Annotated in this window: 50 protein-coding genes and 2 pseudogenes (1 of these 52 only partly in view); 24 read left to right on the plus strand and 28 right to left on the minus strand. The window is 69.5% G+C overall.

Translation table 11 applies throughout. The annotated features are described in order from the left end of the window. Positions 1-327: 327 nt before the first annotated feature. Complete coding sequence (locus tag ACFV2J_RS15975; protein WP_385097840.1) at positions 328-1026, minus strand: TetR/AcrR family transcriptional regulator; 699 nt, start codon at positions 1024-1026, stop codon at positions 328-330. Between the two features lie 102 nt (positions 1027-1128). Here ACFV2J_RS15975 and ACFV2J_RS15980 point away from each other — a divergent pair, with 102 nt between their 5' ends. Further along, positions 1129-1686: a hypothetical protein gene (locus ACFV2J_RS15980; protein ID WP_385439170.1), complete on the plus strand. Its 558-nt coding sequence runs from the start codon at positions 1129-1131 to the stop codon at positions 1684-1686. 136 nt (positions 1687-1822) lie between these two features. Continuing rightward, positions 1823-2038: pseudogene (locus ACFV2J_RS15985) on the plus strand (amidohydrolase); the annotation flags it as partial. 206 nt (positions 2039-2244) lie between these two features. Here ACFV2J_RS15985 and ACFV2J_RS15990 read toward each other — a convergent pair. The 4 genes from ACFV2J_RS15990 to ACFV2J_RS16005 form a co-directional block, all read right to left on the minus strand. Next, on the minus strand, positions 2245-3843 hold the full coding sequence (locus tag ACFV2J_RS15990; RefSeq protein ID WP_385439173.1) for a succinic semialdehyde dehydrogenase: 1599 nt from the start codon (positions 3841-3843) through the stop codon (positions 2245-2247). A gap of 14 nt (positions 3844-3857) precedes the next feature. Further along, the gene (locus tag ACFV2J_RS15995; protein WP_385082399.1) at positions 3858-4781 is read right to left on the minus strand and encodes an acetoacetate decarboxylase family protein; all 924 of its coding nucleotides are present in this window, start codon (positions 4779-4781) and stop codon (positions 3858-3860) included. A gap of 170 nt (positions 4782-4951) precedes the next feature. After that, entirely contained in the window at positions 4952-5923 is a 972-nt protein-coding gene (locus tag ACFV2J_RS16000; protein WP_385082400.1) for an alpha/beta hydrolase, read from the minus strand. A 373-nt stretch (positions 5924-6296) separates the two neighbouring features. Beyond that, on the minus strand, positions 6297-7547 hold the full coding sequence (locus ACFV2J_RS16005; RefSeq protein ID WP_385082401.1) for an NADH:flavin oxidoreductase/NADH oxidase family protein: 1251 nt from the start codon (positions 7545-7547) through the stop codon (positions 6297-6299). A gap of 95 nt (positions 7548-7642) precedes the next feature. Here ACFV2J_RS16005 and ACFV2J_RS16010 point away from each other — a divergent pair, with 95 nt between their 5' ends. Continuing rightward, positions 7643-8254 carry a TetR/AcrR family transcriptional regulator gene (locus tag ACFV2J_RS16010; RefSeq protein ID WP_385082403.1) on the plus strand — a complete coding sequence of 204 codons (612 nt, stop codon included), beginning with the start codon at positions 7643-7645 and terminating at the stop codon, positions 8252-8254. 203 nt (positions 8255-8457) lie between these two features. Here ACFV2J_RS16010 and ACFV2J_RS16015 read toward each other — a convergent pair whose 3' ends face one another. Then, positions 8458-9126: a peptidase E gene (locus tag ACFV2J_RS16015; RefSeq protein WP_385082405.1), complete on the minus strand. Its 669-nt coding sequence runs from the start codon at positions 9124-9126 to the stop codon at positions 8458-8460. A 153-nt stretch (positions 9127-9279) separates the two neighbouring features. Between ACFV2J_RS16015 and ACFV2J_RS16020 the strand changes: the two genes are divergently transcribed. Further along, complete coding sequence (locus ACFV2J_RS16020) at positions 9280-9666, plus strand: CPCC family cysteine-rich protein (RefSeq protein ID WP_385082447.1); 387 nt, start codon at positions 9280-9282, stop codon at positions 9664-9666. Positions 9667-10246: 580 nt separating this feature from the next. Then, positions 10247-10723 carry a hypothetical protein gene (locus ACFV2J_RS16025; RefSeq protein ID WP_385082406.1) on the plus strand — a complete coding sequence of 159 codons (477 nt, stop codon included), beginning with the start codon at positions 10247-10249 and terminating at the stop codon, positions 10721-10723. 215 nt (positions 10724-10938) lie between these two features. On the opposite strand, the gene ACFV2J_RS16030 is transcribed toward ACFV2J_RS16025, so the two are convergent. Then, positions 10939-12708 (minus strand): ThuA domain-containing protein, encoded by a 1770-nt coding sequence (locus ACFV2J_RS16030; protein ID WP_385439178.1) that lies wholly within the window; start codon positions 12706-12708, stop codon positions 10939-10941. A 17-nt stretch (positions 12709-12725) separates the two neighbouring features. Further along, positions 12726-15575: a PQQ-dependent sugar dehydrogenase gene (locus ACFV2J_RS16035; RefSeq protein WP_385082408.1), complete on the minus strand. Its 2850-nt coding sequence runs from the start codon at positions 15573-15575 to the stop codon at positions 12726-12728. Positions 15576-16015: 440 nt separating this feature from the next. On the opposite strand from ACFV2J_RS16035, the gene ACFV2J_RS16040 reads away from it, so the two are divergent. Beyond that, positions 16016-16501, plus strand: coding sequence for a hypothetical protein (locus ACFV2J_RS16040; protein WP_385082409.1), 486 nt, complete (start codon positions 16016-16018; stop codon positions 16499-16501). A 289-nt stretch (positions 16502-16790) separates the two neighbouring features. On the opposite strand, the gene ACFV2J_RS16045 is transcribed toward ACFV2J_RS16040, so the two are convergent. From ACFV2J_RS16045 to ACFV2J_RS16060, 4 genes are all read right to left on the minus strand, one after another. Next, positions 16791-17642, minus strand: a complete 852-nt coding sequence (locus tag ACFV2J_RS16045; protein WP_385082411.1) for a class I SAM-dependent methyltransferase — start codon at positions 17640-17642, stop codon at positions 16791-16793. A gap of 107 nt (positions 17643-17749) precedes the next feature. After that, the gene (locus tag ACFV2J_RS16050) at positions 17750-18172 is read right to left on the minus strand and encodes a hypothetical protein (protein WP_385082413.1); all 423 of its coding nucleotides are present in this window, start codon (positions 18170-18172) and stop codon (positions 17750-17752) included. 268 nt (positions 18173-18440) lie between these two features. After that, positions 18441-19388 carry a radical SAM protein gene (locus ACFV2J_RS16055; RefSeq protein ID WP_385082414.1) on the minus strand — a complete coding sequence of 316 codons (948 nt, stop codon included), beginning with the start codon at positions 19386-19388 and terminating at the stop codon, positions 18441-18443. After that, positions 19385-19651 (minus strand): hypothetical protein, encoded by a 267-nt coding sequence (locus tag ACFV2J_RS16060; RefSeq protein ID WP_385082415.1) that lies wholly within the window; start codon positions 19649-19651, stop codon positions 19385-19387. Before ACFV2J_RS16060 ends, ACFV2J_RS16055 begins: the two co-directional genes overlap by 4 nt. A 266-nt stretch (positions 19652-19917) precedes the next feature. Between ACFV2J_RS16060 and ACFV2J_RS16065 the strand changes: the two genes are divergently transcribed. Beyond that, positions 19918-20199 (plus strand): hypothetical protein, encoded by a 282-nt coding sequence (locus ACFV2J_RS16065; RefSeq protein ID WP_385082416.1) that lies wholly within the window; start codon positions 19918-19920, stop codon positions 20197-20199. Between the two features lie 67 nt (positions 20200-20266). Then, positions 20267-21274, plus strand: a complete 1008-nt coding sequence (locus tag ACFV2J_RS16070) for a hypothetical protein (protein WP_385082417.1) — start codon at positions 20267-20269, stop codon at positions 21272-21274. 120 nt (positions 21275-21394) lie between these two features. Here ACFV2J_RS16070 and ACFV2J_RS16075 read toward each other — a convergent pair whose 3' ends face one another. Beyond that, positions 21395-22855: a benzaldehyde dehydrogenase gene (locus ACFV2J_RS16075; protein WP_385082419.1), complete on the minus strand. Its 1461-nt coding sequence runs from the start codon at positions 22853-22855 to the stop codon at positions 21395-21397. A 463-nt stretch (positions 22856-23318) separates the two neighbouring features. Here ACFV2J_RS16075 and ACFV2J_RS16080 point away from each other — a divergent pair. From ACFV2J_RS16080 to ACFV2J_RS16095, 4 genes and pseudogenes are all read left to right on the plus strand, one after another. Beyond that, positions 23319-23498 (plus strand): annotated as a pseudogene (locus tag ACFV2J_RS16080) (helix-turn-helix domain-containing protein); the annotation flags it as partial. A 102-nt stretch (positions 23499-23600) separates the two neighbouring features. Continuing rightward, positions 23601-23975, plus strand: a complete 375-nt coding sequence (locus ACFV2J_RS16085; protein ID WP_385082452.1) for a hypothetical protein — start codon at positions 23601-23603, stop codon at positions 23973-23975. Positions 23976-24437: 462 nt separating this feature from the next. Then, positions 24438-26027: a GMC family oxidoreductase gene (locus ACFV2J_RS16090; protein ID WP_385439186.1), complete on the plus strand. Its 1590-nt coding sequence runs from the start codon at positions 24438-24440 to the stop codon at positions 26025-26027. A gap of 438 nt (positions 26028-26465) precedes the next feature. Continuing rightward, positions 26466-27119, plus strand: a complete 654-nt coding sequence (locus tag ACFV2J_RS16095) for a class I SAM-dependent methyltransferase (protein WP_385082423.1) — start codon at positions 26466-26468, stop codon at positions 27117-27119. A 104-nt stretch (positions 27120-27223) separates the two neighbouring features. Here the strand turns inward: ACFV2J_RS16095 and ACFV2J_RS16100 are convergent, their stop codons facing one another. After that, positions 27224-28057: an alpha/beta fold hydrolase gene (locus ACFV2J_RS16100; protein ID WP_385082424.1), complete on the minus strand. Its 834-nt coding sequence runs from the start codon at positions 28055-28057 to the stop codon at positions 27224-27226. Positions 28058-28172: 115 nt separating this feature from the next. Further along, entirely contained in the window at positions 28173-28871 is a 699-nt protein-coding gene (locus tag ACFV2J_RS16105) for an alpha/beta hydrolase (protein WP_385082426.1), read from the minus strand. A gap of 263 nt (positions 28872-29134) precedes the next feature. Between ACFV2J_RS16105 and ACFV2J_RS16110 the strand changes: the two genes are divergently transcribed. The 4 genes from ACFV2J_RS16110 to ACFV2J_RS16125 all read left to right on the plus strand — a co-directional run bounded on the left by ACFV2J_RS16110 (position 29135) and on the right by ACFV2J_RS16125 (position 33718). After that, positions 29135-30082 carry a helix-turn-helix domain-containing protein gene (locus ACFV2J_RS16110; RefSeq protein WP_385082427.1) on the plus strand — a complete coding sequence of 316 codons (948 nt, stop codon included), beginning with the start codon at positions 29135-29137 and terminating at the stop codon, positions 30080-30082. A 146-nt stretch (positions 30083-30228) separates the two neighbouring features. Continuing rightward, the gene (locus ACFV2J_RS16115; protein ID WP_385082449.1) at positions 30229-32415 is read left to right on the plus strand and encodes a helix-turn-helix domain-containing protein; all 2187 of its coding nucleotides are present in this window, start codon (positions 30229-30231) and stop codon (positions 32413-32415) included. Positions 32416-32651: 236 nt separating this feature from the next. Next, positions 32652-33095, plus strand: coding sequence for a hypothetical protein (locus ACFV2J_RS16120; protein ID WP_385082429.1), 444 nt, complete (start codon positions 32652-32654; stop codon positions 33093-33095). A 134-nt stretch (positions 33096-33229) separates the two neighbouring features. Further along, the gene (locus tag ACFV2J_RS16125; RefSeq protein WP_385082431.1) at positions 33230-33718 is read left to right on the plus strand and encodes a GNAT family N-acetyltransferase; all 489 of its coding nucleotides are present in this window, start codon (positions 33230-33232) and stop codon (positions 33716-33718) included. A 133-nt stretch (positions 33719-33851) separates the two neighbouring features. Here the strand turns inward: ACFV2J_RS16125 and ACFV2J_RS16130 are convergent, their stop codons facing one another. From ACFV2J_RS16130 to ACFV2J_RS16145, 4 genes are all read right to left on the minus strand, one after another. Further along, positions 33852-35258: an amidase gene (locus tag ACFV2J_RS16130; RefSeq protein ID WP_385082433.1), complete on the minus strand. Its 1407-nt coding sequence runs from the start codon at positions 35256-35258 to the stop codon at positions 33852-33854. Positions 35259-35739: 481 nt separating this feature from the next. Then, a complete protein-coding gene (locus tag ACFV2J_RS16135; RefSeq protein WP_385082434.1) occupies positions 35740-36726 on the minus strand; it encodes an MBL fold metallo-hydrolase in 987 nt (328 codons plus the stop codon). Further along, complete coding sequence (locus tag ACFV2J_RS16140; protein WP_385082450.1) at positions 36723-37100, minus strand: PaaI family thioesterase; 378 nt, start codon at positions 37098-37100, stop codon at positions 36723-36725. The genes ACFV2J_RS16135 and ACFV2J_RS16140 overlap by 4 nt, the downstream gene beginning before the upstream one ends. Positions 37101-37223: 123 nt before the next feature. Further along, the gene (locus ACFV2J_RS16145) at positions 37224-37841 is read right to left on the minus strand and encodes a LysE family translocator (protein WP_385082436.1); all 618 of its coding nucleotides are present in this window, start codon (positions 37839-37841) and stop codon (positions 37224-37226) included. A 111-nt stretch (positions 37842-37952) separates the two neighbouring features. On the opposite strand from ACFV2J_RS16145, the gene ACFV2J_RS16150 reads away from it, so the two are divergent. Then, positions 37953-38405, plus strand: coding sequence for an Lrp/AsnC family transcriptional regulator (locus tag ACFV2J_RS16150; protein WP_385082437.1), 453 nt, complete (start codon positions 37953-37955; stop codon positions 38403-38405). A gap of 321 nt (positions 38406-38726) precedes the next feature. Here the strand turns inward: ACFV2J_RS16150 and ACFV2J_RS16155 are convergent, their stop codons facing one another. Next, the gene (locus ACFV2J_RS16155) at positions 38727-39212 is read right to left on the minus strand and encodes a MarR family winged helix-turn-helix transcriptional regulator (RefSeq protein WP_385082439.1); all 486 of its coding nucleotides are present in this window, start codon (positions 39210-39212) and stop codon (positions 38727-38729) included. Positions 39213-39326: 114 nt separating this feature from the next. Here ACFV2J_RS16155 and ACFV2J_RS16160 point away from each other — a divergent pair, with 114 nt between their 5' ends. Then, positions 39327-40160: an alpha/beta fold hydrolase gene (locus ACFV2J_RS16160; protein ID WP_385082441.1), complete on the plus strand. Its 834-nt coding sequence runs from the start codon at positions 39327-39329 to the stop codon at positions 40158-40160. A gap of 214 nt (positions 40161-40374) precedes the next feature. Here the strand turns inward: ACFV2J_RS16160 and ACFV2J_RS16165 are convergent, their stop codons facing one another. Further along, the gene (locus tag ACFV2J_RS16165; protein WP_385082442.1) at positions 40375-41004 is read right to left on the minus strand and encodes a DUF3887 domain-containing protein; all 630 of its coding nucleotides are present in this window, start codon (positions 41002-41004) and stop codon (positions 40375-40377) included. 546 nt (positions 41005-41550) lie between these two features. On the opposite strand from ACFV2J_RS16165, the gene ACFV2J_RS16170 reads away from it, so the two are divergent. Next, positions 41551-42069: a hypothetical protein gene (locus ACFV2J_RS16170; RefSeq protein WP_385082444.1), complete on the plus strand. Its 519-nt coding sequence runs from the start codon at positions 41551-41553 to the stop codon at positions 42067-42069. A gap of 151 nt (positions 42070-42220) precedes the next feature. Here the strand turns inward: ACFV2J_RS16170 and ACFV2J_RS16175 are convergent, their stop codons facing one another. Next, positions 42221-42850 carry a TetR/AcrR family transcriptional regulator gene (locus tag ACFV2J_RS16175; RefSeq protein ID WP_385082445.1) on the minus strand — a complete coding sequence of 210 codons (630 nt, stop codon included), beginning with the start codon at positions 42848-42850 and terminating at the stop codon, positions 42221-42223. Between the two features lie 110 nt (positions 42851-42960). Between ACFV2J_RS16175 and ACFV2J_RS16180 the strand changes: the two genes are divergently transcribed. Next, positions 42961-45198, plus strand: a complete 2238-nt coding sequence (locus ACFV2J_RS16180; RefSeq protein ID WP_385439199.1) for an MMPL family transporter — start codon at positions 42961-42963, stop codon at positions 45196-45198. A gap of 241 nt (positions 45199-45439) precedes the next feature. On the opposite strand, the gene ACFV2J_RS16185 is transcribed toward ACFV2J_RS16180, so the two are convergent. Then, positions 45440-46342, minus strand: a complete 903-nt coding sequence (locus ACFV2J_RS16185; RefSeq protein WP_385083851.1) for a helix-turn-helix transcriptional regulator — start codon at positions 46340-46342, stop codon at positions 45440-45442. Between the two features lie 135 nt (positions 46343-46477). On the opposite strand from ACFV2J_RS16185, the gene ACFV2J_RS16190 reads away from it, so the two are divergent. Further along, on the plus strand, positions 46478-47404 hold the full coding sequence (locus ACFV2J_RS16190; protein WP_385083850.1) for an oxidoreductase: 927 nt from the start codon (positions 46478-46480) through the stop codon (positions 47402-47404). 150 nt (positions 47405-47554) lie between these two features. Continuing rightward, entirely contained in the window at positions 47555-47980 is a 426-nt protein-coding gene (locus ACFV2J_RS16195; RefSeq protein ID WP_385083849.1) for a DUF6193 family natural product biosynthesis protein, read from the plus strand. A gap of 149 nt (positions 47981-48129) precedes the next feature. On the opposite strand, the gene ACFV2J_RS16200 is transcribed toward ACFV2J_RS16195, so the two are convergent. After that, a complete protein-coding gene (locus ACFV2J_RS16200; protein WP_385083848.1) occupies positions 48130-49305 on the minus strand; it encodes a DUF6183 family protein in 1176 nt (391 codons plus the stop codon). Positions 49306-49577: 272 nt separating this feature from the next. Here ACFV2J_RS16200 and ACFV2J_RS16205 point away from each other — a divergent pair, with 272 nt between their 5' ends. Continuing rightward, positions 49578-50396, plus strand: a complete 819-nt coding sequence (locus ACFV2J_RS16205; RefSeq protein WP_385083847.1) for an SAM-dependent methyltransferase — start codon at positions 49578-49580, stop codon at positions 50394-50396. 234 nt (positions 50397-50630) lie between these two features. Here the strand turns inward: ACFV2J_RS16205 and ACFV2J_RS16210 are convergent, their stop codons facing one another. The 3 genes from ACFV2J_RS16210 to ACFV2J_RS16220 all read right to left on the minus strand — a co-directional run bounded on the left by ACFV2J_RS16210 (position 50631) and on the right by ACFV2J_RS16220 (position 53482). After that, complete coding sequence (locus tag ACFV2J_RS16210; RefSeq protein WP_385083846.1) at positions 50631-51590, minus strand: DUF1152 domain-containing protein; 960 nt, start codon at positions 51588-51590, stop codon at positions 50631-50633. 334 nt (positions 51591-51924) lie between these two features. Continuing rightward, positions 51925-52518, minus strand: coding sequence for a hypothetical protein (locus ACFV2J_RS16215; protein WP_385083845.1), 594 nt, complete (start codon positions 52516-52518; stop codon positions 51925-51927). Between the two features lie 172 nt (positions 52519-52690). Further along, positions 52691-53482 (minus strand): MBL fold metallo-hydrolase, encoded by a 792-nt coding sequence (locus ACFV2J_RS16220; protein WP_385083844.1) that lies wholly within the window; start codon positions 53480-53482, stop codon positions 52691-52693. A gap of 86 nt (positions 53483-53568) precedes the next feature. Between ACFV2J_RS16220 and ACFV2J_RS16225 the strand changes: the two genes are divergently transcribed. Then, complete coding sequence (locus ACFV2J_RS16225; protein WP_385083843.1) at positions 53569-54162, plus strand: CGNR zinc finger domain-containing protein; 594 nt, start codon at positions 53569-53571, stop codon at positions 54160-54162. Positions 54163-54591: 429 nt separating this feature from the next. Here the strand turns inward: ACFV2J_RS16225 and ACFV2J_RS16230 are convergent, their stop codons facing one another. Then, positions 54592-56726: the 3' portion of a discoidin domain-containing protein gene (locus ACFV2J_RS16230; protein ID WP_385083841.1), read on the minus strand. The gene runs 280 nt beyond the window's last position; the window shows 2135 of its 2415 coding nt (coding positions 281-2415); the start codon falls outside the window, past its right edge; the stop codon is at positions 54592-54594.

Consider the following 56726-nt stretch of genomic DNA (forward strand, 5'->3'; position numbering starts at 1 on the left):
GTCGCCGGGGCCGTTGGGGGGCCCCGCGGGTGATTGGCGGGGGGCCCCCGAATCGCTACGCCGGGGCCGGCCCACAACTCGGGAAACCGACTCACTGGCTCGGGCGTGGACGACGCGACCTTCCACAGCCGCTTTCCCATCCATGGTGGCCGCACTGGCCGTGCTGGCCGTGCTGGCCGTGCTGGCCGTGCTGGCCGTGCTGGCCGTGCTGGCCGTGCTGGCCGTGCTGGCCGAGGGTGTCTCGCCGCTCGACACCGCGTGTCACCCGCTCAGGCGCCGAGGGAGCCCGCTCCGCGCTCAATGCGGCCGGTCGCGCCCCCTCCGCGGTCACGGGCTGGGCGGCGAGCACTCGATGTCGGCGACCGTCGTGGCCGCCGAGGGCGTCCGGCCTGGTGTGGAGGCGGTGCGCTCGTCGAGCCCACGGGCGGCGTGGATCCGCAGCAGTCCTTCGATGCCGCGCAGCAGGGTCTCGCCGGCCGGGACCGGATCGCCGAGGTAGCCGGCGCTCATCGCGCCGTCGCGGAGCATGACGAAGTGCCGCCCGGCATGATCGGCCTGCTCGGTCGCGATGTCGGCGAACAATTCGGTGACCGTCCGCAGGAACCACTCGCGGTGTTGCACGACGGCACGGTGGACCGGGTGGTCGGGATCGGGGAATTCCGCTGCCGCGTTGAGGAAGGCGCATCCGCGGTAGCCGGGCGAGCGGATCTGCTCGACCAGGGACGCGCCGATGCCCCGCAGGATGCCGTCGGCCGGCACGTCCGCGGCCATCAGGGAGCCGATCTGGGTGCGAACCGCCTGGTCGACGCTTCCGATGTAGGCGACGGCAAGGTCTTCTTTGCTGGGGAAGTGACGGTAGAAAGTGGCGTTGGTGATCTTCGACTCGGCGACCAGGCGGTCGACGCCCACCGTGTGGATCCCCTCCGCGTAGAAGAGCTGCCCGGCGGTCCTCAGAAGCCGCTCCCGGGCCTCGGAGACTCTCCTGCCGGTGCCTGTGCCGGCTTCCGTCCGTGTCATACCCCCCATGGTAGCGGGTAGAACGCTCTCTCTTGTTTTCAGGAAACGGATGTGTCAGGCTCCAAACAAGAGAGATCGTTCTCTCTGTCTCACTCTCACTTGGAGAACCCCATGGCATCCGCCGCCACCGCCGAGCACGTCGACGCCACGCCCGCCCTGCGTCGGCTGTACGTCACTCGCTTCTTCTTCGCCGCCGCGTGGGCGGCGCTCCTGCTGGTGTCCGGCTCCGAACTCACCACCGGGGCCAAGGTGTTGCTGTTTCTCTATCCCGCCTTCGACGTGGTCGCGGCTGTCGTCGACCTCAGGTCGGCGGGCGCTGCCGGACCGGTCAAGGGCCTGTACGCCAACATGGCCATCAGCGCGGTCGCCGCCGTCGGCGTCGCGGTCGCCAGCACCTCGGGCGTCGCCGACGTGCTGCGCGTCTGGGGCGTGTGGGCCGTCGTCTCCGGCCTGGTCCAGCTCCTCGTAGGCATCGCGCGACGGCCGATGGGCGGCCAGTGGGCCATGATCGTCAGCGGTGGCATCTCGGTGCTGGCCGGCGCCTCCTTCATCCGAGGCGCCTCACAGGACGACCCCTCACTGACCACGCTCGCCGGCTACGCCACACTCGGAGGGATCTTCTTCCTCGTCTCGGCGTTCCGCCTGCCGCGTTCGCCTCGCAGGGGCTGACCGGTGGCGACCGGGGATCCCGGCAGCCGGACGTGACGCGCGGGTCGGGACGTGTCCCAAAGGGTCGGTGCTACGGCCACGGTGATGGCGTACCACCGGCCACACCGCGCACCCGGCGTGGTGGGCCGGCACCGCGAATGGCGATGGTGCCGACGCCATGACCGAGGACGGTCTCACGGCACAGGCGCCCCGACCCGACGTGATACTCGCCCAGCGCGTCCTGCCCCGTCCCGCCGGCTACATAGGCACCCGGTCCGGGCCGCCCCTGTCGGCCGCGGACAGTCTGCATGTCACCGTCCACGCCCGCAGGGATCGGGCTCTCCAGCCGCCGCACTCGGGCCGTCGAGTCGTGTGCCCAGGGCGGCCGGACCGCGGTCGTGGACTTCGCGGAGTCGGCGATGAGCGGTCGAGAAGATGGTGAACCACACCGAGGTGACCGTTCCGGTCGGCGTTCCGGTCGGCGTCGTGGGGTCAGGATCTCCTGCCCCCACGGCCGCGGGCCCCTGGGAAGGCGCGCGCGCCGCGTTCCGCGGACTGAGCGCTTGCCCGTCCGGCACGTCAGCGCACACCGGCCGCCTTCATCACCTTCAACGCGCTGGTCAGTAGGGCCGCCCAGGTCTCGGGCGAGACGCGGGCGGGCGGGGTGAAGCCCTGAACGCGCTGGTGGGCGACGGTCTGCGGCTCGGTGTACTTGAGGATCCCGTCGGCGCCGTGGCGGCGGCCGAGTCCGGAGTCGCCCATGCCTCCCATGGGCGCGTCGATGCTTCCCCACGCGGCGGCGAACGCCTCGTTGACGTTGACGGTGCCGGCGTGGACACGGGCGGCAACGGCCCGGCCGCGGGCGCCGTTGCCGGTCCAGACGCTGGCGTTGAGGCCGTACGGCGTGGCGTTGGCCCGCGCGACCGCTTCGTCGACGGTGCGGAAGGGGTAGACCGAGACGACGGGACCGAAGGTTTCGTGGTCGTGGAGCGTCATGTCGGGTGTGACGTCGGTGAGGATGGTCGGCTCGTAGAAGAGTGGGCCCAGATCCGGCCGTGCTCGGCCGCCGGTCACGACGGTCGCGCCCTTGGCGACGGCGTCGTCGACGTGCGCGGTGACGGTCTCCAACTGGGAGGGGTTGGTGAGGCTGCCGACGTCGACGCTGTAGTCGTAGGCGGCGCCGATCTTGAGCTGCTTCGTGCGGGCGGTGAACGCGGCGACGAACTGGTCGCGGATGGACTCGGCGACGTAGAGACGCTCGATGGAGACACACAGTTGTCCGGCCGAGGGAAAGCACGCGGCGACGGCGCCGTCGGCGGCTTTGCCGATGTCCGCGTCGTCGAGGACGATCATGGCGTTCTTGCCGCCGAGTTCCAGGGACGCGCCGATGAGGCGCTGTCCGGCGTCCCGGGCGATCCGGCGTCCGCTGGCGGTGGAGCCGGTGAACATCATGTAGTCGGCGTTGTCCATCAAGGCGTCGCCGAGGGAACTGCCCCGGCCCACCACCATCTGCCACACACCGGCCGGCAGACCGGCCTCGTGCATCAGGTCGAGCGCCCACAGCGCGGTGAGAGCGGTCTGGGTGTCGGGCTTCTGCACGACGGCGTTGCCCGCCAGGAGCGCGGGGACGGCGTCGCCTGCGGCCATGCTGAGCGGGTAGTTCCACGGCGAGATCACCGTGACGACACCCTTGGGATGACGGAGTTCGGTGGTGTGGGTCAGCACCGGGATCGCGCCACGGCGTCGCCTGGGCTCCAGGTACCTGTCGGCATTGCGCGCGTAGTAGCGGGAGGTGATCGCGATGTCGGTCACCTCGAGGAACGCGTCGCGACGCGTCTTGCCGCTTTCGGCCTGCATCAGGTCCAGTGCCTCGTCCTGGCGGGCGAGCACAAGGTCGTGGAACCGGAGCAGGATCTTCTTGCGCTGACGCAACGGGAGGGCGGCCCAGAGTTTCTGGGCGATCCGGGCGCGCGCGAAGGCATCCTCGACGTCGCCGGGTGACGAGACCGGCAGGTCGGCCAGCGGCAGGCCCGTATAGGGGGCGGTGGTCGTGGTCCGGGCGGCGTCGGGGGCGGCGGCGACGCGCTGTGCGAGGTGCTCGATGCGGGCCGGCGAAAGCGACGGAGGCAGGCCGGCGCCACGGGAGTTCGTGGGGCGGATCGCGTGTTCGGTGACCATGACAGGCTCCCCTGCTACTTGTTCCGGCTCGGGACGGAGGTGGGTACCGGCATGTGCAGCGCGAGCTGGCCCTGTGTCATGACGTCGAGCTGAAGGGTTCGTATCGGCCTGAGCGAGCGCAGGTCGTCCGCCATGCGGCCCTCGCCGACCTGGAGCTGGATGCCGCGTGGCAGACGCGTCGTACCGGCCGACAGCACGTTGGTCTGGCTCAGCGTCGAGTGCCACGCGCTGCCGATGGAGGTGTAGGAGGTGAGCGAACCGACGCGCTCGCCGCTTCGGTACGCCGTCTGCTCGGGCGTGGCCGCCTGGAGGGACAGGTCGGTCCCGCCTGCGTCGTTGGCGACCCGCGCCTCGGTCCGCTGGGGGTCGATGTCGACGTCGAGGGCGGTGACCCACTTGGGGAAGCCGTAGCCGTCGTGGCCGCGCACCTGGGCGATCTCCGTGCTCACCGGGAGGGACAGCACGTAGGAGTCGAGGTGCTCGTTCTTCAGGCCAGCGACGAGGTCGAAGAGGCCGAGCCTGCCGTGCCGGGCGGGCTTGACGGCGATGCCGACGGCGGCCTCGGTGTAGAAGTCGATGTCGCACACGTCGTAGCGGAAGAACATCACCGACACGAGACCGACGCCCGGGGCGATCTCCAGCGGCGCCAGTTCCTCGGGCAGGCGCGAACGGATGGCGCGGGAGGGGGCGAGCATGGTGAGCCGCGCGGTCGATACGGCGTAGTAGAAGTTCGGCGTGAGGGTGCTGCCGATCGGTGAATCGACCTTGGCCTTGGGGAGCCGGCGGAAGAAGTCCACACCGCTGACGCGGGGGTCCCGGGCGACTTCGTCCAGGTCGGTGTCCATCCGGTACCGGTCGTACAGGCCGCCCTTGGGGACGGTGACCGTGCGGCCGCCCAGGTCCACCTTGACCGTGTCCTTCTGCGTGGGTGTTGGCATGACGTGCTTCCTCACCTCGATGTTTACGGTGCACACATGACCCTAACGCTCGATGTATGCACCGTCAACACTGCCTTCGGACGCCTCGTGTGACGTGTGCCGCGCACACCACGAAGGTCCGGGCCCGCAAGCGCAACGGCGCCTTGGGGCCCGGACCTTGGGTGGCTGAGTCAGTCGTGCAGCGCCGTCCTGAGCGCGTCGACGGCAAGCTTGCGGGCGACGTTCGCGGCGCGGGTGTCGCGCAGGCTGTCCAGGAGCAGGAAGTCGTGGACCATGCCGGCCACCCGGACCGAGGTGACGTCCACGCCGGCCTCACGCAGTTTGTTCGCGTACTGCTCGCCCTCGTCGCGCAGCACGTCGGCCTCGTCGGTGATGACCAGCGTCGTGGGCAGCCCCCGCAGCTGCTCCAGGGAGGCCCGCAGCGGGGAGGCGTACACCTCCGTGCGCTGCGCGTCGTCGCTGGTGTAGGCGTCCCAGAACCACTTCATTCCGTCGCGGGTCAGGTAGTAGCCCTCGGCGAACTGCAGATAGGACGGGGTGTCGAAGTCGGCGTTGGCCACCGGGTAGAGCAGCACCTGTGCCTTGAGGTCGATACCGTCGCGCTCCTTGTTCATCAGCGCGAACACCGCTGCCATGCAGCCGCCGACCGACTCGCCGGCGACCGCGATCCGCGAGGTGTCCAGGCCGTGCTCGGCGCCGTGCTCCAGGACCCATCGGCCCACGGCGTAGTTCTGCTCGACCTGGGTCGGGTACTTGGCTTCCGGCGCCCGGTCGTAGACGGGGAACACTCCCGCGGCGCCCGCGCCGACGGCGAGTTCACGGAAGAGGCGGTCGTGCGTCTTGTCGTCACCGAAGACCCAGCCGGCGCCGTGGATGTAGAACACCACCGGCAGCGGTCCGCTCACGCCCTTGGGCCGGATGACGCGCGTGCGTACGGTGCCCCACTGCCCGGCGTCGACGTCGACCCATTCCTCGTCGACGTCCGGTCGGGGCACGCTCGCATCGCTCTGCAGACCGAGAAGGATGTCCCGGCCTTTCTCCGCTGGCGCCTCGTAGATGCGCGGGTGCGGGTCGGTGGCCTCGGCGAGCTCCTTCGCGGCGGGCTCGAGGTAGGGGGTGATCGGCGGCGGAAGCTCGGTCATGTTCGCTCCAAGTCACGAGCACACGAAAGGTGCTCTGATCAGCGCCTTGTCCGGCCGCGGTCTCCTGGCGCGCCTCGGCGCGGGCCTGAACGTCTCCCTTCATCGTTCGCGCGCGGATCATGGGCCGCAACTCAGTGACGGGGCAGCCGCGGACCCTTCCACAGGCCTGTGCCGTGACAGGGCGGGCGACGGTCCCGGGTTCCCCGGTCCGCGGATCACACTGCCGCCGCTGCGTTCACGTCGGTGACGAACCGGCGCGGGTGCCCCGGCCGTCATCGGCCCGCCGCGGGGCGCGCGGGCGGCGGACCGGGGGGCTGTGGCGCGGGCGGGAACCGAGGCTCTCCACTCCTCCGGCCCGCTTCTCGTGGGTGCCCTACGGCGCTGGCGTGGAGCGCGGCCCGGTCAGCCACAGTCGGTAGCGGCGCAGGGCGCGTCGCTGCCTGCGCCGCTCCGCGAGCAGTGCCAGGGCCGGGTGGGTGTTGGGGGTGGGCCTGCTGCCGCGGGCGATCCGGCGCATCTGGTGGCGGACCTGGGCCATGCTCGCGGCGGAGGCGAGGGCCTTATCCGACCACGTCACCGGCCGCAGCTGCCGGTCGGCTTCCCGGCCGCGGCGCCAGCGGTCGGGCAGGTCGGGGGTGACGGCGAGCGCGGTTCCCATCCCGACGATCGCCACACCACCGGTGAGTACCTCCTCGGCCGTCTCCCGGCGGGTGATACCGCCGGTGAGCATCAGAGGCAGCGGGCTGGTGCGCACGAGATCCTTGGCGAGGTCCAGGAAGTAGGCCTCGCGGGCCTGCGTGCGGGAGTCGGCGGCACGGCCGGACATCGCCGGGCTCTCGTAGCTGCCGCCGGACAGTTCGACCAGGTCGACGCCGAGCGGTTCGAGCATGCCGATCACCTGGCGTGCGTCGTCGGCGTCGAATCCGCCGCGCTGGAAGTCCGCCGAGTTCAGCTTGACCGCGACCGCGAAGGAGGGCGAGACGGCGCCCCGCACCGCTCGGACGACGTCCAGAAGCATCCGCGCCCGGTTCTCCAGCGATCCGCCCCACCGGTCGGTGCGCTTGTTGACCAGGGGAGACAGGAACTGCGACAGCAGGTATCCGTGTGCGGCATGGATCTCCACGCCGTCGAAGCCCGCCTTCTCGGCCCGGTGTGCGGTGAGCGCGTAACGGGTCACGGTGGCCTCGATCTGCTCCGCGGTCATCGCGGTGGGCCGGCCGAAGCGGCTGCTGTGCTTGCCCAGGTCGACGCCCACGTCGGAGGGCCCCCACACGACACCCGGCATGTCGGACCCGATCTGGCGGCCCGGATGGTTGATCTGCATCCAGATCGACCCGCCACCGCTCCTGCCGGCCTCGGCCCACTCGCTGAACGGCTCCAGCGGCGCGGCCTCATCGAGCACGACGCCCGCGGGACCGGTCAACGCCTCGGCGTGGACCATGACGTTTCCGGTGATCAGCAGGCCCGCTCCCCCGGCGGCCCAGCGCCGGTACAAGGTCAGCAGCTCCTCGTCGGGAAGCTGGCCGTCACCGGCCATGTTCTCCTCCATCGCCGCCTTCGCGATCCGGTTGCGCAGGACCTGCCCCGAACGCAGGGGCAGCGGCGTGAACAGCTCGCTGGACATCCGAGTTACCTTCTTCCCTCTCCATCACATACGATGTGTGCACCGTTCACATTAGGGGAGAATGTAAGCGGCGTAAACATGAGGGAGTGTGAGCTGTGCCGCAAGCGACTGCGTACCACCACGGAGATCTGCGGGCCGCCTGCCTGCGCGCCGCGCGGGAACTGCTGGAAGAGGACGGCAGCGCCGGCCTGTCACTGAGGGCGGTGGCCCGCCGGGCCGGCGTATCCGCGACAGCCCCCTACCGCCACTTCGCCGACCGCGACGCCCTGGTCTCCGCGGTCGCCGCCGAGGGGTACCGCGAACTCGCCACGGACCTGGCCGCGGCTCATCCCCGCCCCTCGACGCCCGACGACCTGGCCGCCGTCGCCGTCGCCTACGTACGCTTCGCGCTCGACCATCCCGCCCTGTTCCGGGCGATGTTCGCCGAGCCCTGCGACCCGACCAGCGAGGAACGCGTCGCCGCGACCGCGGTCATCTCGGAGTACGTCCAGGGCATCGTCCACTCCGCGTTCCCGAACTCGGAGGCGGGCGCCCTGTCGACCGCGGTGTGGGCCCTCGTCCACGGCCTGGCCTTCCTGCACCTTGACGGCAAGCTCGACGCCTCCACCCCCCAGGTCGTCGCCGATCAGGTCCGCGCCACCGTGCATGCGCTCGTCACCGCCGGCTCCGCGACGGGCGCGGCCTTCGCGGAGCCTCAGCAGCCGTAGGGCGCGGCGGACTTCACCGTGCACCGTGCGCGCGGACGACGGGGCATCCGACCCGACACATGCCTCGGCCTGCCGAACGACGCGACGTCAGCCCGTACTACGCCGCGCAAGCCACCTGACGCAGGCGCTCACCCCCGCACCTCCTCACCGGCGCGCCCCGGTTGCCGTACCGCCCCGTCCGGGGCTCCCCGTCACGCGTCGAGTCACGGATGGAACCGCCACCGGCCTTCAGAAATGACATCCACCTTGCCGTCCCTGACGCGAACGGCCGTCTCGTCGTCGATGAAGTAGATCGGGAAGTCCGCCCGCGCGGCGATGCGGTCAGCCCAGGCGTCGTCCCGCTCGGGGAAATCCGGCGAGTACAGGTGGGGCTTGAGGTACCAGTCGAAGAGGCCGAACGGCGGCTCCACGGTCGTCGCGCCGAGCACGTGGAGGTCCGGGGTGTCCCCGATGACGTCGGCGGAGTGTCCGGTGAGCTGACGGCTGAAGATCATTGACCCGGCGCTCAGCCCCACATAGACCCGGTTCTCCAGCGCCTCCAGGAAGCCGTCGGCCAGGCCGTTGCCGGTGATGCTGCGCGCGAGGTGGTAGTGGTTGCCGCCCCCGACATAGATGACGTCGGCGTGCAGCAGCCGGTCGAGCACCAGCTGCCGGGGCAGGCCGTTCAGCTCCAGGATGTCGAACTCCCGCCAGCCGAGGCCGTGCAGCCGGTTCATGTCCGCGACGACCCACCCGTGGTCACCGGGCTCGGCAACGGATGCCGTGGGCACGTACACGACGTTCGCCGAACCGAACGGCTTTCCCAGCATGTCCCGCAGCGCATCCCGCAGCGTCTCGTTGCGCAGGCCACTCGCCGTCAACAGAAAGTTCATCGGACGAGCCAAGCACGGCGGACGGGCGCACGCAACAGACCCAGGGTCCACCCACACCGTCATGGCCTGGCCGCATGAGGAGCCGGCGCTGAACTCCACCAGAGGCGGGGATTCCGCAGTCGCCGTCGCAGGAAATGTGACACTCAAGGTGTGATGACACCCCGAGAGTTGCGCGAGGCGTGCCCGGCGGGCCAGGGTCCGTACGCCTGCCCCTGCTGCAAACTCCCGACCCTGGAAAGCCGCGTCGAGTGGGAGATCTGCCACGAATGCGGCTGGGAAGACGACGGCCAGGACGACTTGAACGCCGCCGAAGTATGGGGCGGTCCCAACGGATCGGAAAGCCTCACCGACGCACGCCTCCGCTACGCGCAGTATGTCGAGACCGCCAGAGAAACAGACGCGAGATCGATGGCAAACGGCGGTCAAGGCCGCTGGCTCGAAGCCTGCCTCAGCTACCGCCGTTCTCGAGGCCTGCCAGACCGCTTCGCCGCCTCGCCCAACCCCGTGGCTTGGCCGAACACCACCGAGCAGACCGACTGATCAACCAGCGTTCATCTCGCGCGCTGACATGGCCTCGACTTGGCCGCGGTCTCGGCGCAGGCCGATCCAGACCTGTTCTGGTCAGCCGCATGACCATGGGTGGAGTTCGTCGCGAGTGAACCCGGCATCCCCGGTGCCCAGGGGAACGCCGCGTCCGGGCCACAACCGGCCCAAGTCCGCGCGGGTCAGAAAGGCGACGGTGGAGCGACCTCGGCGAATCTCCGCTCCAGCGGGCGCCCTTAGGGACATCGAAAGCTCGTCGGCGAGTAACAACGCGTCTCGCAACGGCGCCTCGTGGCCGAGGCAGATCAAGGCGTCCTGTTGGTTCAACGTCCGCACCTGGTAGGCGTCTTCTTGCCGGCGCGACTCATCGAGCAGGGACGGTTCGGACGCTGCTGCATCCACCACCTGTCAGTCGGCGTCGGCGAGCAGCTCTACGATGACCGGTGGCGGGAGTGCTGGACGGCCCGCGGCCACGGGCCTCGCCCGTTTGTCCGCGCGGCGGACGAGCGGCGCCCGGTACCCTGCGCGACTTCAACACCCCTGCTGCACAACACACACCTGTGAAGGAGAAGCCGGCATGCGTCTGGGCATAACGGGCCACCGAGGCCTGCCCCCGGAGGTCGAAGGCCAGGTCCGCGCCGATCTCACCAAGATCGTCGCCGCCTACGACGCCGGGGACCTGGTGGCCATCAGCTGCATCTCCGACGGACCCGACGCCTGGTTCGCGCAGGCCGTCCTCGATCACGGCGGCCGCTTGCAGGCCGTCATCCCAGCGGCCGAGTACCGCCAGAGCCTCCCCGACTGGCACTACCCGGTGTACGACGAACTGGTGGCACGGGCCGAGGACGTCCATCACACCGGCATGCGGGAGTCGACATCGCAGGCCCACCAGGCCGGCAGCGAGATCGTGGTGGGCCTCGCCGATCAGCTGATCGCTGTCTGGGACGGGCAACCGGCCCGCGGTTACGGCGGCACTGCCGACGTCGTCGCGTACGCGCACAGTGTCGGCCTTCCCATACGCGTCATCTGGCCCGAAGGTTCCACGCGGGACTGACTCGACGAAGTTGCCCGGGCAGATACCGCTCACCTGCCGGGCAACCGGACCCCTCGCTCTGTCGCCGCGCACACATCGTGGGGTCTGAACGAGGGATCACCGTGCATGAGGCCCGCCGGCGCCGGTGGCCGGCGTTGGAAATCAGCCCGGACTGCGGGGCCAACGCCCCCGGCTCGCGGGGACCCCCTCGGAGGGAGCCCCCGCTCGGCCTCACATCACGGCAGGGTCCATCTCTGGTTGGCGTTGCCATGGCAGGTCCACAGGTGGACCGCCGTGCCGTCGTTCCAGGTACCGCCGGACGCGTCGAGGCACTTGCCCGACTGCGGATTGCGGACCGTGCCGTCGGACTGGGCCGCCCAGATCTGCGCACCCGAACCGTTGCACGTCCACAACTGGATCTTCGTCCCGTCCGCGGCGGCACCACCGGAGACGTCGAGACACTTGCCCAACGCCCGCAGCGCACCGTCGCCGGAAACCGTCCACTTCTGCGCGGCGGATCCGTTGCACGTCCAGATCTGCACCTTGGTGCCATCGGCGGTCTGGGCGTTGTCGACGTCCAGGCACTTGCCGTTCACACCCTTCACCTCACCCGAGCGGGTCCCCGGATCCTGCCCGGCACCCCGCTTGACTCGGATGTTGCGGAACGAGACGTCGTCCCCGTCCCCGTGGTTCTGGAGCCCGATGTATCCCTGCCGAAGGCTCCGTACGGGATCGGTGTTGGTGAAGTCGTTGATCTTCCGTCCGTTGAGGAAGATCTCCAACCGCTCCCCGGTGACCCGGAGTTCGTACGTGTTCCACTCACCCGGTGGGTTCAGCGCGGCATCGCGCGCGGCCAGGTCGGCGGACTGGAATCCGTACACGGCGCCCGTGGTGCGGTCGGCGGCGTCGGTGGAGTCGATCTGGATCTCGTAGCCGTTGTTCACCGCCGACCACGGGTCGTCGGAGGACGGGAAGCCGATGAAGACACCGGAGTTGTCGTCCCCGGCCATCCTCCAGTCGAGCTTGAGGGAGTAATCGCCGGTGAATTCAGTGGCGTTGTACCAGAACAGCCCCATCCCGCCCACCGAGCTGAGCGTGCCGTCGGCGAGGCTGAACTGCCCCGGACCGGCCTGCTTCCAGCCGTTGGTGGACGAGCCGTCGAACAGCGGCGTGTAACCGGTCTCCGGGCGGCAGTCCGCGTCGGTCATCCCGGCCGCCCAGCGGATACCGCCGAGGAGGTGCCGCCGGAAGGCGGGATCGGTGTACGACTCGTCGGTGTGCCCGAGCCCGGTGTAGAAGGCCCGGCCGCCCTGGTAGTCCTTGCACCAGGCGATCGGGTGGTCGCCGGACATGTTGCCGCCCGAGTAACTGGACTCGTCGAGCGAGGCGAGGACGTGGGCGGTGGTGCGCGGGTTGGTGCGGTAGTTGTACCACTCGTCCGTGCGCTGCCAGGAGGAACCGAGGTGCGCGGTGGCGTCGTGCGCCCGGTCCTCCACCTTGACGGTCGCGGACTGGATGGCGGGGTGCGAGTGGAACAGCGCTCCGGCCAGACCCGCGTAGAAGGGCCAGTCGTACTCGGTGTCGGCTGCGGCGTGGATGCCGACGTATCCGCCGCCGCCCTTGACGTACTGCTCGAAGGCCGTCTGCTGGGCGGCGTTCAGCACATCGCCCGTCGTCGACAGGAAGACGACGCTCTTGTACTGGGCGAGGTTGCCCGTCGTGAAGGCCTGCGCGTCCTCGGTCGCGTCCAGGGTGAAGTTGTTCGCGGTGCCCAGGGCGCGCAGGGCGGCGATGCCGTCGTCGATCGAGTCGTGTCGGAACCCCGCCGTCTTGGAGAAGACGAGAATCCTGTACGCCGGGTCGGCCGCCGCGAGTGGTCGTGCTTCAGCGGTCAGGGAACTGGTGGTTGACTGGCTCACCGCGCCGGGCAGCGCCGTGGCCTGCGATGACAGGCACAGCGTGGCGCCGACGAACAGGCCGAGGGCCGCCTTCAGGTAAGTACGCATGGTCGGTCTCCTCCCTCCTACGGCAGGGTCCATTTCTGGTTGGCGTTGGCATGGCAGGTCCACAGGTGGACCGCCGTGCCGTCGTTCCAAGTACCGCCGGACGCGTCGAGGCACTTGCCCGACTGCGGATTGCGGACCGTGCCGTCGGACTGGGCCGCCCAGATCTGCGCACCCGAACCGTTGCACGTCCACAACTGGATCTTCGTCCCGTCCGCGGCGGCACCACCGGAGACGTCGAGACACTTGCCCAACGCCCGCAGCGCACCGTCGCCGGAAACCGTCCACTTCTGCGCGGCGGATCCGTTGCACGTCCAGATCTGCACCTTGGTGCCATCGGCGGTCTGGGCGTTGTCGACGTCCAGGCACTTGCCGTTCACACCCTTCACCTCACCCGAGCGGGCGCCGCCGCCCGAGGTGGTGAAGGAGAACTCGTCCAGGTCGAAGAGCGCGCCGCTGCCGCCCTTGAAGACGAGGTACAGGGAAGTGGAGCCGGTGGGCTGGTTGCTCAGGCCGGCCGTCACGTCCTGGAAGGTCTCCCACCCGCCGGTCACCGGCACGGTCGCCGTGCCGAGCAGGGTGCCGGTCGTGGAACCGGTGCGGACCTCGATGGTGCCGCCCGCGCCCGCGGAGGAGACCCGGGCGGTGAACCGTGTCGCGTTGCCGAGGGCGTACGGCTGGAACGAGATCCAGTCGCCGTTCTCGATGTTTCCGACGGTCTTCCCGCCGTGTGCGGGACCGTGTGAGATGACGTCGACGCCCGCGGAGGCGCCGTAGTGCTCGCCCTGCCGGTGGCTGGGCTGAAGGACGTGCTGGTCGTGCGAGGTCAGCGCGGGCTGGCCGCCGGCACCCTTGTCGGTGTACTCGGCGTCGAGCACGCCGAAGATGTTGGCGTTGGGGTCGTGCTCGCCGTCCGCCAGGGTCTGCAGTGTGCCGCTGCATCCGGTGGTCGAGGTCTGCGGGTGGCCGTGGCTGTCGTGTCCGACGATGAAGGTGACCTTCACCTTGGTGCAGTCGACGGTGCCGTCCTCGGGGTCGGTCACCGTCACCTTGAACGGGATGGCCGCGCCGAAGTCGTAGATGCCTCCGTCCAGGGGCAGGTCCAGTTTCACCGTGGGCGCGGTGTTCCCCACCGTGATCTGCACGGAGGCCGTGGCGGACTTGCCAGTGGTGTCCGTGACCTTCAGCGTGGCCGTGTACTGGCCGTTGGTCGTGTAGGTGTGGGAGGGGTTGGCGGCGGTGGAGGTGGCTCCGTCGCCGAAGTTCCAGGCATAGCCGAGGGCGTCACCGTCCGGGTCGGTGCTGCCGCCCGAGGAGAACGCGACGGCCAGGGGCGTCTTGCCCGAGGTGACGTCGGCCTTCGCCCGCGCGGTCGGGGCGAGCCCGTCGGTGACGTGCTCGATGCGGTACAGGGCGGAGTTCTCGTCGCCGTCGAAGTAGCCGGTGCCGTAGTCGAGGACGTACAGGGCGCCGTCGGGGCCGAAGGCCATGTCCATCACCTGGGTGCCGGTCCAGGGGAAGGGGTTGATGGACTGGACGGCGCCGTCGGTGCCGGCCTCGATGCGCTTGATCCAGCGACGGCCGAACTCCCCGGCGAAGAAGTCCCCGTCGAACTCCTGCGGGAACTTCACCTCGGAGGTGGAGGCGGCGTCGTACCGGTAGACCGGGCCGCCCATCGGGGACTCCGAGCCGTTGCCGAACTCCGGGACGGACGCGCCGTCGTAGGGGATCCAGGCGGGCTGGACGGGAGGCAGGTCGGTCAGGCCGGTGTTGCGCGGCGAATTGTTCGTGGGCGCCGCGCAGTTGAAGGCGGATCCGGACGCACCGGTGGCGAAGTTGTAGTCGATGTAGGCGTCGTTGTCACCGGTGCAGTACGGCCAGCCGAAGTTGCCGGCCTTGGTGATCCGGTTGAACTCCACCTGGCCGCCGGGTCCGCGCGTGGGGCTGGCGGTGCCGGCATCCGGGCCGTAGTCGCCGAGGTAGACGGTGCCTGTGGGCCTGTCGACGCTCATGCGGAAGGGATTGCGGAAGCCCATCGCGTAGATCTCGGGACGGGTCTTCGCGGTACCGGGTGCGAAGAGGTTGCCGCTCGGGATCGCGTACGATCCGTCGGCGTTCACCTTGATCCGCAGCACCTTGCCCCGCAGGTCGTTGGTGTTGCCCGCCGAACGCTGGGCGTCGAAGGCGGGGTTGCGGGTGGCGCGCTCGTCGATCGGGGTGTAGCTGTCCGAGGCGAACGGGTTGGTGTCGTCGCCCGTGGACAGGTAGAGGTTCCCGGCCGCGTCGAAGTCGATGTCACCCCCCACATGGCAGCAGATGCCGCGGGAGGCCGGCACGTCGAGGATCTTCTTCTCGCCTGCGAGGTCCAGGGTGCCGTCGGTCCTCAGGACGAACCGCGACAGCCGGTTGACCCCGTCGAAGGGGGCGAAGTCGGCGGCTGTGCCGTCCGCGGGAGCGTCACCGGCCGGGGTACTGAGTTTGGGCGCGTAGTACAGGTAGATGAACCGGTTTGACGCGAAGCCGGGGTCCACGGCGACGCCCTGTAGACCTTCCTCGTCATGGCTGTAGACATCCAGCTTGCCCGCGACGGAGGTGGTCCCCGCGGCGTTCGTCAGCCGGACTGTGCCGTCGCGGGCGGTGTGCACGACCGAGCGGTCCGGCAGCACCGCGAGGGTCATCGGCTCACCCGTCTCGGCGACGCCCTTCGCCAGCGTGACCTGCTGGTACTCGACGGCGGCCGCCTTCGGACGGCCGGCCGGATCCGCCTGCTGTGCGGCGGCCGGGGCGATCGGCAGCAGACAGCCGACGGCACAGGCCACGGCGGTCAGCAGGTAACGGACGCGTCTGTGTCTGAGCGGTTTTTTGCGCACAGAGGTCTCCCAAGGTGGGGTGGGATGACGACAGCCCTCGCTGGACTGCCAAGCGGTGCACAGGCGCGCGCCGTCGCGCCGTCCATACCGGCCACAGCAGCACTATGACCGGTTCATTTCAAAGAAGTTACCGAGCTTTGTAAATCTCCGTAACCCACTGAGCACAACTTCCCAAGACTTTTTCCCCACCGAAGACAAAGTCGGGTTCCTGCTGAGGCGGGAGGCCTCAGCCTCTCCGGGCACCGGCTCGGCCGGGGCGGATTCGCCCGTAGGTGAGGGTGTCGTACCCGTACGGGGCCACCTGGTCCCATTCGGTTCACGCGGGCGCGGAGTTCGGGAACAGCGTCTTGGCCGAGCGCGAGGAGACCGCCTGCCTGGCACCGGCGTGAGCTGACGCGCGATCCGATGGCGCGGCGGGCCGTTCTGGCAGCATGACGGCCATGAGACGCGTCGTGATCCTCGGCCGTGGGGGCGCAGGGAAGTCAACCCTCGCGGTCGCGCTGGGCACCGCAACCGGGCTACCCGTCATCGAACTCGACAAGCACTTCTGGGGACCGGACCTGGAGGTGACTCCCCCTGACCGGTGGGTCGCCGTCCAAGAGGAACTCGCCCGCACCAACCAGTGGATCATGGACGGCGATCTCGGCCCCTACGACGTCCTCGACGTCCGCCTCCGCAGAGCCGACACCGTTCTCCTGCTCGACTACTCCTTCCCCCGCTGCGCCTGGCAGGCACTGCGCCGCTCGCGGGAACGGAGCGACTTCTGGCTCTGGGTGTGGTCATGGCGCCGCCGGAACCGACCGCTCCTCCTCAAGGCGATCACCACTCACGCCCCAGATGCGCACCTGCACGTGCTCCGGAACCCGCGCGCAACGGCGCGCTTCGTCACACGGATTCGGGCTGCCCACAACGGTGGACAACCGTGATCGTTGCTCCGTCGTCGTCGCCGAGTCCCTCCTGCCGCGCACGGTTCCCGGCTCGACCGCATTGACCTCGGCGGGGCGTCCCGGAGCCCGGCCGGCATCCGTCCGAGCATCCGCGTCGCGAAGCAGCCGCCCGTCGCGCAGAGCATCTCGTTCGTTCCGCCGGACGGGAGGCTCGCCTTCGCCGGCCGCCCTCGGCGCCTGGTGGCCCGCGACACCGGTTCCTACGAGGCACGGCAGCGACCGGCCGAGAGCCCCGGGAAATCGATCGTCCAGGGAGCCGGGAGGTGCTCTACCGGCGGACCGCCGAGATCAGTCCGCCGGGCCGCTCCTCCTGCTGCGGCGGGGTGTTGATCGGACGACCGTAGGCGGCGGCGCGCTCGCGCAGGGTGTGGCTGTCGGCCTCCCAGCCGTGCCCGGCCAGCCAGCCCACCGGGTCGTCGGGCATCTCCGAGACCCACATGGACGCCGCCGATCCCGGCTCGGCGTCGGCGCCAAACCGCTCGATCACGCCGCGCGATCCCAACGTCAGCCCCATCCGACTGCCTGCCGCCGACTGCGCGCTGATCCGGGCCAGCAGCAACTCCACGGCGTCCTCGGGCAGATAGATCAGCAGTCCTTCGGCGATCCACACGGTCGGCAGCGCCGGGTCGTGCCCCGCGGCGGCCAGCGCGCCTGGCCAGTCCTCACGCAGGTCCACCGCGACGGTGATCCGCTCGCAGCGTGCGACGGCACGCTCCTGGCGCAGGACCGAAGCCTTGAAGTCCAGTGGCGCGGCGGTGTCGACCTCGAACAGCCGGGTGCCCTCGGGCCAGTCCATCCGGAAGGCCCGGCTGTCCATCCCGGCGCCGAGCAGCACGACCTGCCGGACCCCGGACGCGGAGGCGTGCTGCAACAGGTCGTCGAGGAACTTCGTCCTGATGACGATGGAGAACACCACGCCCAGCCGACGGCGTCGCGTGGCCTCGTCACCGGGCAGCGGCGGCGAGGAGGGCCACAGGCCGCCGGCGGTGGCGAAGGCCTGCGCCAGGGGGTCGCGGAACAGCGCGTTCTCCCGCTCGCTCTCCAGCGCCCGAACCCTGGCCACCCCCACGGCCGTGGCCCACACTCCCGACGGCTGCACCCGCTCCTGCTCATCAGTCACCACGCCAGCCTAGATGGTCGTTTCCAGGGGGTCTGATGAGGGGAGCCAGGTGCGTGCGCGGCCGGCAGCCCCGCACGCGGAAGGCGAGCACCCCCACCCACGCCTGGTCAGGCGGAGGCGAAGGCCTCCTCGGGAACATCGTCGAGTACGAATCCGTTGTCGAGCCGGACGCGGACCGTGACGCGGAGCATCCGTCGCTGGTAGGCGACCCATTGCTCCTCCAAGGCCCCCACCTGCTCCCCCAGTTGCTTTCTGCTCGCCGACGGCATCTGGTGGCCGTAGTCGTCGAGGAGCGACTTGAGGCGCAAGTACTCACGGACCTCGTGGCTCTGCTGCCGGTGGTGCTCGTCCACACGCTCGACGGTGCCGGCGGTTCCCGCCGCCAGGGACAGAGAAGCGGCGAAGGCACCCGTCTCCTCCGGGGGCTCCTCGGCCGGGGTCACCGACCCGGCCAACCGGAGATCCGTCGCCAGCCGCACCCGTTGGCCCACGTTCAGCGTCATCGATCCTTCGTCTTCCTCGTCGGTCACCGGCGATCCGGCACACGTGGCGTCGCCAGGCGTACCGGAGGGGACAGGATCATCCCATTGACAAGAGCAACGACCGGGTCGGCCAAGGACCGGCTGATCAGACGGGTTCACGAGCAGGCCCACCAGGAAGATCGCGGAGAGGTGGGTACGGGGAAGCCGGCCCGGCTCGTACGCCATTGCCGCACGAGCCGGGCCCCCTTCCCAGCTTGGGTGGTGCGAGCAAGGAACCCTTCGGCACATGACCCAGCCCATGAACGGGCACCGCTCTCTACAATTCCCGCACTGTCGGCAGAGGTTCGCACGACTGGGTACACAGCAGCGGCTCGCACGGACACGAGAGATCGGGCACACAGCACTGGGGACACAAGGTAGGAGCGGTCTTCTCCCTCCACACCGTGTCGTGGATCTCGCGGCGGATCCGCGCGAGCTCGTCACCGTGCAGGATCTCTTCCAGCGTCTGGTCCAGAACGTCACCGACAGCCCAGTCCCTGGACATGACGCACGGGAAGACCTTTCCGTCCGGCGCGACGGCGAGGTTGCCGTTCCAGCAGTGACCGCACAGGCCCGAGAGGCTCGCGGGCTGTCCCAGAAGGTCCTGCCCCCGGCCGAACTCCCGCACCTCGGAGGTCCGCACCGAGCCGTCGACACCGAGGTCGAGCAGGAATTGCCTGGTGCGTTCCGCGGCTTCGGCGTCCCCCTTCACCGCGATGACTCCCACTCGTGTCCGCACACCCTTCTCGACGAGCCGGCGGAGGTTGGCCACGGTGCGTCGGTGGCTGCCGCGCACGGTGGTGACGGCATCGTGCACAGCGGGGTCGTCGGAGTAGACCGAGGTCGCGAAGTGGACTCCCTTCTCGGCCGAGAATGCGAGGGTCTCCTCGTCCAGCGTGGTGAGGTTGGTGAAGACCTCGACGAAGTTGAAGCCGATGTCCACACTGCGGCGCATGAGTTGGTTGAAGGCCGGGTGGAGCTGGGGCTCGCCCCCGATCAGCTGGATCCGACGACAGCCCAGGTCATAGGCCTGGCCCATCACCGAGCCGTAGTCAGCAGTGGTCAGCACGTCCCGGTCGCCGCTGAGCGGATGCGAATCCGTGTAGCAGTGGACGCACCGCAGATTGCAGCGGTTCGTCAATTCGAGCCAGAGGAAGTTCAGGACTCCGTCGACGTCCTCCGGCGTCGTGCGGGTCGTCGGCTGTGTCGCTTCCTGAGCACTCACCGGTTTCCCTCCGCCTCGGCCGAGGCCTGTCCATGTGCTCCATCCGCGTGGTCCTTCTCCTGACCGGGAATCGGCATCAGGAGCAGCTCCCCGTCCCAGTTCACCGGCGTCATCGTGACCCGGAGCTGGTATGCGGGGCCGCCGTCGACCTGGAACTCCCACGCCTGGCCGATGGTGAACCACGTGTCACTCTCGGGTTCGTTCCTCGCGCGGAGGGCGAACTGCGGGGGGCCGGAAATGGCCGGCAGAGAATCCTGGGACACAGCTGTCGCCCTCCTGACGATCATGCGTTCGATGGACGCATCCCAGCTTCACCACGTGCCGACGGCTCCGCGATCCAGGCACCTCCGCTTGAGGCACGGAGTCGCCCGGATGGGCGCAGGCGAATGGCCTTCCGGTCCGCTGGTCCATGGTTGGGCCGACCAGAAGTGGACGCTGACACGGGTGAAGACGCTGATCAGCCCCTTGTCCCACGTGAGCCACACGGTGGAGGGCGCATGGCGGCTGCCGGGGCTCCGGACGTGTGTCGATGGCAGGCAGGACCTGCTACAGACTCGGTGAGAGGTTCCCGCTGATCCACCTCGTCCGCGAGTATCGGGGCCGTACGAACGAGCCGAAGGGCTTCGGCTGGCGGGGCTTACGCGACCTGCTCGTCCGCGCCAGCATCCAGCTCGGCGCCCCGATCGTGTCGGCCTGGGACAACATCCGTCTTCACCTCACCAAGCCGCTGCGGGAGTGCAGAGACCCGAACGCCACCGGGCCACTGTCGAGCCCCGCTGTGCCTGTCCGCCGGGCGTCCAGCGTCGTCTGAAAACCCCTTGCTCCCCGGTCCGCCTGCTTGGTGGGATGCAGGGACTTCGAGGGTGGGAGGGAACAGCTTGGCGGTGTTCGGGTGTGCGGGCTGCGGCGCGGTCCTGACGGCGGCGGTGTCGGAGGTGGCGTTGCCGATCCACCTGGCCGACACCCACTGGGAGACGCTGCACCCGCCACTGCTGGAGGCCGGGACCTACGCCGTGGACCCCGCCCCGTACGGGCCGCCGTGGCGGCAGTGGGACGAGGTCGGGGCGCTCGAGGCGGCCGAGCGGGGGCGCTTCGCGCCGTCCCGCGCGCTGTCCGACGGACCGTCGGACACCGTCCTCCTCGCGCCCGGTGACATGCGCGGCACCGGGCTGATCCTCGGGCGGACCGGGGGCTACTGCATGGGGATCGATGGGAGGGACGGGCCGAACCTTGCCTGTCTGGGCTGCGATCTGCCGGTTGGAACGAGGATGGACGACTGCGGGTGCTGGCAGGTCGTCCGGCTCGTCCCGCAGGCGGTGGTGCGGCTGTCTGGCCCGCCGGAGCGGCCGATCATGGATTGGGCGGAGTTGATGGCCACCGGCGCGCTGTGGCACCGACTGCGCGAGTACCAGGACATCCCCGCGGGCGTGGCCCTCGCCCAGGTGGTGGTGGCCGCCGGGGGCGCGCCGGTCGAGGTGGCGCCCGGGCCGGTCGCGGAGCTCCTCGGCCGGGCACTCGGCGCGCTGCTGCCCGCTGGGAAAGGTGCGAAACGGCTGGACCTGGCGGGACCGGGGTTCGGCGAGCCGGCCACTGACCTGGTGCTGGTGCCGGTCCATCCACAGACCGGAGACGTGTGGCAGCCGCGTTCCGGGGCGGTGCCGGTACCTATGGATGCCATGCTCTGGGCCGAGCTCGCCTTCCCACCACACCGGACCCGGCTGCCGGTGGTCGGCGGGCTGCCGGCCGGTGTGGAGCGGGACGACCCGCTGCCGCCGCACTCGTGGTACCCGTTCCAGCCGTCCAGTGAGGCGTTCCGGTACACGCTCGCGCGGATGCCGGCCGTCAGGGAACCATGGCTGCGGGCGATCTACGACCGAGGATGCTGACCCGTCAGAGGTAGTGCAGACCCGGAGGTGGAGCTCGACGCAGACGGCGTGGTCATGGACCGGGTCGCAGCTGGGACCAGGACACCCCCTGATCACACAGGGCTGACCGACATCACACATTCAACTCCAGTAGCTCGGAACCTGTGAGTTAACAGTGATCCACCGGGTGTCCGTATATGCCTCGATGTTCGCCGGGGCACTTCCGAAGCGTGCCGAGTTTCCCGACGCGCCCATCCCCCCGAAGGGAGCATGAGCTTCGTCCACCAGTGTCTGATTGTTGACATGAGCCATTCCCACGGGAATGCGTTGAGCAATTGAAAGGCCGGCTGCGACGTCATCGGTGAAGATTCCCAACGCGAGTCCAAACTCGGTGCCAGCCGCCAACGCGACGGCCTCGTCAGTGGTAGAGAAGGGGGTGACGCAGGCGACCGGGCCGAACACCTCGTTTTCGTAGGCCGGAATACCGGGCCCGGCGTCAGCGAGAACGGTAGGCCGATAAAAAAGTCCATCATGGATTCCTCCCGTGAGCAGTCGGGCGCCTGCCGCAACGCTGCTCAAGACGAGAGAGTGGATCTTGTCACGCTGCTTGGCATCGATGATTGGCCCGAGTGCCACCGCTTCCGACTCCGGGTTGCCCACCACGAGTTCCGATGCAGACGCAGCAAGCCGCGTCACATATTCGTCGTAGATCGACTCGTGAACCAGATGCCGGCCGATGATCACGCAGCCCTGCCCCTGGTTGAAGAAGCTTCCAAAGGAAATCGCGCTCATGGCCCGGTCGAGATCGACATCACCGAGCACGATCAGTGCGTTGTTTCCGCCCAGTTCGAGGTGTGCACGGGTGAAATGCCGCGCGGCAAGCGCACCGACCGCACGGCCGGCCTGCGTAGAGCCGGTGAACGAGATGGCCCGCACACCAGCGTGCGAAACCAGAGCCGAACCGATGTCCCCACCCCCGGGGAGTACGTGGAGGAGCCCGGCCGGCAGCCCCGCCTCCTCGAAGATCCTCGCGAGGACGACACCTCCGGAGACTGGAGTCCGCGGGTCGGGCTTGAGGATGACGGCGTTGCCCAGGGCAAGGGCCGGCGCCACAGAACGGATCGACAGCCAAAGGGGCATATTGAACGGTGCGATGACACCGACAACGCCGACAGGTGAGTGAACTGTCATACTCAACTGAGAAGTCTCGGACGGGATGACCTCGCCCAAGGCGTGGGAGGGTAGCGCGGCAGCCTCGTGGCACTCCCGGACAGCAGCGGTCAACTCCGTTTTCGCCTTGAGTCGAACGCCGCCCGCTTCATGGATCAGCCAGTACTGGACGTCTTCGAAATACTGCGTCCACAGATCAGCCGCCCTTCGCAGGATGCCGGCCCGCTCGCCGAACGGCCGTGCAGCCCAGGAGACTTGCGCATCCCTGGCTTGTGCCACCGATCGATCCAAGTCGGCGGCGTCTGCACGGCCGACGCTACCGATCTCAAGTCCTGTGGCCGGCTCGGTCACGGAGATCTCTCCACCACCGGCCACTCTCCACTTGCCGGTGAAGATTTTGCCACTCCAACGCTCATCACAGAGAAGACCCATGTCGGCCCCATCTCTCCCAGTCTTTGACAAATTCCTTTGGACGAAAAATCTCGCGAATGCGGTTCCCATCTCGACGCTTGGTGTTCGGGAGGCCTCCACCATTACGGAAAGCATCTCCGTATTCATGGATAGGCGAAGTATCCTCATCGTTCAACTGCGCATTCCGGTGAGCGGAACAGCTCCGGAAATAGGCCGCTCCACTCCGTCGCTGGCGGCTACGGCGACGTGGAGCGGCAGGGGCGAAACCGGCATGGTGAGCGCCCTGGACGGTGACTAGGGACTGATCACGACGGCAGGCACTCGAGCGGCACCGAATGACGGCGGTGGCGGCAACGGCCACGCCACCGGGCTCGCACATCTTGGCACGTTGACTCATGGATCGAGAAAAGAGAGCAATTTATTCATAGTATTATTTAAGCGTCTTGCTTACCTTCCTTGAGGCAGTCGAAGGGGGCGATGGATGATGGAAGATCTACCGTCGGGTCGCGAAAGGCCTAACGACGGTGTGGTGCACAGCACTTTCGCGCTTGTACGTGCCCTTGTCCTGGCCCAGCGTCCGGTCGGCGTCACCAGCCTCGCGGCAAGCACGGGGCTGCCCAAGACGACAGCCCACCGCCTTCTCGAGCAGATGGCTCAGGAGGGTGTCGTGGAGCACCGGGACCACAAATGGGCGATCGGGGTGGGACTGAACGGCCTCCCTCAAGCCCCATACCGGTCGGACCTGGCAGGCGTCGCGCATCCTCGTATGCGCGCACTGACCCGTACCACGGGCGCCTCCCTGTTCCTTTACACCCAGTCGCCGGGACAGCCGCTCAACCCGCTCTCCCGGTCCTACGGACCCCGGATCGGTGCCGTCATGACCGCTTCCGAGCAACGTCGGGGCGCCGAACATCCAGCCTCCGCCATCTGGCACGCCCTGAACCTGGGCGGACTCGCCGCCGAGTACAGCGAGGCCGATCCGAGGTGCGACTGTCTCGCCATGCCCTTCGCTCTGGCCTCCGGCGACATGGCGATCCTCACGCTGGCGCAGTCCAGGGGCGTGAATCTGGAACCTTGCAAACGTCTACTGGACAAGACCTCTGCCCTGATCCTCACCGACATGCGCCGCCTGAAGTACTGAGCCTGGATCCACCGAACGGTGATCGAGGCGGGAGAGGGCCGCCGACGCACGAGAAGGCGCAGTCGGCCGGAGCCTGCAACGGATCCGATGCCGTGTCGGACGCGAACGAATGTCACTGGTCGCGGGTGCCCGCAGCATCGACGATTGGGTCTGTCGCGGGACGGTGAAATGGCAACCAGGTCGTCTGTCCGGACGTGCACTCGACGGCGAGACAGGTCCACGGGGCGGCCGAGCAGGGCGGCGGACACGGGGTTTTCCGGGGCTCCGTTCCGCTGACCGGAACATGCCCTGCCATGTGAGTTCCGTCGGCGTTCTACTGGCAGTGGTTCATCGCCGATCTTCTGATCGCGATGATCCGATGGGACCCCGAATTCCTGATACCGGTCGCCAGGGCTTTGAGACTTTCCCGTTGGCCGAACGACTGCTGACGCAGGACACTACGCACAAGAAGAGATGATTGGCATGCGCACGAAATCTCGCGGTCGCGACGCTCTCGGCGATCATTACGATTACGTCGTCGTGGGCGGTGGGGCGGCAGGCTCTGTAGTGGCAGGGCGGCTCAGTGAAAGTGCGGACCGCACTGTTCTGCTCCTGGAGGCAGGAGCCGCGGACACCGATCCCGACATTCTCGCGCCCCGCGGTGCGGGCCATCTTCTGCGTGGCGAGTACGACTGGTGCGATATGACGGTCCCTCAACCGGAGTTGAGCGGACGTGAGGTCCCCATCTCTGCCGGCCGAACCCTCGGCGGTGGCGGTGCAATCAACTTCCTCGCGTGGTATCGAGGGCACCGGCTGGATTATGACAACTGGGCCTCGAAGGGCATGCGGGGCTGGGGATGGTCCGATGTCCTGCCCAGGTTCCGGCGCAGCGAGGACCATGAGTCAGGGGCCTCGCCACTGCACGGCACCGGGGGGCCGATCGCGGTCACGACTGCGAAGGACATCAATCCGATGTCTCTCGCGTTCATCACTGCCGGTGTGGAGAACGGCCTCCCGTTCAACCGGGACTTCAACGGCGCGGAACTCGATGGTGTGGGACTCCAGTACAGCAATGTGCGGTCCGGCCGGCGCAACAGTGCGGCACACGGCTACCTGCACCCGGCTCAGCACCGGCCCAACCTGACTGTTCACACCCATGCCCTGGTCCAGCGCGTCGTGCTGGACCAGGGGGTCGCAAGGGGCGTGGTCTTCACCGATGCCGCCGGACGGGAGGTGACCGTGGGCGCGAGCTCGGTGGTGGTCTCGGCGGGTGCGATGCGTACGCCACAACTACTCATGCTTTCCGGTGTGGGACCGGCCGAGCATCTGCGAGAACTGGGCATTGAAGTGGCACATGATCTGCCTGGAGTCGGTGGCAATCTGCACGACCACCCCGCGGCGATGATCCGTTGGCCTGTCATCCACGGAGACACGTGGATTCAGGACTTCACCCCCGAAAACGAGCGGCTGTACGCCGATTCGCGTAGTGGTCCCCTGGCATCGCCGATGGGGGAAGCTGCCGCCTTCCTGCGCTGCGGTGCTGACGCCCCTGCACCCGACATCCAACTCATCCCCATGGTCATGGACTTCACCGGCGGACCCGATCCGACCTTCACCTGCCTGGTGGTACTGCTCCGGCCCGAGAGTCGGGGCACCATCAGACTGCGTTCTGCGGATCCTTCGGCCAAGCCCCTCGTCGATCCCCGCTACCTTTCCGGCGAGGCCGATCGTGAACTGCTCGTCGAAGGAACGCGTCGAACCCTCGGCATCGGCTCCGCCCCCGCCCTGCGGCCCTACCTCGGGAAGGCGGCCGTCTCCACGTCCGACAGGGACGATGTGCTGCTGCAAGCGGTACGGGACAGCCTGATCTCCATCAATCACCCCGCGGGAACTTGCCGAGCGGGCACGGACGCCGATGCCGTGGTGGACCCGGCTCTCAAAGTGCGTGGCATCGAGGGACTGTATGTCATCGACGCGTCCGTCATGCCTGATCTGCCGCGAGGCAACGCCCACGCGCCCTCCATCATGATCGGCGAACGAGGAGCAGATCTGCTTCTGCAGTCCTCCCGTTGACCGCATGCGTGACGGAGAAACCCCAAACCGCGGCTTGAACAGCCCTCCACCGGCAACAGCCGACGCCTGCCTCATGGCATTGGCTCCGCGAAGTCCTCACTCGGCGACCCCGGGTGCACCCTCAGTTGCCGCCACGGCGCCGGCTGTCCATCACCCGGCCCAACGCACGCGAGGCGACAGCGACCCTGTCCGTGGCGGCGCAAACCCCACTGTGTTGGCGCCGTTGAGCTTCTCCCCCAGGTTCGCAACGGCTGAGATCACGCCAGGTGAGGCAAGGAACGGGCGAACTTTGAACCAGGCTCAGGGGCTGTGACCGCCTGGCTGATCGCATGGGTGCGCCAGGTCGACATGGCGGCCGAGGGCCCGCAGAGCTGGCTGTCGGGCAGGTCGCCATGGCCGTGCCACGGCCTGTCAGTTGGTTGGTCTAGGGTCGCCCGCATGACCGAGCCCTGCTTTCTGACCGCGGTCCGGGAGTCGTACGACACGGTCGCCGCCGACTACGTCGAACGCGTCCCGCCGCCGGCCGAGATGGACCCGCTGTCACGCGCGATGCTGGCGGGGTTCGCCGAGCTCGTGCGGACAGCCGGTCTGGGGCCGGTGGCAGATCTGGGGTGCGGTCCCGGACGGGTGACGGCGCACCTCGCCGCGCTGGGGGTGTCCGCATTCGGCGTCGATCTGTCACCGAAGATGATCGGGCTGGCCCGCCAGGCCTATCCGGACCTGCGGTTCACCGAGGGCTCAATGACCGCCCTGGAGACGGGGGACGACGAACTCGGCGGCATCCTGGCCTGGTACTCCACCCACCACACGCCCCCGCAATGGCTGCCGGCGGTGTTCGCCGAATTCCACCGGACGCTCGCGCCCGGCGGCTACCTGCTCTGGGGAGACTATGTCGGCGATGAACGGCTGCAACCGACCCACGGCTATGGCCGTCCGGTCTCCTACGAGTCGTACCTTCTGCCTTTGGGCCGCATGGTCGACCTGCTGAGCCAGGCCGGGCTCGTCGTCACCGCGCGATTGGAGCAGGAGCCGGGCGGACGCGTGAACAGACCGCACGCCTGTCTCCTGGCCCGCAAGCCAGCCGGAACCTGAGCGAGTTGGCGATCGGCGAACCCCCACCCCCGGCTTCACGCGCACCCCGCCAGTCGATCGTGCCCCGGCCCGTGTGGTGCGGGCCGGGGCGGGGTGGCGGGGTGTCAGCAGGTCGCCTGGGCGGCGTCCTCGATGAGGCGGGTGGTGATGTCCGGGTGGCTGATCATCGCGATGTGGGACGAGTTCGGCACTTCGACGACCTTGCGGAAGTTGGCGCGGCTGTACATCCAGCGTTCGGCCGCGGGCGGGATCGCCTTGTCCTTGCCGGCGACCAGCCCCCACGACGGGATCGTCCGCCACGCGGCGGCCTGGGTCGGATACGTGAAGGAGTCGGCGTCGAAGGGCCGTTGAGTGGCCTGAAGGAGTCTGAACGTGGCTGTGGACACGTCGGCGGCGAAGGCGGCCTGGCCGTCCTTGCTCAGGTACAGGTCGGTTCCGGTGGTGCCGTCGGGCTTCGTGTAGGGGACCGGCACGCTCACGGGCAGGACCTCGCTGCCGGGGAACTTGTCGATGAGCTCGCCCTGGGTCTCGCCCACGTCCGGTACGAACGCGGCGATGTAGACCAGTGCCTTGACGTTGCTCTTTCCGGCGGCGGCGTTCGTGATGACGGTTCCGCCCATGGAATGTGCGACCAGCACGACCGGGCCGCTGATGGAGTCCAGCAGACTCGCGATGTACGGGGCGTCGGTGGGGATGCCTCTCAGCGGGTTCGACCCGGCGATCGTGGTGTAGCCCTTGCTCTGCAAGGCCGGAATGACCCCGTTCCAGCAGGATGAATCGGCGTAGCCGCCGTGGACCAGCACGATGGTCGGCTTGGCCTTGGGGGTGTGGCGGTCGGCCGCGGACGCGGTCCGGGTGAGCGGGCCTGCCAGGGCTGCCGTGCCTGCGACAGCGGCACCGGTCGCGAGCACGGTGCGGCGGGAGGGCTTGGAGTTCACGGGGACTCCTCGGGTCGTAGGTGTCGAGGACGGGGTGGTGCAGGACGTCCGGGCATCACCCCAGGGGTCTGGGCCCGGCCGTCGGGTGACGCGGTGCGGGGGTGCCCGCCGCGTGTCACGACTGCCCGTTGAGTCCTTGGGCCGCCTGGGCGATGACGGCGGCCACGACGGCCGGACGGGATACGTAGACGGCGTGGCTGCCCGGCGTCTCGGAGACGGTCGCCCCGGCTCGCTGGGCCATGGCGCGCTGGGCGGCCGGGGGGATCATCCGGTCCTCGGTGGCGACCAGGTACCAGGACGGCTTGGTCTGCCAGGCGGGCTGGGTGACCGTGCCCTCGAGCGCGGCGATGCCCCAGGGGACCTGGGAGTCGGCCATGAACGCCGCGACCTGCTCGGGCACGTCGGCCGCGAAGGAGGCGGCGAACTTCTCGCGGTCCAGGAACAGGTACCCGTCCCGGGGCGGGAGGATCGGCGGGACGGGCGCGCCCGGCGGCGGGTCGGCGATCAGGGTGTTGACCGACTCGCCCTTGTCGGGGGCGAACGCCGTGATGTAGGCGAGCGCCGCGACGTTCGGGTGGCTGCCGGCCTCCGTGATGACGACCCCGCCGTAGGAGTGACCGACCAGGACGGCCGGGCCGTCGAGGCCGTCGAGGATCTGCTGCGTGGCGGCGACATCGCCCGTCAGCGACAGGGTGGGGTTCTGAACGACGGCCACCTGGTAGCCGTCGGCGCTGAGGTGGTCGTACACACCCTGCCAGCCTGATCCGTCCACGAAACCGCCGTGCACGAGTACGACGTTCTGGATTGCCGTCATGGCCTCTCCTGACCGGATGGACAGGCGCTGCACCTGCCCGGTGCACTCATCCAAGTCAGCCGGAGCGTGCGTGAACACGCAGAACAGCAGGCAGATTTGAGGTTCGCCCGCGGTTCGGGCACCGGCATGGGCGACTCCAGGGCGCGGTCCCGGCTTCGCCGCCGACCGGGCCCGTAAGGACTCCCCCGGCCGGGCGGAGCAGCCGCACGGGTCCCACGTACGCGGGTTCAACGGGGCGGCGCGCGCGACCGTAAACTGGCGCCATGCCGGTCGTGCTGAGTTTTGACGGGGTTGTCGCCGATGACCGGGCCGAGTTCTGGCGCGACGCGTGCACGCGGACTTTCGTGGGGGTCGAGCCTTCGGGACGGCCGGGCGAGACGATCGGCGGCAGGGTCCGGGCCTACGAGGTCGACGGGCTGGCGGTGGGGGACATCGCGGCGACCGCGCAGTCGATGACGCGCACGCAGCGGCTCGTGGACGATGCCGACGCCCACTACCTCCTGCTCGGCATGCAGGTGCGGGGGGTGGGCGGGATCGCGCAGGGCGACCACCGGACCCGGCTCGGCCCCGGTGACTGCGTGGTCCTCGAGTCGCGTCGCGGATTCGAGTTGGACTTCACCGGACCCTTCAACCTGTGGGTGTTCGCGTTTCCGCAGCGCCTGGTGCGGCTCAGCGAGCAGGAGCAACGACGGCTCGCCGCCCGGCGGGTGGACGGCCGCACCGGTCTGGCCGGGGTCTCCCGCCGTGCGCTGCTGGATCTGGCCGGGAACGCCGACGAGCTGAGCCGGTCGCGGAGCGCGGGCGCGCTCGCGCTGGCGAACGATCTGCTGGTCGCGCTGCTCAGCGAGCCTCTCGCCGAGAGCCGGCGGCTGACCGGCTCCCTGCGGCGGACCCTGCCTTTGCGGATCAAGGACCACATCGACCGGAACCTGGCCGACCCGGGACTCGATCCGGTCCGGGTGGCGACCGCGTTCGGTATCTCCACCCGGTATCTGCACAAACTGTTCGAGCCCGAGCGGGAGACGGTGGCCCACTACATCCGCGACCTGCGGCTCGAACGGGTCAGGATGCGGCTGCTGGACCCGCGCTTCGCCGGCCGGCCGATCTCGACGCTCGCGTTCGACGCGGGATTCGGCGACCTCAGCGGTTTCAACCGGGCGTTCAAGGCGAAATACGGGGTCAGCCCACGGGAACTGCGGCAGGGCGAGTAGCCGCGGCGGTGCGCTCCGGTCCTGGCCGGGGTTCACTGTCGTCCGTGTCTGCGCGGGTGCGGGCTTCCATCATGGGACTTCGTCTCGCACAGGTACCCGGCCCGTAGGAGTGTCCCATCGCTACGCAGAACGGCTTCGGTGAGGTACTGCGTGGGCACCGGCGTGCCGCGCGTCTGACGCTGGAACAGCTGGCCGAGGGGTCGGGGGTCAGCGTCCGCACGCTGTCGGACATGGAGCGGGGCCGGAGCAAGGGGCCGCAGCACCGGACCGTCACCGCGCTCGCCGACACGCTGGCGCTCGACGGCGACGCCCGCACCCGGTTTCTGGAACTGGCCCGCGACGGCAGGCTCGGGGACCACTGGAACCGTCCCGCGGGCGGACTCCACGACCTGCCCCGGGCCGTGGAGGACTTCACGGGCCGCTCGGAGGAACTCATCTGGATGAGCGATCTCGTCTACAGCGAGAGTTCGCCGGGCGTCGGCGTCGTCGGCCTGATCACCGGATCCGCCGGACTGGGCAAGACCACTTTAGCCGTCCGCGCCGCACACGCGTTCTCGCCGAGCTTCCCCGACGGGGTCGTCTTCCTCGACCTGTTCGGCATCTCGCAACGGCCGCTGCCCGTCCCCGAGGCCCTGCGAGCGTTGCTGCGCACCCTCGGCGTGCCCGACCGCCGGATCCCTTCGGACCCCGGGGAGCGGGCCTCGCTCTACCGGTCGCGCATACGGAACCGCCGGATGCTGGTCATCCTCGACAACGCCGGGTCCGAGGAACAGGTACGCCCGCTGCTGCCGGGCGGAGGCGGGAGCCGGGCCCTGGTCACCACCCGGCGGCTGCTGGCCGGCCTGGAAGGCGTGCGCAGGCTCGCCCTCGGGCCGCTCGGGCTGACGGAGTCCACGCATCTGCTGGCCGGTATCCTGCACGGGCGGGCCGTGGACGACGCGGCCCTCACCAGGCTCGCCGAAAGGTGCGGGGGCCTGCCTCTCGCACTGCGGATCATCGGGAATCGGCTGCTCAGCCGGCCGGACTGGGACGCCGGCGAACTCGCCGCCCGGCTCGCCGCCGAAGGACACCGCCTCGACCAGTTCAGGGCGGGGGATCTGCGGATCGCGGGCGCCTTCATGATGTCCTACGACCAGCTGGCACCTTCAGCGCAGCAGGTCTTCCGTAGATTGGCGTCGATACCGGGGCCGGACTTCGACGCCGCGCTGGCCTCGGTCGCTGGCGGGCTCCCGCTCGGGGACACCTGGGCGGCGCTGGACGATCTCGTGGACCTCGGCCTGCTCCAGGACGGCGCGGCGGGAAGGTACCAGTTCCACGACCTCGTCCGGCTGTTCGCCCGGGACCGGCTCCGGACGGAGGAGGGCGACGACGCCGCGGCCGCACCGGAGCGGGTGACCTCCTGGCTGCTGCGCACGGCGACGGCCGCCGGGCGCTGGTTCGAGCCCGGATACGGCCGGCCCGACCCGGACTTCCCCACGCTCGGCAGTGCGGAGGAGGCCGAGGAGTGGCTGCGGGCGAACGTGGAGAACTGGCTGGGGGCGCTGCGGTCCGGGACAGCCGCCAAGGAGTACTCACTCGTCCTGGACTGCGCCGAGTCGATGCACTGGTTCTCCGATCGCTGGGCGCACGCCCCTCACTGGCGCGAGGTCTTCAGCCTCGGCCTGGACGCCGCCGTCGCCCTCGCCGATACGGCGCAACAGGCGACGCAGCTCAACTACCTCGCCTGGGTCGACTGGGTGCCACCCAGCGACCCGGAAGCCATGCTCCGCCGCACCGCACAGGCCCTGGAGCTGGCCGAACTGAGCGGCGCCACGACTCAGGTCGCCGCGGCACACGACTACACCTCACGTGCCCTGCTCGCGCTGGAACGGCCCGACGAAGCCGCGGCGTCCGCGACGACAGCGGCGGAGATGTTCCGGGCTGCCGGGGAGGTCGACGCCTACGTGCAAGCTCTGTCGCAGATTGGCCACTGTCTCCGGAACGGAGGACGCCTCGCCGAAGCCCTTCAGCAGTACCGCCTGACGCTCGAACTGATCGACGACGAGGGAGCGGGGATGACTCCCACCATCGCCGCGCAGTGCCGTCCGTACGCGCTGATGCGTATCGGGCAATGCCTGGCAGGTCTCGACCGCCGCGCGGAGGCGGTCACCGCACTCATCGAGGCGGTGGGACTGATGGATGCGCTCCAGCCGAATTTTCGGCAGGCCGAAGCCCTTGAGACGCTGGGTGCCCTGCTCGATGACGACGGACACCGCTACTACCTGCGAGCGGCGCGGGCCTATCGGGAGATCGGGGACGAGGCGGCGAGTCTGCGCTGCGAAGCCGCCACCTGATGCACCCTTCTCCCCACCACGTCCTCGCTGCCCGGGTACGACACGACGACTTCAGCACCGGCCCGTTCCCCGGCCCCGGTCCCGGTCCCGCCCTGAAACCGGCCGGCCGGCGGACGTGGCAGCGCGGCGTGCGGCGGCCGGACGCCTGGTCGCGGGATCCTCGCCTTGACCCGTACAGGGGACTTCCGATCCCTGGCGCACCGAGGATTCGTGCCGGGATGGTTACGGTGTGGCCCATGCCACCAGAGCTGTCTCCAGACCAGGTCATGCGAGCGGTCGCCGCACTCGAAGCGGCGTGGGCCGGTGACGATGACGCACTGGCCGTCCTGGTGCAGAGCGGGCACGGCGAGCGGCCGCTCGCGGAGCTCGTCGCCCAGTACGGCGCCAGCCGACTGCAGACCATGGTGCTCGTCGCCGGTGGCATCGCCCAGCTGGACGGGGCGGAACAGGAAGAGTCGCTGACGCAGTGGCGGGCGGGCCCCGTCTCGCATGTGACCTCGGTCGCGATGACCATGATGTCCGGCTGGGCCCGCGCGGCCGGTGAGGACGTCCAGGCCACGGGCGACCTCGCCCGACATGCCCTGCAGGCCATCCTCTCCTTCACCACGATCGGCGACGACCCGCAGGACGTGCGGTCACTGTTCGCGTACTTGCGGGACGACGCCGTAGCTCATTCGTGAGGAGACTCCGCTGGCAGGCATCCGTCCGGACATGGCCGCGAGCGGAGCGCGTGAAGGTGGGCGGTGCTCGGTTTGCGCGCGCCTGTGGCCGACCCGGCGCGCCAAAACACTCCCGGGTGCGAAATACTCTCCCGATGAGTTCACGCAGGGCCCCGATCAGCCAGATGATCACGATACGGAGGGCCGTCGCGCGGGATGCCAAACGACTCACGCGGCTCGTGCGTGGCTCGGGCGCCTACGAAGGCAAGTACGCGGCCGCGGTCGCGGGCTACCGGGTCGGCCCTGATTACATCGAGGCCCATCGCACCTTCGTGGCCGTCGGCGCCGACGAGCACGGAGGCCAGGTCCTCGGGTTCTACTCGCTCGTCCTCGCGCCACCGGAGCTCGACCTGCTGTTCGTCGCCGACGAAGCGCAGGGACGGGGTATCGGACGCCTGCTCGTGGCGCACATGCAGTCCGAGGCCCGTGCCGCCGGGCTCGACCGTCTCAAGGTCGTGTCGCATCTTCCCGCCGAGGGCTTCTACCACCGCGTCGGCGCGGTGAGGACCGGGACCGCGTTCGCGAATCCGCCCGCCGTGCCGTGGGACCGTCCCGAATTCGAGTTCCGCATTCCTTCGGAATGACGCGGTGTGCCCGCGGGCAGCCCTGATCGGTGCGGCCACCGGCGGAGCCGCCCGCTTCTGTACGACCGACAACCAGGGCCCGCCTCCACCACCGCCACCAGCCACACCGGCACCGTCGAGGACATCCCGGTCGTCAGAGGGCGGGGTGCTGGTCGCGCACCGGGCTCAGCGTCTCCAGCAGCGAGGCGACGTGCAGGACCGTCGAATCCGCGTGCAGGTTGGCCACCACCTGCACAGCGATCGGCATGCCGTCGCTGCTCGTACCGAATCGCATCGACAGAGCTGGATGTCCTGTCAGGTTGAAGGGGACGGTCGTCGACGACACGTGGAAGGGGCCCACCGTCCGGCCGTCGATGGTGAACTCCCCGAGTTGATGCCCGTGCGCCGGGATCGTGGTCACCGGGAGCAGCAGGACGTCGTACTGGTGGAAGTACTCCGCGAAACCGTCGCGGAGCCGCTCGACGCCCTGTTCGGCCTCGACGTAGTCCTCCATCGACGTGTCGGGCATGCCGGCCAAGAACTTGGAGTAACTGAACATCTGGTCCTCATGACCCGCGGTGGCCTCCGCGAAGGCCGCCTTCACCTCCATGGTGCTCAGCTTGGTCCAGATTTCGAGGGGATTGTTCCGTTCGAGAGCGGGGATGTCCACGGCGTCGACCCGGGCTCCCGCGGTCCGCAGGGCGTCGGCGGCCGCCCGCACGGTCGCCGCGACCTCCGCGTCGGTCGGACCGAGTCCCGAGTCGACCAGCCAGCCCACGCGCAGGGGCCGGTCGGGGGAGGCGCCCAGGCCGGTATCGAACTCGCGCGGGGCGGTGGCAAAGCCGTCGGCGCCGTCGGGACCGGCCAGCAACGAATATGCCAGTGCCAGGTCGCGGATGCTGCGGGCCATGGGACCGACGTGCCAGTTGCGGCGGGGTTCCCGCGGCCAGATCCCCGTCATCGGGATGCGGCCGTGCGTCGGTTTGAAGGACACGACACCGGTGTCGGCCGCCGGCCCGCGGACCGAGATGGACAGGTCGCTCGCGAGTCCGAGCGGCGACATCCCGGCCGCGATCGCCGCGGACTCCCCGCCGCTCGAACCGCCGGGCGAGCGGTTGAGGTCCCAGGGGTTGTTCGTCCGGCCCGTCAGGAGGTTGTCGGTCTCGATCCAGTACGAGAACTCCGGGAGGTTGGTCTTCGCCAGGAGGATCGCTCCGGCTCTCTTGATGCGTGCCACGGCGGTGGCGTCCGTGTCCGGGATGCGCCCCGCGAAGATCGGTGAACCGCGCTGGGTGAGTACTCCGGCGGTGTCGAACGAGTCCTTGGCGGTGAAGGGCACGCCGTACAGCGGCCCCACTTCGCCGCCCGCCGCGAGCTTCTCGTCCGCCTCCCTCGCGGCCTCCAGCGCACCATGGGCGAGCGTGACGATGGCGTTGAGCCTCGGATTCGTGGCTTCGATGCGGTCGAGGTGCGCCTGCACCACCTCGGAAGAAGACACCTTGCCGGTACGGATCAGCTCAGCGAGTTCGCTCGCGTCACAGTGAATGAGGTCGGTAGGCATGATGAAACCTTTCCTGGACCGGCCGACTCAGGATTCCTACACCGGTCTACTCCATGCAGTGCCGCTCTGCTCGGTGAGCCTGGGCGGAGGTGACACGCCAGACGTGCGGCGCGGGGGCGCTTCGGCCGCTTGGGCCGCTTGGGCTGCTTGGGCCCGCTTGGGCCGCTTGGGCTTGGGAAGCAGACGCGGGTCCGGGCCCATACGCTGGTGCAACGTCTCGCGGCTGAGGCACGGACGATGCCCGCTGACCACCGCCCAGTCGCAGTGTCAGGTAGGTGGCAGTCCCGCGGGTCGGCCGGCGCGGATCGTGACGAGGTACACCAGAGTGCACACACGGCGCACTGCGCGAGGCGGCACACGACTCCACGGGTGGCGGGACTTCACGGGTGGCGGGACTTCACGGGTGACGCGACTCCACGGGTGACGCGGCGGCCGGGCGATCGGCTGGAGGCCGATCACCCACCCCCCGTTCCAGCAGGTGTCAGCGCGCCTCGTTCGCAGGCCACGCGCGCGGGAACGGCACGCGCAATGCCTCCGGCGCCACAGGAGTGTGGCCGGTGGCGGCCCGGACGCGTCCGTCGCGCAGGACGACGGCACCGCTGCGGAGCATGCTCGTGACCAGTTCGCCGGCGAGGGCCTCGGGGGTCACGGCCAGGAGGTGGGCGGCGTCGGTCAGCCAGGCGCGGGCGTGGAGATACGGCTCGACCTCGTCGGCCGGGAGCCCGTCGCGGATCATCAGGGCGAAGGCGAAGATCCGGCGGGCGCCGTACCAGACGGTTCCGGCGGGGTCGTCGACGAGTCGCTGCGCCCGGCGAAGGGCGGCGGAGAACGCGGCCGCGGGGTCGGTGGGTATCGGGCCGTGGGAGGGGAGGATCAGGCGGGGGTCGAGGTCGGCCATCCGTTTGAGGGAGGCGAGTGCGGTGGTCGCTGCTTCGGGGCCGTCGAGGGCGAGATTGACCCAGCCGACGTCGTAGTCCGACAGCGCGTCCCCGACGACGAGGATCCGCTCCTCCGGCTGCCACAGCGCGAGATGGCCCGGAGTGTGGCCGGGGGTGCGGACGACCTGCCAGTCGCTGTCGCCCAGTTGCAGGACCTGGCCGTCGTCGAGCGGGAGGTTCACGGTGTACGGGGCGACGGGTTGGTCGAGGTACTCGGCCCCGCAACAGCCGGGGTCCCGACGGGTGATGGCGTCGGCCTCCGGTGTTCCGGCCGCGATGGCGGCGCCCTGGGCCTGGAGGAGGGCGTTGCCGCCGACGTGGTCGGAGTGCCAGTGGGTGTTGACTACCAGGTCGATGGCGCCGGCGTGTGCGCGGGCCCAGGCGGCGGTCTCTTCGGCGTGGCCGACGAAGCCTGTGTCGACCAGGGCCGGTTGCCGTCCGGGCAGCAAGAGGGTGTTGGCGTCAGGGAAGGGCCGCTGCCACCACGTCAGCCAGGACGGCAGGGTCGCGTTGGAGGTCTGGTGGCTCATGCGGCGGGCCTGTCGACGCGGATCAGGGTCTGCTGGCCGTTGGCGACGAGCTTGCGGGCGCCGTCGAACTGGACGCCGTAGACCTCCAGTTGACAGACGGTCAGGGTGCGTCCGGGTCTGATGACGGTGCCGATGGCTTCGAGGTGGTCGCCGACGGCGGGTGCGAGGAGGTTGATCTTGTACTCGACGGTGAGGACATCGGATTCGTCGTCGAACAGAGTGAGCGCGGCGTAGCCGCCGGCGCTGTCGGCGATGGCGCTGGTGGCGCCGGCGTGTATGTAGCCGTGCTGCTGTGTCACCTCGGGGCGGGCCTGGAGCACGATGTGGACCCGTCCGGGCCCGATGTGAGTGATCCGTGCGCCGAGGTGGGACATCAGTCCCTGCTGGTCGAAGCTGTCCTGGATGCGCTTGCGCACCGCGGAGCTCGTCCGTTCCTGCTGGTCTTCCACGTGCGTGCGCTCCTTCGGATCCGTGTCGGGTGGAGCGGGGCGGGTTCCTCAGCCGGCCAGGCGTTCCACCAGCAGGAAGATACCGATGGCGATCATCATGGCACCGCTCACCCGGGTGACGACGCGGGCGGCCGGGGGGCGCGTGCTCAGAACCGTCCGCGCGAGGACACCGACGCCGAGGTAGACGACTGCGCACGCGGTCAGGTGCACCGCGCTGAGGAGGCCGGTCTGCGCGGCCACCGGCCAGCCCGTGGCAGGGTGGATGAACTGCGGGAAGAGCGAGAAGTACAGCAGGAGTGCCTTGGGGTTCAGGCCGCTGATCCCGGCCCCCTTGAGCATGACCCGCAGCCGGGAGGTGTCAGCACTTTCTCCGGCGGCTGTCGGCACGGCCGGCTGTCGCAGAACGCCCCAGCCCAGCCAGAGCAGGTAGCCGGCGCCCGCCACGGTCAGGGCGGTGAGCGCGGTCGGGGAGCTCGCTACCACGACTGCCAGGCCCGCGACGGCCACGAGGGCGTAGGCCGCGTGGCCGGCGATCAGACCGGTGACGGCCGGGACGATCGAACGTCTCCGCAGGCCGGCGGCGATCGCGTAGGCCCAGTCCGCACCCGGGGTGAAGACCAGCAGCAGGTCCACGGCCAGGAAGGCCGCCAGCGTCGTCGTGTCCATCGTTCGTTCCCTCTCGCATGTCCTGCTCTGGAGGGAAGGCTAGGTCGGATTTGCCCGAGGGTGTTTGCGCATTTACCTCAAGATCGCGGAATCTGGGGGAGAATCTTCTCCATGGATGCCTTGGATCGGAAGATTCTCACCGAGCTCCAGCTCGATGGCCGCCTGACGGTGACCGAGCTGGCCGCTCGCGTGAAGCTGAGCGTCTCGCCCTGCCACCGCCGGCTGCGCGACCTCGAACGTGAGGGAGCGATCCGCGGCTACCGGGCTGTCGTCGATCCGGCCGCCGTCGGCCTGAACTTCGAGGCCCTCGTCTTCGCCACCCTGCGCTGGGAGACTCCCGACACGGTCGCCGCCTTCGAAGAGGCCGTGTCCGCCGTCCCCCACGTGCTGCAGGCGCAGCGCCTGTTCGGCGAACCGGACTACCTCCTGCGCGTGGCCACCAGCGACCTTGCCGCCTTTCAGCAGCTCTACGACCAGCAGTTGGCCCGGCTTCCCGGGGTCCAGCGCCTGACCTCCACCCTCGTCATGAAGAACGTCATCGACGACCGGCCGTTGCCCGAGTAGCGGGAGCGCCTGAGGGCGATTTCCGTCGCGGGTGGCCCGGCTGGGCGGAGGGCCCTCGCAGGCGACCCGGGCGGACGGAGAACCCCAGGGTGCCGGACCAGGATCGCGCGGGCGCCGATCGCGACTGGACTCGCCGCGAGACGCGGCGTCCGAGCGGGTTCGCCGTGCCCGGGTTCGCCGTGCCCGGGATCGACTGCTTCGCCGCGGCGTCCACCGCCGATCCCCGGCGGGGGCACACTTTCTGACACTCCGTCCGCTTTACCGGGCACACCCGGGCTGCCCGGCGGAGCGGGGGGATCGTGCGAGTTGCCCGCGACCGTGTTACTCCGACGGCTGAACGGCGTCCCCGCGGCGTGGTCCTGGGGTCCCTGACGGCGGCAAGAGGTTGCGGGCGAGTACGTCCAGTGCTTCCGTGACCTCCCGCAACCGGTGCGGCTCGTCGGATCCGAGGGCGGCGGTGAGCGCTTCGTCGATGCCGGCGGCGCGGACCTGCGCCACGCGCTCGGACACCTCGGCGGCCTGACGCACCAGCAGCCGGCGCCGGTCGGAGGGATCCGGGGCCGTCTGCACCGATCCGGCCTCACCGAGCCGGGCGACGGCCGAGGACACCTGACTCTGCGGCAGGCCGGTGCGGGCGGCGATCTCGCCGATGGCGGTGTCGGGGTGGGCGGCGATGTCGCTGGCCACGACCAGCACCAGCCGGGCGCTGCCGGCGTAGCGGCCGGAGCCGCCCGGAGGCTCAGGAAGGGCCTCCTCGCCGATCTTCATCAGGGTGCGTCCCAGCAGGAACAGCTCGACTCCGTTCACGCCTCCAAGGTACATCGAAATAGATCCATCGATATTGATACATCTAAATGGATGGATTACGCTGGTCGGCAGACGCGGCGGACGAGCGCCCGCCGCTCACGAGGGGGAGGCACCATGTCCAAGACCACCGGCACCCTGCCCGTTCCCGGCGCGGTCCTGCACTACCAGGTCCGTGGCACCGGCCCGCTGCTGCTCATCTCGCAGAGCGGAGAGGGCGACGCCGACCGCACCGTCGACCTCGTCCCTCATCTCACCGGCTCCTACACCGTGGTGACCTACGACCGCCGCGGCCTGTCCCGCAGCCGGCTCGAGGAACCCGGCCGGGGCGCGACCCTGGCCGAGCACGCCGACGACGTCCACCGCCTGCTGGCCTCACTCACCGACACCCCCGCCTTCATGCTCGGCTGCAGTCTCGGAGCCGTCATCGGCATGCACGCGGCCCTACGGCATCCCGGACAGATCGGCACCCTCATCGCCCACGAGCCGGTCGCCCCGCGCCTCCTGCCCGACGACGAACGCATCCGCCACGAACGCGAACTCACCGCGCTCCAGGACCTCTACCTCCGCGAAGGCCTCGCCGCCGCGCTCCCGGAGATCGCCAGGACCCTGGGCATCGACCCCGCCGCCACGGACGCGGAACCCGGTCTCACGCCTCAGCCGATAGACGCCCTGCGCGCCGCCAACTTCGACTACTTCATCCGGCACGACTTCACCGCGGTCGTTCACGACACCCTCGACACCGCGGCATTGAAGAACGTCGACACCCGCATCGTGCCCGCCGCCGGGCAGACCACTCCGCGGACCGTCTTCGACCGCCGGACCGTGACGGCACTGGCCCGGCTGACCGGCCGCGAACCGAGGGAACTGCCCGGCGGCCACAACGGGAACACCACCCACCCGCGCGCCTACGCCCTGCGCGTCCGGGAGATCCTCGACGCCGGACGCTGACACGCCACGGTCCTCACCACACCCCACCGGGCGTGCACCGGCGCATGCCTGACGGGCCATCACCTCGGACCATTCCACCAATGCCGCCCACCGCCACCTGCTCCCCTAACGCGCGGGAATCGCGACCCCCGAAGCGGGCGCCGATGACGCAGAGGGGTCGGTCAGCGTGGGAGATCTCTCTTGGCGAAGCAGACACGGACCAGGCGGCCCCCTGTCACGGCGTCTCGGGCGGAAGGACGACGAGTCCGGCGACCTTCTCGTCCGTGTCGAACGCGACCCGGGCCTTCATGTCACCGGCCTCATACCGAAGCGGGATGTCGACGACCGTGTGATCGCCGATGCGCCGCACGAAGGGATCCCCCTGCCCGAAGCCCTCGAACGCGCCGACCAGACCGGCGACCGTGGCAAGGCCGTTGCCCCGCACCTCGTCGGTGAACGCCTCCAGAACCTGGGAGTTGAACGACCTCCGGGCTTCGTCCATCCGGCCTTCCAGAACGTCCGTCACGATGGCGAGAGCGCGTTCCGCAGCGTCGGCCATACGCACTGTCTTGTCCATGGGTTCTCCCGTTCGGGGGTCGATGGGTTTGCCGAACCGCTGGAAGGCGGCCTGGCGGGTGACTCCGAGCAGGTCCCCGATCTCCTGCCAGGTGTGACCGGCGTCCCGGGACTGCTGCACACACAGCTTGAGCACCTGTCCCGCCATGTCGTCGACGTCCTGGGAGCGCCGGACCAGGTCAAGGTATGGCGGCGGTTCGAGTGGGTTGCCCAGCGCCTCGGCCAGCGCCGAGGCCTGCTGGGCCAGCTGAGCGCTCAGGGCGCCGAAGGACATCGAGGAATCGGCCACGTGTCAAGGTTGCCTTTACGGATCCATCCTTGTCAAGGAAACCTTTACAGGAGGCGGGTCTCGCCGATGGGATCTGAAACGCACTGCCCGTTCCGGTACATATGGCCGTGGTGGATGCACGTCCCCGACTGCGCAACTCACGCATGCGCAACCACACATGGCGAGGCGAACGCACCGGTGCGGGCCGGGGCAGGCCACGCCGCAACCCACACCACGCGCACGGACAACCCCTCTCCTCGTTCGGCGGCGGAACGCAGCGCAGCGCCGTGCGGAAGGGATCTGGCGGCGACCTGGACGCCGCCCGAACCGACGCTTGCTGACCCCGGATGCGCATGTGCATGAGTACGCGGACTCATGCGGGGCGCAGAAGGCTCGCCGGAGACTGCGCGTATGACACGTATCCGCCCCTCCATCAGCGCGTTCAGTCCGCCGCGGCGCAGCCTCGCAGCTGCCGCTCTCGCAGCCCTGGCACTCACCGGCTGCGGAGGCGACAAGCTGGGCGCCACTGGGCCACTAGGTGAACCGGGCAGAGGTACCGACTCCCAGGTGAATGGCCCACAGTCCTCCCCCGAGCAGGCGGCGTTCGCGGCAATGCTGGACAAGGTGGCGCAGCCGTGTTCTTCGACCGACGGTGCCGCGTCGGGGCCGCCGGACAAGAAGCCGACAGATCCACAGGGGAAGCTGACACTCTCCCCTGGCGAGACTCCCCCGACCACACCGATCGAGCCCGGTGCCCCCACGGAGCCCGAAGCGGAGTTGAGCCACCGCGACCAGTGCGCGAGCGTCCAGCACGAACAGCGCATCATCCGGACATTGCAGGCGATCCCGGAGCCCACTCCCGCCAAGGTCCGCAAGGCCCTGAACACCCTCGGCTACATCGACGAGCGCATCCACGGCCTCGACCAGGACGGAAAGACCACCCGCTTCTACCTCGACCTGCGAGAGAAGGGTGGCCGACTCTGCGAAGCGGGTCATGCCGCGGGAGAACTCACGGACATGACGGTGTGCACAGCCCCTGCCACCGGTTCGTTCGCCGTCACGAAGACGGAAGGGCAACGACCCTGACGGTGGGTTCGTCGGGCCGGGTTGTACGGTTCCCGAGGTGAGCCAGTGGCCGCGACGGGCCGCCGCCCACAGGGCTCGGGCGGCCCATGTTCACCTCAGTCGACCCATGTTCACCCCAGTCGGCCCGGGGCACTCCTCGGGGATACGGGGGTCATCGACGTGCGCTCGCGGCGACGGCCTCGATGCCGGCGGTGAGGAAGGTCATGGCCTCCCCGACGGCCTGGTCGCGCTCGGCTCCCTCGGGATACTGGAAGACCTCGGTGACCACGGCCGCGGCAGCGGCGGCGGCGAGGCGGGGGGCGATCCCGTCCGGGGCCTGGCCGGTGTCCTCGGCGATGATGCGGGCCCCCTCCTCGATGGCCGCCGCCATCCGCGCGGTGCGTACCGCCCGCAGTTCCGGGTTGGCCTCGAACATGCGCAGTTCGAGTTCGTCGGTCTCGTCGTGGCAGGCCATCTCCGCGCGCAGCCAGCCCTCCAAGGCGTGCATGACGCTCTCCCCGGGCGCACGGCCCCGCAGCATCTCGGTCAGCTGGAGCACCGTGGCGTCGAAGGACGCGAAGGCGATGTCCTGTTTGGAGCGGAAGTACAACGTCACCGTGCGCGGGGACACCTCGGCCGCCGCGGCGATCTCCACGATCGTCGTGGCGTCGTAGCCCTGCGCGGCGAAGAGCTCGAAGGCCGCGCGCGTGATCGCGGCCCGCCGCTTGGCCTTGCCGCGTTCGCGTAGGCCGTCCTCCGTCGCAACCCTTTCCATGCCGTCCAGCATAGCTTCGAACTGCATTTTTACATCCAGCGGTAAAGATGCATTACGCTGTAAAAATTCTGGTGGATCGACAGATCCGACAGCTGTCGAACCCAGAGTGTCGAACCCCGAGACGAAAGAGACCTGCCGTGGCGAAACGCTTGTATGCGCTGGGACGTTGGGCGGCGCGCCGCCGGGGCCGGGTGCTCGCGGTGTGGGTGCTGCTCCTCGCGGTGGCCGCCGGTCTGGGCACCGCCCTCGGCGGAAAGGTGGCGACGGAGTTCTCGGTGCCGGGCGTCGAGTCCCAGCAGGCCCAGGACCTGTTGAAGGCGAAGTTCCCGCAAGCCGCCGGCGGCACGGCCCGGGTCGTGTTCGCCGCACCCGAGGGCGCGAAACTCTCCGGCGAGAAGGAGCAGCGCGCCATCGCCGCGACGCTCGAGGAGGTCGCGGCGGTGCCGGGGGTCATCAGCGTCGCCGGCCCCGCGAAGACCGGAGCGGTGTCGAAGGACGGCACCATCGGCTTCGCCGACGCGCTGTTCGGCAAACCGGCCGACAGCGTGCCGCAGTCCGCCAAGGACCGGCTCGACGCCGCCCTGGACCCGGCGAAGAAGGCCGGCCTCGAAGTCGAGCTGGGCGGCACCGTGTCCACCCCGCCGGCCGAGGTCGGAGGCCCCGCCGAGGTCGTGGGCGTGGTCGTGGCCTTCGTGGTGCTCGCGCTCGCGCTCAGCTCACTCGTGGCGGCCGGGCTGCCCCTGGTGACGGCCCTCGTCGGCGTCGGGGTCGGCGTGATGACCGTCCAGTTCCTGTCCCGCTTCATCGATATGACGAACACCGCGACCGTGCTCGCGCTGATGATCGGCCTGGCGGTCGGCATCGACTACGCCCTGTTCATCGTCTCCCGCCACCGTGAACAACTCGCCGACCCCGAGCAGGACGTCCCCGACTCGATCGCCCGCGCCACCGCGACGGCGGGCAGTGCCGTGACCTTCGCGGGCGTGACCGTCATCATCGCGCTCGCCGCGCTCTCGGCCGCCGGCATACCCTTCCTCACCGTGATGGGCCTGGCCGCCGCCGGAACCGTACTCCTCGCCGTCCTGGTCGCCCTCACCCTCGTACCGGCCCTGCTGGGCTACCTCGGCGAACGCCTCCGTCCCAAGAGCGCACGGCCGGGTGCGAGTTCCCCGCGGACTCGGACGCCCGGCCGCGAGCGCGCACCCGGGTCCTGGGGTCTGGCCTGGGGCCGGCTCATGACACGCTTCCCCATCCCGGTCCTGGTCGTGAGCGTCCTCGGCCTGCTCGCCCTCGCCCTGCCCGCCACCGGACTGCGCCTCGGCCTGCCGAGCAACGAGACCCAGCCCACCGCGAGCACCCAGCACAAGAGCTACCAACTCCTCACCAAGGGCTTCGGTCCCGGCTTCAACGCGACCCTCGTGGTCGTCGTCGACGGCACCCGCATACCCACCGCGCAGCGCGCGACGGCCGTCGCGCAGGTCACCGACACCGTCGGCAAGGACCCGGACATCGCGACCGTGGCCCCGCCCAGGGCCACCGAGGACGGCGCGATCACCGTGCTCGGCGTCGTACCGAAGACCGGCCCCGACGACCAGAAGACCACCGACCTGGTGCACCGACTGCGCGACCGTGCGGTGACCCCGGTCACCGACGCCGGCGGTACGGCCTACGTCGCCGGTGCGACCGCCGCCGGAATCGACGTGTCGGCGAAGCTGTCCTCGGCGCTGCCCCTGTTCGTCACGATCATCGTGGTGCTCGCGCTGCTCCTGCTCATGCTGGCCTTCCGCTCGATCCTGGTGCCCCTCAAGGCCGTTCTCGGCTTCCTGCTGTCCATCGCGGCCGGTATCGGCGCGGTCGTGTGGGTCTTCCAGGACGGCCACCTCAGCGGACTCTTCCAGGTCGCGGCGGCAGCCCCGATCGCGTGCTTCGTGCCGGTCCTGCTGATCGGCGTCCTGTTCGGCCTCGCGATGGACTACGAAGTGTTCCTGGTCAGCCGCATGCGGGAGCACTTCCACCACCACCGGGACGCGCGGGCCGCGGTCGAGCACGGCGTGGAACGGAGCGGCCGGGTCGTCACCGCGGCAGCCCTCATCATGGCGGCCGTCTTCGGCGGCTTCATCTTCAACCACGACCCGACCGTCAAGACGATCGGCTTCGCGCTGACCATCGGCGTCCTCATCGACGCCTTCGTGGTCCGCCTCACGATCGTCCCCGCGGTGCTGAGCCTGCTCGGCCGCCACGCCTGGGCCCTCCCCAAATGGCTGGACCGCGCCGTACCGAACATGGACATCGAGGGCGACTCCCTGCCCCCAAGGACCACAGGCAGCCCGGTGGTTACTGCCGCTGCCGAGCTCGTACCGGCCGACAAGAACTGATCGGCAGCTGCGTAGAACTCACTGCCTGACTGGCTGACTACCTGGCTGACGGGCTCACTGACCGTGAAGACGGAGCCGAGGGCTCCTCACCCCGCCGCGGGGTGAGGAGCCCTCCGGCCGTTCATGTCGGGCAGTCCGCAGAAGGTGTCACTCCGGGCCCTCGGGCGAGCGCTCCGGGCGTTTCGCGAGAGAGAGCGCAACGGACGTCGATCCCTCACCGAGGCCCGGCTACGAGCCTTGCTCATGCAGGGCGCGAGTGAACCTCGGCGGTTGACGGCCGTCGGACTGCTGCGTTCCGGGTCGCTCGCAGGGATGCGAGGAGTTGGAGGCGCTCCGCGTCCGCGGTTCCGGGTTCGGCCGTAAAAACCAGGAGGACCGGACCCGGGGTGCCGGGCAGGGGGTAGGTGTCCCAGTCGAGGGTGATTCCGCCGACCTCGGGGTGCAGGAACAGAGTCGTCCCGTGCACGTTCTCCCGGACGTCGTGTCGCGCCCACAGCCGCCGGAAGTCGGGGCTGTGGATGCTCAGTTCGCCTACGAGCGCCGTGGCACGCGGGTGGTCCGGATCGTCCGCGACGGCGGCGCGCAGCATGGCCACGTACTGGCGGGCCATACTCTCCCAGCCCTGGCAGAGCATGCGGGCCTCGGGGTCCCGGAACAAGACGGCGACCATGTTGCGCTCCGCCGGGGGCCGGGAGCTGGGGTCGCCCAGCAGGGCCTCGGCGAGCGGGTTCCAGGCGAGCACGTCGAGATGCCGGCCGAGGACCAGCCCGGGGGTGCCCATGACGTGCAGCAGGCGGCGGGTGCTCTCCGGCACGCGTTCCGCGACGCGGCGTGGCCGGGCGTGCGGGCGACGCCGGGCTGAGCGGGCCAGGTCGAAGAGGTGCCGATGCTCGTCGTCGTCCAGGCGCAGGGCGACGGCCAGGGCGTCGAGGGCGTCGTCGGAGGGCCGTACGTCGCGGCCCTGCTCCATCCGCTGGTAGTAGTCCGTGCTGAGCCCGGCCAGCAACGCGATCTCCTCTCGGCGCAGACCGGTCACTTTCCGTCGCCCTCCCGGCTCCAGGCCGACGTCCTGGGGACGCAGCCGGGCGCGTCGGGCACGGAGGAAATCACCGAGCTCCCGTGCGTAGGGGTGATCGGATGCCATGCCGCCAGTGTGCACGTCGACCGGTGCGCCAGGGTAGGTCTGCCATTCCCAGGCAGACGGGAACGATGGAACCACCTTCGTGTGCTCCTAGCGTTGCCGGCGAACGGTCCCCCGAACCCCTGCAGGAGTGCCGCCATGGCTGCCTGGAACACCCGTCAGATCCCTCACCAGCACGGCAGAATCGCCGTCGTGACCGGGGCGAACTCAGGCTTGGGCCTGGTCACGGCAACCGAGCTCGCCCGGTACGGGGCCAAGGTCGTACTGGCCGTACGCGACACCGCGGCCGGTGAGCGGGCCCGGGACGCGGTCCGCGAGGCGGTACCCGGGGCCGACGCAGAGGTGCGGGAGCTGGATCTGGCCTCGCTGGCCTCGGTCGAGGCATTCGCGAAAGGACTGACCGCCGAGTTCCCGACGATCGACCTGCTGATCAACAATGCCGGTGTGCTGAGGCTCGGACCGGCCCGCACGACGGCCGACGGATTCGAACTCCACATGGGCACCAACATGCTCGGCCATTTCGCTCTGACCGGCCTGCTGCTCGACGCGCTCGGCGGCGCCCACGCCCCGAGGGTGGTCAACATCAGCTCGATCACCCACAAGAACGCGCACCTCGACCCCGACGACCTCATGTCGAGCCGCGCCTATCAGGCACATCACGCCTATAGCCGGTCCAAACTGGCCTCGACCGCTTTCGGCCTCGAACTCGACCGCCGGCTGCGCGACACCGGTTCGCCCATTCTCAGCGTCCTTGCGCACCCCGGAATGAGTCGCAGCAATCTCAACCCGCGCGCCCTGCGGGACCGCGGCCGGTTCGAGCGGGCTGTCGCCCAGACCGTCCTACGGGTCCTACAGGCACCGAGTGAGCGGGGAGCACTGCCCCAGCTGTACGCGGCCACAGCGCCCGATGTGCGCGGTGGTGAATTCTTTGGCCCCTCCGGCTTCAAAGAGATGCGCGGCCGAGGCGTGAACACGGTTCATCCCGGTACCGAGGCCGCCCACCCCGAGACTGGCTATCGACTCTGGACGGAGGCCGAACGGCTGACCGGGGTCACCTACCTCTGATCAGGCGACCTGGTGTGACCGTCAGCGACAGTTGGCCATAGGCGGTGGCGAGATCACTGGTGACTGCGCTGCGTAGAGGGGTAGTTGGCCATTTTGCCCAGATGTTGTTGGCAACTGCGGTCTCCAAGCCGTCTCGGGGATGATGGTCTTATGGATACGGCACCATCGGACCAGCAGGCCCTGGTCGAAGCGGGTTGGCAGAAGGTGCGCGACGACGGGCGGGTTCGTCCGGAACTGCTCGAAGCGGCCTACGCCGAACCCCGCCTGCGCCAGTTGTTCCCCTGGACGGGAATGGGAGAGCTGCACTTCAGCCGCTGCACGGAGTGGCCGTGGGCATGGGACGTTGCTTACATCCAGCCCGCGACAGAAGGCGAATACTGGGTCTCCGGCCCCCTGCGCAGCGAGTCCGTGGGTCCGGCCGCGACGGCACAGGAGGCCGTCATGATGGTGGTCGACCGACTCCCTCCCCACTGCGGACCCGCCCTCGCCGGAACCCGAGAAGAACTCGCCGCCCACGACGCAGGGGTCCCGCCCGCGAACCCCGAGATACCCAGCCCCGACCGCTCTACGAGCTGATCTTGCGTTTCAACCGTCGTGGCCCACTGCCACCTATCGGGTCCCGGCCCGCCTTCGCAGGCGCCAGTCTTCGACAGCGTGACCACCTGTCGCTGCACAGGGCCAACTTTCGGTGCACGTCACACCTGGCCGGGCAGTCCGTGTTGGAGTCAGTCGGTGTCCGTGGCGGCGAGGACCGCGATGTTCTGTCCGCCTGGTCGCAGGACGGCCACGGCGAGGTCCCAGGCCACCTGGTGGAACCAGTCCGATGAAGGGTCCGCGATGAACCAGTGGGCCCGCTCGACCAGCATCGCCGTGTCGTCGACCGGCGCGTCCGGGGCGGCGCCGACCAGGCCGCCGAGCGAGCGCCAGACAGCGAGCCGACCGTACGCACCGAACATGCCGCTGCCGTACGCGGGGCTGCGTACGGCAGCGGTGAGCAGCACCCGCAGCACCCTGTCCGAGGCGGCCGGATGCAGCCGGGCGCTCTGTTCTTTCCCTGGCCACGGGGTCAGCGGCAGACGCTCGAAGACGGCCGCGAAGTCGTCCGCCGAGACAGGGGACGCGCACCAGAACTCCGCTGCGACGACCGTACCGTTGGACTCCTCGCGCCAGTGCCGCACCGCGGCGCTCATGGCCTCGGAAGTCTCAGGCACGGTGACGTCCACCGGATCGGACTCGGCACCGCGCCGGCGCATCTCCGCCGAGACATGGAGTTCGGGTCGGTCGCTGTGCTCCTTCACCGTCGCGGGAGGCATGGCCCACGTCCAGTCGCGCGAAGCGTGGGCCGGCCTGAGCAGCGCGCGTTCCGTGGGCAGCAGGCGGAGCGGCAGGGGCGCGAGCGGATGCCGCCGCGTCACGAGCGCTTCGCCGAAGGACCGCAGAAGGGGGTACTCCGGGACCGCGACGTCCGCGAGCACCAGTTCGTGCAGCAGGCATGCCTTGAACTCGTCCGACGCCGCGATGCCCGGCTCCCCGGCGTAGACGACCGGGACGATGTCCTCGGGCCGCTGCCCCAGGGCAACCAGCTGCGCCAGACGCCGCTCCGCCCTGATCCGTACCGGCCCTTCGGCCGACAGACTGCTCGGCAAGCACAGCAAAGCGCGCAGGCTCCGCTGTCCCGCCGTCGCGGCGAGGGCCGTCTGCAACCGGTCGAGCAGGAAGGCGTGTTCGGACGACTCCTCGCCCCCGCGGGCGGCCCGCCGCGCGAGCTCCGCGCCGAGCAGCGCCGCCCACTCGAAGTCTCCGGACGAAACCCGGCGACGGATCTCCTCGCCGAGCGCGGGCGTCGCGGAGAAGTCACCGTCCAGCAGTCTTTTGGCCCGTGGAGTCATGTCGTCGTGCATGGTGGAATCACTTTGCCTCACCGTCGCCAGGTGCGGGGCCCGTCCGGGCCGGTCGGCGCGCAGCGGGTGACCAGTCCCCCGTGACGGCGCCGCATCGTGCAGGCCATGGGCCGCGCCTTGCGGCAGAACCCGGGACAAGAGTCCCGGACCGGCTCCGCCAAGAACCCTTGCGGTCCCGCGCCGGGCATCCATGCCCTCGCACCGCCCTCCAGCCGGCCGGAAGATCCCAAAACCATGGTCCGCAGGCGGCGTTGCGCGAAATAATGTCCGCCATGACGTCCGAAGGCTCCTCCATCGACCCGTCCAAGCCCAGCATCGCCCGCGTCTACGACTATCTGCTCGGCGGCAAGGACAATTACGCCGTGGACCGTGGGATCGGCGACGTGTTCAAGCGCGACCTGCCCGGTTCGGTGGCCATCGCCTTCGCCAACCGCGCCGCCCTGACCCGGGCGGTCAGGGAGATCGCGAAGGCTACCGGCATCCGGCAGTTCATCGACCTGGGGAGTGGCCTGCCGACCGCGGACAACGTCCACCAGGTCGCGCAACGGCACGCCCCCGAGTCCCGGGTCGTCTACGTCGACATCGACCCCCAGGTACTGGTCCACGGCCGCGCACTGCTGGAGAACAACGACCGGACCCGCGTCGTCGCGGTCGACGTGCGCGACCCCGAAGGCGTCCACGCGCACCCCGACACCCGGGAAATCATCGATTTCACCCGCCCCGTCGCGGTCATCCTCAGCGCCATCCTCCACCACGTCAACGATGACGAGGACCCGGCCGGCATCGTCCGCTACTGGCGAGACCATGTCCCGTCCGGAAGTTACTTCTTCATCAGCCACTTCCGCTCCGGGAACAACCCGGAGACCGCGGAGGCCGAGAAGGTCCTCCAGCAGACGTTCGGCCGCGGCCGGTGGCGCACCGACGCGGAGATCGCCGCCCTGCTGGACGGCCTTGAGATCCTCGACCCCGGGATCGTCCCCGCGTCCCTGTGGCGTCCCGACGAGAACGACAACCCGTGGAACGGCGGCGAAAAACGAGAACTCACGGTCTGGGAGCACCTCATCGCCGCCGGACTGGCCCGGAAAGCCTAGACGTGATCCCCGGACGACGACCGCCGGGCAGCGGCGCCTCCGGCCTCAAGCCTGATACGTAGTCCGACTGCCTGATACGTAGTCCAACTGCCAGCAGCTCCGCACGCACCGCCCGAGCGGAGCCGTGCCGATCCCGCGGTTCCGAGACCGCTCGTGCACTGCGACCGGTGGAAGGTCCCGACCGCGGTAGCCGGACCACTGATGCCACCAGGCAGGGCACAGTCGGCCCGGTCACTAGTGCGGGAAGCGGCGGGGCGGGCGAGTGACTGTGGAGTCACGGAACTCGGCGATCCGCGAGTGGACTTGGCGCATCAGGTGGGTGTCCTCGATCCGATCCAGGTAGAGGCAGCGCGCTGCCAGGCCCGGGAGGTCGAAGGTGAAGTACAGGGACATCAGCGGGTTCACGAACAACTCGCTGCCCCGGGTGCGGTCGGTGAACTGGACGTCGCCGAACGAGCCGCGCACGGCTGCCGCGATGGAACCGTTCACAATGCTGGGGTGATCCGGGGTGTGGTGCTGAGCGTGTGTCACCGCGTCGAGGTACAGAGCGCCCTCACGGGTGGCGCGCGGTATCGAGAACGCACCGAGGTAGGCGCCGTCGCGCTCCAGCGCGGCGATGTTCTCCAGTACCTGTACATGGTTCACGCCGTGGTACGCGTCCACACCGAAGCCGAGTGACACGACGAGCCGGGTCGGTACGCCGTCCAGCGCGGCCAGCGCGGCGACGCTCGTCAGGTCCTCCTCTGGAGTGCCGAGCCCGGCTTCATCGCCGCGCATCAAGATGTCCGTACCGCCGTCGACCAGCACCACGGCGTCGACACTGTGCAGCTCGATCAGTGCTTGGTAGGCGGCGCGCAGCGGGCGGACCCCGGTCTGGGGGAAGGCGTAGACGGTGGACGGGTAGCCGTGCTGGCGCAGCCACTGAGCGAGGGTCCGCTCCGGGAAGTAGCCCTGGTGCAAAGCGGAGTCGGGGGTGACGGCGGCCACGTCGGGGGCGACCCAGTCGTCGAGCGGGAGACCTTCGAGCGCGCTGAAAGAGAGGCTCGCGAGAAATACCTGCTTGCCCTCATGCAGGAGGGAGAGGGCCAACGGCAGGCCGGAGTAGATGTCGAAGCCGCCACCCGCGCCCGCGACGAGGATCCGTTCGGCATCGGCGAGCCGGGTGAAGAGTGGGTTGGCGTTGAGGGACGTCATGACGATCATTGTCCGGGGGCCCGGCCCGGGACGCTCCCGAATTCTCGACGCGACGGCGAAGCCAAGGAGTAACCGGGATCAAGGCCTCGGACGCGGGAGGTCTCCGGGGCCGGAGCGTCAGGTCTCCCGCTGACGTCCCGCACACAGACCGGCTTTGTTCACGGGGACGGGCTCCGGCTCAACTTCTGTGACGCCACCACTCTGAGTGACAACCGACCTCTTCGAGCCGTACGCGAAAAGGACCCGGCCACGACCACGCCCGCGCTCAGATGCCGGGTCGATCTGTTGGTGATCGGCGTCAACCCGTACGGCCCGTGACGCGCCGAGGGTCTGCTCAGTGTCCGCCCCGGTTCTCGACGCAGGGCCCGGACGGGTCGGGTTCGGCATAGGCGCCGTACACCTCGGTCGTCACGCCCCTCGGCGTGATCTCGGCGGAAACGCAGGCCTTGCCGTTGTGGAAGGAGAACCAGACCCGCTCGTACTGGGGCCACCCGGAGCTGATCGCGAGCCCGTTGTCGTCGCCGCATCCCCACTTGGCCATCAAAGCCCGTACGTCCTTCTCGGCGAACTGCTTCTTCTTTCGCATCATCTCCAGAGCGGGACGGAGCAGACGCACGCTGGCCTCCCCGGCCGCCCGGTTCCCGGGGGCGAGTCTCCCGGACATGCGGTACGCGTGGTTCTCGTCGTAGTGCGGATTCTCCGGGAGTGCGCTGCTGCCCGGAGCCGTCCGCGCGGACGATGATGACGAGGGCGCGCTGTCGCTGGCTCCCTTGGCGCATTCGGGCCTTCGTGTGAGTGATGGCGAGGGCGTGGCGGTGGCCGGCGCCAGGGCGTTGTCGTCCGCGGAGGGTTCGGCCTGCACTCCGCAGGCCGTCATGAGCGCGGCCGAGGCGAACACGGCGATGGACAGCATGCGGCGATTCGACATGCCCTGATCATCACCCCGCTCATGATGGCGTGCCTGAGTACCCCTACTCAACAAAGCGTGCCCGCCGGTCGAGAAGCGCTGACCGCTCCGACGGCGCGTGGCGTGGCGGATGGCCGGCTGACAGCGCGGTGGAGGTCTCGCTGTGGCCGTTGGCCACGACAGGCGCCGGAGGTCAGTCTCGCCGACCCCAGTCCAGACGGTCGGCCAGACCGGCGGCGGTGAAGGCGGCTGCCAGTTCGTCGTGGCCTTCGGTGAAGTGGGCCCAGCTGTCGTAGTGGACGGGGACCACGCGGCCGGCACCGAGGAGTTGGGCGGCCTCGGCGGCCTGGGTGCTGTCGAGGACGATCAGCTGGTTGTCGAAGAGCGCGGGGAAGCGGGGGGCGCCGGCGAAGAGGAGGGCGGTGTCAACGGGGCCGAAGCGCTCGGCGATCTCCTTGACCGCGTCGAGGGAGGCGTTGTCGCCGCTGACGTAGACGGTCGGCAGACCCTTCCCGGTCAGGATGAAGCCGACGACCTGGCCGGTGATCGGCTCGACCTCCTCACGCGGGCCGGGACCGTGGACAGCGGGGACACCGGTCACGGTGATCGTGCCGCCGTCGGGTCGGTTCAGCTCGATGGACTCCCAGTCGGCCAGGCCCTTGGCCTTCTCCCCCAGGCGCTGTCCGCCACTGGGGGTGGTGAGGGTGAGCGGGACGTCGGCGAGCAGGGCCCGGCCGGAGGTGTCGAGGTTGTCGGGGTGCTCGTCGTGCGAGAGCAGGACCACGTCGATGGGGCCGAGGTCGCCGGGGGTGCCGCTGGAGGGAGCGGTCTTGGTCAGGAACCGGCCGTCGGGACGGCCGTAGTCGCCCGGGGCGTCGAAGGTCGGATCGGTGAGGAAGCGCAGGCCGCCGTACTCGAAGAGGGTGGTCGGACCGCCGAAGACGCGGACTGGGAACGGGCTGCTCGTTGCGGGGAGGGAAGCCATCAAGCACCTCACGGATAGATATCGTCGAACCGTGAAGTAACCGTAGTCACTTCTCACGGATGCATGCAAGCCGTACCATGAGAAACATGAAGGAGTCCGTGATCGAACAGGCCGCCGTGCCGCCCGCACAGGGCGAGGAAGAGCACCTCTCTCTCGCCCTTGCCAACAGCGCGATCACGCTGCCCGGCGGGCACACGGTCGATTCTCTGGGCTCTCCCGCGCAGGCGAATCACTGGCTGGCGGAACGCGGTCTCGCTCCGGTCGACGCCGGCATGCGGGAGATGTGCGCGGCGCAACTGCGCTCGCTGCGTGAACAGATCAGGTCGCTGTTCGCCTCCCGGGCAGAAGGACTGCCCGCCCTCCCCGCCGCGGTCAGGGCCATCAACGACGCGATGACCCGCGTCCCCACGGCCCCGTTGCTGCAGTGGGACGACAAGACCGGTCCCTACCGCGCCGTCCTCCACCCCACCACCGCGATCGTGGACCACGCCCTGGCCACTCTCGCCGCTGATGCCTCCGACCTGCTCACGGGCCCCGACGCGGACCGCCTCACCGCCTGCGGCTCCACACCCTGCAACCGCTACCTGCTCCGCTACGGCCGCCGCCACTGGTGCTCCACCCGCTGCGGCGACCGCGCCCGAGCCGCCCGCGCCTACGCCCGCCGCACCACCTCCCCATGACGCTCAGCCACTCAGTGACCAGCAGCGCTGAATCCAACTATCCCAGGGCTCGCTGCTTGTGCAGGCCGGTGCTCGCCCGGAACCGGAGTCGTCCGCACCGGTCCTTGTCCTCGTCCGTTGCGTCGTCGGCGCAACAACAGTGCTGCGACAGCCAGCGCAGATCCTCCGGGTCGAGCCAGAGAGCGATACGGCCTTGTGCAGCCTCGACTTGTGGATCCGTGGGCTGTGGCGACGTCATGGGGTCTGACTGTATGCGCAGCTCATGACATCTCATGGCATCTCATGGTTGGTGAGGAGTCCGCACACGGAGTGGTGACCGGCGGCACCGCGCAGGCCAATGGCGTCCGCCACAGGCGTCGTCGAGGCTGCCGGCGGTCGGCGGGTGGTCGCCCGCCGACCGTGGGCGGAGTCGGACCGGAGCCGGAAGGGTCAGTCGCCGTGCCGCTCGCAGACGAAGGTGTGGTCGCCGGGTCCTACGTTCGCGACGGTGAGTGTGCCGTCGACCACGGCGACGTCGCGTGTCGATGCCCGTCGGCCGTCCCACAGTGTCCGCCGGCCGGTGCGCACGCGTTGCCCGCGCGGGTCGCCGGGGAAGGCGACCACTCCCTGGGTATGCCCAGGCCCGTGGACGGTGAGGCGGAAGGAGTGCGCGCCGTTCTCCCATTCGACACTCAAGGGGCCTTGAGGCGTGGGCAGTTGGCCTGCCGCCCAGTCGACATCGGCGGGTTGTGGGCGCACCTCCCAGGTGGCGTAACCGGGCGAGGTCGGCCGGGCACCGAGCAGGTGGTGGGTCAGGGCCGGCAGGACACCGGTGGACCATCCGTGAGCCATGCTGGTGTAGGCGCCCTCGTACAGGGAGCCGCCCGGCCCGATGCCTTCCCAGTGGGTGATGCCGGGGTCGTTCCTGTCCATCCAGCCGTACGTGCGACGGATCTGGTCCAGTGCGGAGTCGGCCCGCCCGGCCAGGAATCGCGCTTCTATCTCCGGATAGGAGGTGAAGGCGTAGACCCGCTGAGAGGCCTGGTCGAAGAGGGTGTCGTTGTCCATGAACGCGTTCCCGTAGGCCCGCTTGGTCGTCGCGTCGAGATGGGCGAGCGCTGATGCGGCACGGTCGGCGTCGGCGATTCCGGTGACGACGGCCAGGGAGTTGCCGTCCTGGGCGTGGCGCGCCGCGCCGGTCCCGGAGTCCAGATAGGCGCCCGCGTCGGTGTCCCACAGCAGCGAGTTGACGGCCTGCGCGACCTTCTCCGCTCGGGCGCTCCAGCGCGAGGCGTCGGCACTTTGACCCAGCAGCCGGGCCAGCCGGGCCGCGCCCTGGAGGGCCTGGACGTAGAGCGCGTTGTAATAGGTGACGCGGCCCGTGCGGCCCAGGAAGGCGTAGTCGCCGTACCCTCCGGTGTCGTTGAGGCCCTTGCTCAGCAGACCCGCCTCGTCGGTGACGCTGGGGTACCAGGTGTCGAGGACCTTCAGCAGAGTCGGGTAGTAGCGGGTGGCGTACCGGCGGTCGCCGGTGTAGAGGACGTAGTCCCAGCTGCAAGTGACCCAGTACAGCGGGTAGTCGAAGAGGGGCAGGGTGTAGTTTCCGATGGAGGCGGGCGGGATCCAGCCGTCGGCGCGCTGGTGGTCGGCGAGGTCGGCCAGGACGTTGCGCGCCGCCTCGGCGGCGTCGTCGTGGGTCAGATAGAGGGTGCGCGCGGAGACGGCGAGGTCGCCGACGTACGGGTCGCGGTCACGCTTGGCACCGTCCTGCAGGACCAGTTTCCCTTCGAGCGAGGCGCTCCAGGCATTGCGTGGATCGACGTCGTCCTGGCGAAAGGTGTCGATGACCAGTTCGTTGGTGTACGAGGCGCCGTACCAGTAACGATTCAACTCGTCGTCGGAGCAGAGGAACCAGCCGCGGTAGGTGCTGGGCGTGCCCAGATACGCGGTGAACTGCAGCGCGATCGAGTCGATCTCCACCGTCCCCCAGGGCTGGGCGGCGGGGCTGTCCGAGGCCAGCGCGTCGAGGCTGATCCTGAGATAGCGGAACCCGTGCAGTCCGTCGGCGAAAACCTGGTCACCTGTCTGGAAGCCCTTGTGGTCCGTCCAGTTGGCGCCCTTCGCGGGGACGGCGAACTGATCCGTGCCCTGTCCGGCCCCGCCCGCTTGGTCGGAGCGGGTGAAGTCCGAGCGGTCGGTGAGGAATTGCCGGGTCTCGGAGAACGCCACCCGCACGCCGGGGGAGTTGTCGGACGCCGAGGTGAACCGGATCCGTGGATGGCCGACCACGACCTTGCCGAAGTCCACGGTGATGCTCGGTACGGGAATCGGGGTGACGGGCGCGGGCCAGACCTCGTTGATCCGCGTGAAGTACCCGTGCGGTGTGTCCTGCGCGTTGGTCACCGTGATGCGCACGCGATCGGTACTGACCTCCTGCGCGAACGGAACGGCCTTCTGGATCGCGTCGTTGCCGGTGACCGTGGCGGCGGTGTGCCAGTCGCCGTCGCGCCACACGTCCACGGTGCAGTCGCTCGGCACGCCGTCGCTGTTGGAGATCAGCGTGATGCCCGTCAAGGGCGTGACCT

Source organism: Streptomyces sp. NPDC059668 (assembly GCF_042734135.1).
Classification (GTDB): Bacteria; Actinomycetota; Actinomycetes; order Streptomycetales; family Streptomycetaceae; genus Streptomyces.

Bases quoted from the DNA above. Each gene is read 5' to 3' on its own strand.
- ACFV2J_RS16125 (WP_385082431.1), top strand. From the start codon at position 33,230: ATGAGTTCACGCAGGGCCCCGATCAGCCAGATGATCACGATACGGAGG.
- ACFV2J_RS16120 (WP_385082429.1), top strand. From the start codon at position 32,652: ATGCCACCAGAGCTGTCTCCAGACCAGGTCATGCGAGCGGTCGCCGCA.
- ACFV2J_RS15990 (WP_385439173.1), bottom strand. From the start codon at position 3,843: ATGGTCACCGAACACGCGATCCGCCCCACGAACTCCCGTGGCGCCGGC.
- ACFV2J_RS16175 (WP_385082445.1), bottom strand. From the start codon at position 42,850: ATGCAGTTCGAAGCTATGCTGGACGGCATGGAAAGGGTTGCGACGGAG.
- ACFV2J_RS16195 (WP_385083849.1), top strand. From the start codon at position 47,555: ATGGATACGGCACCATCGGACCAGCAGGCCCTGGTCGAAGCGGGTTGG.
- ACFV2J_RS16105 (WP_385082426.1), bottom strand. From the start codon at position 28,871: ATGACGGCAATCCAGAACGTCGTACTCGTGCACGGCGGTTTCGTGGAC.
- ACFV2J_RS16040 (WP_385082409.1), top strand. From the start codon at position 16,016: ATGAGACGCGTCGTGATCCTCGGCCGTGGGGGCGCAGGGAAGTCAACC.
- ACFV2J_RS16075 (WP_385082419.1), bottom strand. From the start codon at position 22,855: ATGGGTCTTCTCTGTGATGAGCGTTGGAGTGGCAAAATCTTCACCGGC.
- ACFV2J_RS16110 (WP_385082427.1), top strand. From the start codon at position 29,135: ATGCCGGTCGTGCTGAGTTTTGACGGGGTTGTCGCCGATGACCGGGCC.
- ACFV2J_RS16090 (WP_385439186.1), top strand. From the start codon at position 24,438: ATGCGCACGAAATCTCGCGGTCGCGACGCTCTCGGCGATCATTACGAT.
- ACFV2J_RS16145 (WP_385082436.1), bottom strand. From the start codon at position 37,841: ATGGACACGACGACGCTGGCGGCCTTCCTGGCCGTGGACCTGCTGCTG.
- ACFV2J_RS16030 (WP_385439178.1), bottom strand. From the start codon at position 12,708: ATGCGTACTTACCTGAAGGCGGCCCTCGGCCTGTTCGTCGGCGCCACG.
- ACFV2J_RS16015 (WP_385082405.1), bottom strand. From the start codon at position 9,126: ATGAACTTTCTGTTGACGGCGAGTGGCCTGCGCAACGAGACGCTGCGG.
- ACFV2J_RS15975 (WP_385097840.1), bottom strand. From the start codon at position 1,026: ATGGGGGGTATGACACGGACGGAAGCCGGCACAGGCACCGGCAGGAGA.
- ACFV2J_RS16160 (WP_385082441.1), top strand. From the start codon at position 39,327: ATGTCCAAGACCACCGGCACCCTGCCCGTTCCCGGCGCGGTCCTGCAC.
- ACFV2J_RS16065 (WP_385082416.1), top strand. From the start codon at position 19,918: ATGGCAGGCAGGACCTGCTACAGACTCGGTGAGAGGTTCCCGCTGATC.
- ACFV2J_RS16200 (WP_385083848.1), bottom strand. From the start codon at position 49,305: ATGCACGACGACATGACTCCACGGGCCAAAAGACTGCTGGACGGTGAC.
- ACFV2J_RS16000 (WP_385082400.1), bottom strand. From the start codon at position 5,923: ATGACCGAGCTTCCGCCGCCGATCACCCCCTACCTCGAGCCCGCCGCG.
- ACFV2J_RS15980 (WP_385439170.1), top strand. From the start codon at position 1,129: ATGGCATCCGCCGCCACCGCCGAGCACGTCGACGCCACGCCCGCCCTG.
- ACFV2J_RS16225 (WP_385083843.1), top strand. From the start codon at position 53,569: ATGAAGGAGTCCGTGATCGAACAGGCCGCCGTGCCGCCCGCACAGGGC.
- ACFV2J_RS16135 (WP_385082434.1), bottom strand. From the start codon at position 36,726: ATGAGCCACCAGACCTCCAACGCGACCCTGCCGTCCTGGCTGACGTGG.
- ACFV2J_RS16005 (WP_385082401.1), bottom strand. From the start codon at position 7,547: ATGTCCAGCGAGCTGTTCACGCCGCTGCCCCTGCGTTCGGGGCAGGTC.
- ACFV2J_RS16210 (WP_385083846.1), bottom strand. From the start codon at position 51,590: ATGACGTCCCTCAACGCCAACCCACTCTTCACCCGGCTCGCCGATGCC.
- ACFV2J_RS16085 (WP_385082452.1), top strand. From the start codon at position 23,601: ATGCGCGCACTGACCCGTACCACGGGCGCCTCCCTGTTCCTTTACACC.
- ACFV2J_RS16140 (WP_385082450.1), bottom strand. From the start codon at position 37,100: ATGTCCCACCTCGGCGCACGGATCACTCACATCGGGCCCGGACGGGTC.
- ACFV2J_RS16215 (WP_385083845.1), bottom strand. From the start codon at position 52,518: ATGTCGAATCGCCGCATGCTGTCCATCGCCGTGTTCGCCTCGGCCGCG.
- ACFV2J_RS16220 (WP_385083844.1), bottom strand. From the start codon at position 53,482: ATGGCTTCCCTCCCCGCAACGAGCAGCCCGTTCCCAGTCCGCGTCTTC.
- ACFV2J_RS15995 (WP_385082399.1), bottom strand. From the start codon at position 4,781: ATGCCAACACCCACGCAGAAGGACACGGTCAAGGTGGACCTGGGCGGC.
- ACFV2J_RS16190 (WP_385083850.1), top strand. From the start codon at position 46,478: ATGGCTGCCTGGAACACCCGTCAGATCCCTCACCAGCACGGCAGAATC.
- ACFV2J_RS16025 (WP_385082406.1), top strand. From the start codon at position 10,247: ATGCGTCTGGGCATAACGGGCCACCGAGGCCTGCCCCCGGAGGTCGAA.
- ACFV2J_RS16020 (WP_385082447.1), top strand. From the start codon at position 9,280: ATGACACCCCGAGAGTTGCGCGAGGCGTGCCCGGCGGGCCAGGGTCCG.
- ACFV2J_RS16185 (WP_385083851.1), bottom strand. From the start codon at position 46,342: ATGGCATCCGATCACCCCTACGCACGGGAGCTCGGTGATTTCCTCCGT.
- ACFV2J_RS16150 (WP_385082437.1), top strand. From the start codon at position 37,953: ATGGATGCCTTGGATCGGAAGATTCTCACCGAGCTCCAGCTCGATGGC.
- ACFV2J_RS16205 (WP_385083847.1), top strand. From the start codon at position 49,578: ATGACGTCCGAAGGCTCCTCCATCGACCCGTCCAAGCCCAGCATCGCC.
- ACFV2J_RS16095 (WP_385082423.1), top strand. From the start codon at position 26,466: ATGACCGAGCCCTGCTTTCTGACCGCGGTCCGGGAGTCGTACGACACG.
- ACFV2J_RS16130 (WP_385082433.1), bottom strand. From the start codon at position 35,258: ATGCCTACCGACCTCATTCACTGTGACGCGAGCGAACTCGCTGAGCTG.